Origin of the sequence: Bradyrhizobium stylosanthis, from assembly GCF_001641335.1 — a bacterium.
In the GTDB taxonomy this organism is placed as follows: Bacteria; Pseudomonadota; Alphaproteobacteria; order Rhizobiales; family Xanthobacteraceae; genus Bradyrhizobium; species Bradyrhizobium stylosanthis.
Genome location: NZ_LVEM01000007.1, coordinates 170,549 through 228,219, shown reverse-complemented (window position 1 = coordinate 228,219; position 57,671 = coordinate 170,549). Strand labels below are relative to the sequence as shown.

The window sequence follows — 57,671 nt, the reverse complement described above, 5'->3', positions numbered from 1 at the left end:
GCGCGTTCTGCCGGTGCCAGGACCCATCCTGAAACCTAGAGACATTTGCGAGGCCTGCGAGCGGCTCGACCGCGCAGCCATCCGCAAACCAAGGAGCACAGCATGCAAACCTCACCGCTTTCCCGTCGATCCGCGATCTTCCTGCTGATGGCGGCCTTGAATGTCGCACTGATTCCGATGGCGCATGGCGAGGCGCCGGCGCCAGATGCCATCGTCGGAATTTGGGAAGCCGACGACGGCACCGTCAAGCTCGACATGTTCAGGAGCGGAGCGGAGTTCCAGGCGCGCATGCTCTATGGCAACGAGATCGTGGAGGCCGATAAGGTCACCTTCAAGAAGGATGCGAGGAATCCCGAGGCGGCGCTGCGTTCGCGGTCCCTGAAGAACATCGTGTTCATCACGGGCTTGCGCTGGGAGGACGGCGAGTGGAGCGGCGGCTCGATCTATGATGCCTCGTCCGGCCGGACCTACAATTGCAAGGCCACCGTCAAGGACGGCAAGATGCATCTGAGAGGATATCTCGGCCTCCCGGCGATGGGGCAGACCCGCACGTTCCATCGCACCCGCGGGTGAACGGACACCCCCCGCTCCCAAACCGATTTGCCGGAGCGCGACCGTCGTGTCGCGCTTTTTTTTGAAAATTCGCTCGTAAATTCCATGGCTTGGAGGCGGCGCCGGCAATGGCGTGTCATGCAAGTCCGTTGGCGCGCTCTGTCAGTCAATTTGCGCCACGGAGACATCACAGTGGGAGCCAGAACGAAGAGAGGTTGGTATGTTTGACAAGTCGAAACGAACGGCGCTCGTCACCGGGGCGTCCTCCGGCATGGGCAAAGAAATCGCAAGGCGCCTGATCAAGGACGGTTTCCAGGTCTTTGTCGCCGCGCGGCACGTCGACAGGATGGATGATCTCGTCAAGCTCGGGGCAAGATCGCTCCGCATGGACATTTCGAACGAGGCCGAGATCAAGGCGACGGTCGATGCCATCTTGCGCGAAGTGGACGGGGTCGATGTGCTCGTCAACAACGCCGGCTTTGGCCTCTATGGTCCTGTCGAGGAGGTTGGCATCGACGAAGCGCGGTATCAGTTCGAGGTGAACCTGTTCGGCGCTGCCCGGCTGACGCAGCTCCTGCTGCCGAAGATGCGCGAGAAGCGCTCGGGCACGATCGTCAACATCACCTCGATGGGCGGCAAGATCTACACGCTCTTGGGCGCCTGGTATCACGCAACCAAGCATGCGCTGGAAGGCTGGTCGGACTGTCTTCGGCTCGAACTCGCCCCGTTTGGCATCAAGGTCGTCGTCATCGAGCCCGGTTTGATCGAGACCGGCTTCGGCGATGTGGTCGCCAATGGCCTGCTCAACCGATCGGGGACCGGTCCTTATGCCAAGCTGACGCAGATGGTCGCAAAATCGACCCGCGCTGCCTATGGACAGGGGCGCGGTACCAATCCGAGCGTCATTGCCGATGTCGTCTCCCGGGCTGTCAAGCAGTCCAAGCCGCGGACGCGCTATGTTGCGGGCAAATACGCGCGTCCGATGATCAAAATTCGCGAATGGTTCGGCGACCGCATGTTCGACCGCGTGATCATGAGCCAGATGCGTTAGGATCAGTCATGAGCGGAATAGCGGCAGACAGATGCAAGGTCCCCCGAGCCTTTTGGCAGGCGGTTGAGCATGTCGGTGTGCCGCCGGCCGTGCTGTTGCGGCAGGCGAAACTGCCGGCGACCTTACACCTGAACGATCAGGGGCAGGTCACGACGGCGCAATATTTTGCGCTCTGGAGAGCGCTCGAGGAGCTGAAGCCGGAGCCGGGGCTCGGCTTGATGCTGGTCCGGAGCGTCGAGACCGCGGTCCATCCGCCGTCGAGCCTCGCTGCGTTCTACGCAAGGGACTATCGCGACGGACTGCTCCGCATTGCCCGCTTCAAGCGGCTGTGCTCGCCCGAGCAGCTACAGGTCAAGGAGACCAAGGACGAGTGTGTCGTTACGGTGGAGTGGCCGTACGCGACCGATCCGGAGCCCGCGATCTCGACCGATGTGACCTTCGCGTCGCTGGTCGAACTCGGGCGTCGTGGTACGGGACAGCACCTTACGCCGAAGCGGGTGGAGCTGGTTCGTCCTCGTCCAAAGAGCGACGACCACCACAGGTATTTCGAATGTCTGATCCGCTATGGCGCGGCGCGTAACCTGCTGATCCTCAATCCGGCCGACCTCGATCGTCCGTTTCCGGGCCACAATCAGGAACTGCTCGAGATCCTCACGCCCGCGCTGGCATCGGCATTGGGTGAGCTGCAGGCGCGCAGCTCCGTCAGGGAGCAGGTGAAGGTGGTCCTCAAGCGGAGCCTTGCTAGCGGTCGGCCGGAATTGTCAGACGTGGCGCGCGATCTCGGCCTGAGCGAGCGGACCCTTCAGCGTCGCATCACCGAGGAAGGTGCGAGCTTCCGCGAGCTCCTCGTCGAAGCGCGTCAGGAGCTCGGACGGCAGCTTCTGTCGGATCCCACGGCCGACATCGACGAGGTCGCCTGCCTCCTGGGCTACCAGGATGCGAGCTCCTTCTATCGCGCGTTCCGGTACTGGGAAGGCGTGACGCCGAGCCGCTGGCGCGAGCTGCACGGCAACAAGATTCACTGACGATTCGGGCAACGCCATCCGGTTCGCTTCTGCGTCTTCATTGGCGCCTGCGGCAACTTCGTTGGCGCGCCTTGCGACTGCCGGTTGCGACGGATCGCGGTACGACGGCCCGGCAAGATCAAGCCCACTCACCAAGGAATATCGCATGTCAGGCAAAGTCTGGTTCATCACCGGAGCATCCCGCGGCTTTGGTCGCGTCTGGGCGGAGGCTGCTCTCAAGCGTGGCGACAAGGTCGCGGCCACCGCTCGCATTCTGGCCGATGTCGCCGACCTTGCAGCAAGCTATGGTGATGCGGTGTTGCCGCTTGCGCTCGACGTCACCAATGCCCAAGCGGTCCAGAATGCCGTGACAAGGGCTTACACGCATTTCGGACAGCTCGACGTCGTCCTCAACAATGCCGGCTACGCGCTGGTCGGAGCGATCGAAGAAGCGCACGAGGCTGACGTCCGCGCCGAGTTCGACACAAATTTCTTCGGCACCCTTCGCGTCATCCAGGCCGCGCTTCCGCTGCTGCGGCGCCAGCGCAGCGGCCATATCATCGGCGTGTCGAGCGTTGCCGGCATCGTCGCCGGTCCCATCACCGGATTCTACAATGCCTCGAAGTTCGCGATCGAAGCTCTTCATGAGAGCTTGGCGCAGGAGGTCAAGGACTTCGGCCTCAAGGTCACGCTGCTCGAGCCCGGCGCCTACGCGACCGGCTTCGCCAGCATGGCCTCGCTCCGGATCTCGCCGGTCATCAATGCCTACAGCAACACGCGGGCGGAGGTGTTTGCGGCAGGCGCCAAGCTTGAATTCGGCGAGCCGGAAGCGACCGCAGACGCAATCCTGAAGATCGTCGACGCGGAGAATCCTCCGCTGCGTTTCTTCGTCGGGACCGAGGGGCTGCCGCGCGCCCGCGCCGCCTACGCGGATCGTCTCGCGACGTGGGAGGCGTGGGAGACCGACTCCAACGCCGCTCAAGGCGAGGCGAGGCAGCACAACATCGCGTCCTAGCTGAGCCCTTGTCCATCGAACCGGGTCCGTTTGCTCATCCGCGCACGGAAAGAGGATGGTGATGAACGCCACCGCTGTTGCAGATTTCTTCCAGTTCTTCCGCTCATACGTTTCCAATCCGTGGCAGGTCTCCGCGATCGCGCCATCGGGCCAGTCGCTCGCACGCCTGATGACGCAAGAGATCGTGCCGGGCACCGGGCCCGTGATTGAACTCGGGCCGGGGACAGGCATCTTCACCAGGGCGCTGCTCCGGCGTGGCGTGCCGGAGCGCGACTTGCTGCTGGTCGAATACGGTTCGGATTTCGTCCGCCTTTTGCAGGAACGCTTCCCGAGAGCGCGCGTGCTTTGGATGGATGCGCGCCAGCTCTCCCAGTATGAGCTGTTCATGGCGCCAGCCTCGGCTGTCGTGAGCGGCCTTCCGCTGTTGTCGATGTCGCCGCGCAAGGTGATCGCGATCCTGAGTGGGGTCTTCCGCCACATGCAGGGGGGCGGTACGCTCTACCAGTTCACCTACGGACCGCGCTGCCCGGTGCCTCGGCCGATTCTCGATCGCCTCGGGCTGAAGGCCAGCCTGGTCGGGCGAACGGCGCTTAATATTCCCCCGGCATCGGTCTATCGCATTCGGCGTCGTCCCAAGCTGCGGGTCGGTCGGGATGACGAAGTGCAATCTCCGGAGGTCACGTTCTGATGTCAGGCAGAGCGACGACGGTCTCTTGAAGTTGTCGACGAGGGAAGGCTGCGCCCTGAGACAAAAAAGCTGCGACGGACTGGTTCGCGCGTGCGTTCACGTGTTTTGCCCGACACGTCAACGCCGTGCATGCACGGCCGGCAGCCTCGCCATCATCGAGCCGAAGAGCCCCAATGATTCCAATGCCCCCGCTACTGTGCATGGGGTTGTTTTCGCAACTTTGTCCTGAGGCTGTCCGAGACAGCTACGCTCAGCGCCGTCCGCGCGGCGCCTCGGCCTTGGCGGGCGGCTCGGTCTGCGGGCCGCAGGTCGCGGCTTGCAGCGTCGCCTGGGCCTGCGGCATCAGGCCGGGCTCGGCGGCGAGTGCCTTCATCACGATCAGGCCGGTGGTGCTGGGGGAGTCGATGATCAGGCGGTCGGCCGCGGTGACCTCTTCGTCTTCGGGCAGCTCGTTGTGCTGCGCTTCCGTCATCAGGTCGAGCTCGATCACCTTGCGGCCCGCCGAGCGATCGTTGATGGCGTAATAGGCGATCTCGTTGCGGGTGTAGAACGACACCGAGGTATAGGCCTGGCTCACCGGCACCGTCAGCTTGATCGGCCCGCCCGAGAGGTCGTAGCGGCAGATCGCGAGCGCGAAGGCCGGATCCATGAACGGCATCGGCGAGGTCTGCGGATCGGCGAGGGGAAGCTGGGTGACGCCGTTCAGCTTGGTCATCGGCGTCAGCCGCGAATAGGCATCCTGCGTCGCGATCCGCGGCAGCGCCAGCACGCTGACGAGATGGACCACGAGGCCCAGCACCACGCCGGCAACGATGGTGAAGACCAGGCGGATCATGAGCAGCCCACCGTCGAGATGGTGGGCATCGGCGCATCGCGCTGGGTGCGCGTCGCAACGCCGACCGGCGTGTCGTAGAGGCGGAGCATCAGCGCGTAGCGCTCGATGCCGCCGGTCGGCAGCCAGTTGCCGGCGCGCGAGCGCGAGGCGATGCGGATCTCGAACGAGCCGTCGGAGCCGCGTACGATCTCCTGGCTGGTGAAGCCGTAGCGCTGGAGCGAATTGGCGACGAGATGACCCTTGCGGTCGTACAGCGTCAGCGTCCAGAACCGCGCCGGCGGCGTCACGCCGGAGACGATGACGTCGCAGCGGCCGTCGAGCGCCTTCTTCTTGTCGTCGGCTGTGGCGGTGAAGGCGACGCCGTCGCCGGTGCCGATCGGCAGCTCGCCGTTGCGCACGATGGTGGCGCGCGAATAGGGATCGACGTCGGCGGTGCCGGTGCGCGGCCGCGCGGTCCAGGCGCCGATGGTCAGCGCGCCGATCTCGGTGCCGCGCGTCGTCGTCATCCAGGTGGCGCCGACGCCGACCACGGTCGCGAGCAGGAGGGCCGTCAATGTGATCAGGATCAGCCGCACGGGTTTCGATCAGTTCTTGCGCGGGGCGGATGCGTTCGCATTCTCTTCCGCGTAATTCTGCGGGAAGGCGAGCGCGCTCGTCGACGAGGACGGCTTGGCCGCCTTGGTGTCGTTGCTGGTTGATTTGGTCGCGGTCTTGGCGGCGTCATCCAGCAGCTTCTCGACGCGTACCAAGATGTCGGCGCCGCGCTTGGTCAGCACGGGCGGCGGGCCAGGCTTGGTCTCCAGCACCTTCGGCGCCGCGCTGGCCTGCGCGTTCGCGTCCTTCGGCTGCGGCGGCAGCTTCTGGCCCATGCCGATGCCGGGGATCTCGCGGACCTCGACGCCCTGATGCGCGGCGACCATGATGTCGTGCCAGGTCTGCGCCGGCAGCGAGCCGCCGGTCATCCGGTTGGTCGGCGAGTAGTCGTCGTTGCCGTACCACACCGCGCAGCTGAAATTGCCGGTGTAGCCGACGAACCAGGCGTCGCGATACGCATTGGTCGTGCCGGTCTTGCCCGCGGTCGGAATGCCGTCGAGCGCTGCGCGGCGCGCGGTGCCTTCGCTGACGACGTGGCTCATCATGCCCGCCATGTCGGCGGCGATGTTCGCCGGGATCGCCTGCCGCGGCTTCGGGCCGTCGCGATCCCAGCGCCAGACCAGATCGCCGGCGCCGGTACGCACCTCCAGCACGGAGTGCGGCGTCACGGCCCGGCCGCGATTGGGGAAGGTCACATAGGCCACGGCATGCTCGAGCACGGTGACTTCGTCCGAACCGATCGGCAGTGACGGCGTGTCGGGCAGCGGCGCCTTGAGGCCGAAGCGGCGCGCGACCTCGACGATCTTGGCGCGGCCGATCTTGGCGGGGTTCGGCGCCTTCGGCTGCTCCTTCTGGCCGATCGCGATCGAGAGCTTCACCGGCACCACGTTGATCGAGCGCGTGATCGCCTGCGTCAGCGTCACCGAGCCGGAATAGGAATGGCCATAGTTCTGCGGACACCAATTGCCGATGCAGACCGGGCCGTCGACCACGATCGAGTTCGGCGTGAAGCCGTTGAGGAGTGCCGTGGTGTAGACGTAGGGCTTGAACGAGGAGCCGGGCTGGCGATAGGCGTCGGTGGCGCGGTTGAACTGGCTGGCGCCATAGTCACGTCCGCCGACCATGGCGCGGATGCCGCCGTCGAGATCGGAGACGACGGTCGCCGCCTGCGTCGCGTGATAGTCGCGGCCGAACTGGCGGAGCTGGTTCTCGATGGCGTCTTCGGCCGCCTTCTGCACGTTGGTGTCGATCGCGAGCCGCACCACGAAGACGCGCTCGGTGTAGGACTTCGGGAAGGTGTCGACCAGCTTGCGCATCTCGTCGAAGGCGTAGTCGAGATAGTAGTTCGGCGAGGCCTCGTCGCGGCGGTCGACGGCGAAGGCGGGATTGCGGCGGGCGCCGAACACCTGGCCCTCGGTCATGAAGCCGGCATCGACGAGGTTGTCGAGCACGACGTTGGCGCGGGCGCGCGCGGCGGGCAGGTTGATGTGCGGGGCGTATTTGGTCGGCGCCTTGAACAGGCCGGCGAGCATCGCCGCTTCCGCCAGTGTCACGTCGCGCGCCGACTTGTTGAAATAGAAGTGCGCCGCGCCGTCGACGCCGAAGGTGCCGCCGCCCATGTAAGCGCGGTCGAGATAGAGCTTGAGAATCTCGTTCTTGGTCAGGCGCCATTCCAGCCAGACGGCGAGGAAGGCCTCGTTGACCTTGCGCTCGATGGTGCGCTCGTTGCTCAGGAACAGGTTCTTGGCGAGCTGCTGCGTGATCGAGGAGCCGCCCTGGCGCACGCCGCCGGCTTGCGCGTTGGTGACGAGCGCGCGCGCGGTGCCGGCGATGTCGATGCCGAAATGCTCGTAGAAGCGGCGGTCTTCGGTCGCCAGCGTCGCCTTGATCAGGACGTCCGGAAAATCTTCCAGCGGAATGGAGTCGTTGTGCTTGATGCCGCGGCTGCCGATCGGGTTGCCGTAGCGGTCGAGGAAGCTGACCGCCAGATCGGACTTCTTCAGCCAGTCCTCGTCCGCGGTCTCGCGGAAGGCGGGGATGGCGAGGGTGAGCATCAGCACCAGGCCGCCGAGCCCGAGGGTCGCAGCCTCCGACAGCGGCTCGATGAACACCCAGCGCTTCCACCGCCCGACATAGAAGCGGTCCATGAAGGTCGAATAGCGCTCGTAGAGCTCGCGGATGCCCTTGGCCGAGGAGAACAGCGAGGAGTCGATGCGCGCGTCGAGGTCCAGAAAGAAATTCCGGACGCGGCTCTTCCAATTGGATGGTGTGTTCTGAACCACCTAGAACCCTTGAGGCTCGCTTCGACAGCGTTCAAGCACCCGGCCGGGGCGGCATCGGGACGTCTTGCGGGAATGTTGCGGCAAACCCAAGGCGCCCGGTTCGCGTCCTTTGGGGACTTGCTGTTCCTAATAGCCGAGCAGGGCCTATAAACCAATGGTCAGGCTCGGTATTTTGAACAACAGGCCTAATTGACCCCGGTTCATTACGGGTCTCACGGGGGCGTTGCTTGCAGCCTGATGCCCCCGCGCCCTAGATGGCGTTAGCCGTAGCTCTTTCGAACCTTGTTGAGACGCATGACCGCAGCTCCCAAACGACCTTCAGGCCAGGAAGGATTCTTCTGGAAAACCAAGACGTTGGAAGAGATGTCGACGGCCGAATGGGAAAGCCTGTGCGACGGCTGTGGGCGCTGCTGCCTGAACAAGCTCGAGGACGAGGATACCGGCCAGATCTATTTCACCCATATCGGCTGCAAGCTGCTGGATGGCGCGACCTGCGCCTGCAAGGACTACCCGAATCGTTCCGACAAGGTTCCGGACTGCGTCCGCCTGACCCCGGCCAATGTCCGCACCCTGAACTGGCTGCCGCCGAGCTGCGGCTACAAGCTCGTCGCCGAGGGGCGCGACCTCTATTGGTGGCATCCGCTGGTGTCGGGCGATCCCAACACCGTTCATGATGCCGGCGTCTCCGTGCGCGGCCGCGTCGAGGGCAGCGAGGAGGAGATTCCCGACGAGGATCTCGAGGACCACATCGTGCAGTGGCCGGCGCAGCTGCCGAAGCGGGCGCGCCTGAAGCGACGTCCGAAGGACTGACCCGCCGCACACTGGCGATCACGCGTTCGGGATGACCCGCGGGTGGGATGCTCCCATGCGCGGCGGTGCCTGCCCGGGAAGAACTTTCCTCTCTACATTGGCTGCATAGAACGAATCCTTCGCGGCGTTGCGCCGCCCATGCGTCCGATCGAGATGAACAAGTTCGACCGGCAGAGCAGTTCTGCCGACATCCAGGCATTGCCCGACGATATCGCCGAAGAGCTGTCCCGCCTTCCGAGCGAGGTCATCAGCGTCGATGACGCCCCGTCCATCGCGCCGCCGGTGCCGCTGACCTCCGACGAGGTCCGCACCATTGTCGTCAGCCTGATGCTGACGATGTTCCTGGCAGCGCTCGACCAGACCATCGTCGCGACCGCGCTGCCGACCATCGGGCGCCAGTTTCAGGACGTCTCGAACCTGTCCTGGGTCATCACTGCCTATCTGCTCGCCTCGACCGCCGTCGCGCCGGTGTTCGGCACGCTCAGCGACATCTACGGCCGCAAGGCCATGATCATCACCTCGCTCAGCCTGTTCGTGGCCGGCTCGATCCTGTGCGCGATCGCGCCGAACATGCCGATGCTGATCCTCGCCCGCGGCCTTCAGGGGCTCGGCGGCGGCGGCATCATGCCGGTCGTGCAGACCGTGATCTCCGACGTCGTCTCACCGCGCGAGCGCGGCCAGTACCAGGCCTATTTCTCCAGCGTCTGGATGGTCGGCGGCATTCTGGGCCCCGTGATCGGCGGCGTGTTCGCCGAACATCTGCACTGGTCGATGATCTTCTGGATCAACCTGCCGCTCACGGCTGCTGCGCTCGCGCTGCTGCTGCCGAAGATGAAGAAGATCCCGGTGTTCCACCGCAAGCGCAAGGTCGACTGGCTCGGCGGCGTGCTGCTGATGGCGTCCGCGGTCGTCTTCATGCTGGTGCTGACCTGGGGCGGCACGCGCTTCCCTTGGCTCTCGCCGACCGTGCTCGCGATGCTCGGCGGCGCGGTCGCGCTCGTCGTCAGCTTCGTATGGCACGCGCGTCGTGCGGACGAGCCGTTCCTGCCGCTGCCGCTGCTCGGCGGATCGGTCGTGCCATTCGGCCTGATGGCCGGCGGCTGCGCGCTCGGTGCGATCACGGGCCTGACCGTGCAGCTCCCGCTCTATTACGAGTCGGTCTACCATCTCAGCGCCAGCGAGGCGGGGCTTGCGCTGATCCCGCTCGCGGCGATCTCGACCTGCGGTGCGGCGATCGCCGGCCGCACCATGGCGCGCGCCAAGCACTACAAGCGCGTCGCCATCGTCGGCACGTCCTGGGCCGCGCTGTGCGGCCTCGGCCTCACGGTCACCACCTTGCCGCTTTGGGCGCTGCTGACGCTGATGGGCGCGTTTGCACTCGGCCTCGGCACCACCTTCCCGGTCTGCGTGGTCTCGATCCAGAATTCGGTCCAACGCCCACAAGTCGGCACCATCACCGGCGCGCTGAATTTCTTCCGCTCGCTGATGTCCTCGTTCACGGTTGCGGCCTTCGCGGCGATCCTGCTGATCGCGCTCGGCGCCGACGTGCCGCTCGCCGGCGAGCATCACGTCGCGGGCGGCATCCCGGCGATCCCCACCGAGGACATGCGCCACGCCTTCCGCTACGTCTTCGGCGCCGCGACCGCGCTGATGGCCGGCGCTGCGCTCTGCCTGATCATGATGGAGGAGCGGCCGCTGGCCGGTCCGAGCACGGCGCAACCGGTGGAGATGGCGGAGTAGGGGGCTCCATTATTGGAGCTCTAGCCGCCACGGTCGGGATCGTCGTCGACATCGCCAGCGGTCTTCCGCGCTTTTGCCGCGAGCTGTTGCTTGAGCTTCGCGATCGCATCAGTGGACCAATCACGGACATCGGTGACCGCGACCCAGGCATCGACGTAATGCTCGGGTGCATAGACATGTCCAAAGCCCATCGGCGTATTGGTCGCGACCGCCATGTCGAGCGCGAGCTGGAGCATGGTCACGATCGGATACCATCGCAGCTCCGGTGAGACGTCCGGCCCGCGCGGATCGTTCAGCCAGGCCGGCGCCTGATAGGCGTCGCTATAGGCGAAGAACGTGATCGCATCGCTGGCGTATTGCAGATAGACGACGCGCATTGCGCCCCATGGCGCATCCGATGGCACCGTCGCTCCGTTCTGGTTCATGAAGCGCACGAAGCGGCTGTCGCGGAATTGCGGCAGCCAGGCCGGCGAGCCCGGATTGCGGTTCGCCGTGATCGCACGCCAGAAGCGGCTCTCGAACGGTGCTCCGCTCCACAGCGCACCGGCAATGGGATCGCCGATCGTCTCGAACAGCTCTGCGGATTTCTCCGAGTTCAGGGCACCAAGGCTGAGCCCGTGCAGATAAAGCCTCGGCCGCTTGTCCTTCGGCAGTGTCGTCCAGTAGCCGTAGATCTCGGCGAACAGCGCACGCGCGGCCTCCGCGCCGTATTCGGGCTGAAACAGCAGCGACAGCGGGCTGTTGAGATAGGAATACTGCATGGCCACGCTGGCGACATTGCCATGGTGGAGATATTCGACCGTATCCATGGCTGACGGGTCGATCCAGCCGGTCCCGGTCGGGGTGATCACGACGAGAACGGCGCGATCGAAACCGTGCTGCCGCTTGAGCTCGTCGAGCGCCAGCCGCGCACGCGCCTGCGCCGTCCCGGCGCCGGCGAGGCCGACATAGACACGCACCGGCTCCTGCGCGGCCTGTCCCGTGACGGCGCTGATCTCGGCTGCGCGCGGACCGGAGGCGATGAAACGCCGCCCCATGCGTCCAAGCTCCTTCCATTTCACCAGCGATGCCGTGCTTCCGGTTTTCCCGGGATCAGTGGGTTGCGGCCGTTCGGGCTCGAACAGGCCGTCGAATTCGCGGAAGGATGAATCGAGGGCGTCGAACGCGGTGCGGATCAGGAAATTGTTGGCGATCGACCAGAACAGCAGGCCGGCGATCACGACGCCGACGACATTGGCGACCCGTCGCGGAACGAAGCGTTTCGTCTGCAAGGCGAGGAACCGCGAGAGGGTCGCGAACAGCCGCCCCAGCAGCAGCAGCGCGACAAACGTGACCAGAGCGACCGCGCAGACCTTGAGCGGATGCGCGGTCTCGACCGGCGGCATCTTCATCGCGGCGCGGACCGAGTTCTGCCACTCGGCCGCACGCCACAAATACACGACGACGACGATCAGGCAGCCGGCTGCAACCAGTGCATTGGCGCGCGAGCGTAGACGGGCCGACGGTTCGGGCAGCTCGAGATAGTGCCACAGCCAGCGCCAGAGGTTTCCGGCGAGGTAGCCGATTGCAAAGCAGCCGCCGGCGAGGGCGCCCTGGGTGAGGTAGCTCCGCGGCACCAGCGTCGGCGTCAGTGCGGCCGCAAAGAACAGGGCACCCAGCATGAGGCCGATGCCGGACAGCGAAAGCAGCTGTCGCTGAACGAGCCGCGCGAGACCCTTCAAGGCATCCTCCGCGTGACGCTATCCCTTGGCGCTCTCCGCAAAACTGCTCCTCCGCGGCAGCAGGATCGTGAACTCGGTGAATTCTCCCGGCACGGTGGCGACGTCGATCGTTCCGCCGTGCTGCTTGACCACGATATCATGGCTCATCGACAGGCCAAGGCCGGTGCCTTCGCCGGCCGGCTTGGTGGTGAAGAAAGGATTGAACATCTTCTCCTTCACCGCGTCCGGAATTCCGGTGCCGTTGTCGCGGATCCGGATCTCGATGGTGTCGCCGCGATCGCGGGTGGCGGCGATCACCACCGGCTCGTAGCCGGCCGCGCTACCCTCCGCCTTGCGCCGGGTCACCGCGTAAAACCCGTTCGAGATCAGGTTCAGCAGCACCCGCGTGATCTCCTGCGGGAACACCTCGGCTTGCCCGGCCGCCGGATCGAGCTCGCGCCTCAGCGTGACGTCGAACTGCGGCTTCTCGGCGCGCGCGCCGTGATAGGCGAGGTTGAGGCTCTCCTCGACCAGCGCGTTGATGTCGCTCATCCGGTGCTCGCCGCCGCCTTCGCGCGAATGCAGGAGCATGTTCTTGACGATGGAATCGGCGCGCTGTCCGTGCTGCACGACCTTGTCCAGATTGTCCTTCAGGAGTCCGGTCAGCTCGTCCACCTCGCTGCGGACATCGTCCAGGAGCGCAACGGGTGCGAGCACCTCGTTCAGCTCCTCGGTCAGCTCGGCGGAGAGCGCGGCGAAATTATTCACGAAGTTGAGCGGGTTCTTGATCTCATGCGCGATGCCGGCCGTGAGCTGGCCGAGCGAGGCGAGCTTCTCGGTCTGGATCAGGCGGTCCTGTGCCGCGCGCAGATCGTCGAGCGATTTCGCAAGCTCCCGCGTGCGGTCCTGTACTTCGTCGAAGAGGCGCACATTCTCGATAGCGATGACGGCCTGGTCGGCGAAGCTGGTAACGAGCTCAATCTGCTTTTCGCTGAACGGGCGGATTGCGCGCCGTGCGAGGACAATGGCGCCAACCGTGCTGCCTTCGCGCAGCAAGGGCACACCAAGGAAGCTACGCGGATTGCCGCTCAATTCCTGGCCCTCGAAGAAATAATCGGGATCTTCGAGCACGTCCGTGACATGGACCACCTTGTCGCCGAGCAAGGTCCGGCCCGTGATGGTGCGCCGATCCGGCCGGACCGGGAGATCTCTTACATAGTCGACGAACTCGGCCGGGAAGCCGTAGGAGCCTGCGCGGAAATAGGTGGTGCCGGCCTTGCGGGTAATCGCCGCCACGTCGGCTTCACATAGCCGCGCCGCCGATTCGACCAGCGTATCGAGTACGGCCTGCAAGTCGAACGCCGAGCGGCTGATGACCTTGAGCACGTCGGCCGTCGCCGTCTGCTGTTGCAGCGACTCCGTCAAATTCTCGGTGCGCTGGCGCAATTCGCTGAGCAGCCGCGCGTTCTCAATGGCGATCACGGCTTGCGCAGCGAACTGTTTCAGCAAGGTGATCTGCTTGCTCGAGAAGGGCCGGTTCTCCTGCCTGAAGATCATGACGGTGCCGACCACGCGCTCGTCCTGCAGCAACGGCACCGCGAGCAGACAGCGCGCGCCGCCGAGATCGACCAATGCCCGACGGTTCGGCTCTCCGCCGCGATAGACATCCGACTCCAGAAGGTCGACCATTTCGACGAACGGTTCGCCCCTCAGAAGGCGCGCGGGCGCGGTGGCCGGACCATAGTTGAGGGGCGTCGTGCGGCGGAATTCATCGTAGGCGGGTGACAGGCCGTAGGTGGCAGCCGTGTGGAACTGCGTGCCATCGTAGGTATTGAGCACGCCAAAACTGGCGCCGCACAGCTGCATGGCCTTGCCGAGCATCGCCTCGAATACCGGCGTGAGATCGCCTGCCGATCGGCTGATGACGCTGAGCACCTCCGATGTCGCAGTCTGCTGCTCCAGCGACTCTGCGAGCTCCCTTGTGCGATCCTGCACCTCGTTGAACAGCCGCGTGTTCTCGATGGCGATCACGGCCTGGTCGGCGAAGGTCTTGAGCAGGTTGATCGCCTTTTCGGGAAACGGGCCCGCCTCGGGCCGCGTGACGCCGATGGTGCCGATCGCGACGCCGTCGCGCAGCATCGGGATCACGAGGATGCTGCGATAGCCGCGGGTGCGCGCCAGCTCCCGCATGGCGTCCGTAAGGTCCGGCTCGTTCTGCATGTCGCTGCGGAATGCGTATTCGCCGCTGGTCGCGACCCGGCTGTGAATGCCTGACGAAGACAGCGGAGCCGGGAAGGAGCTGAGCAGGTCGGCATTGCCGGCCGTGTTGTCGGTGGTGAAGGCGGCCAGATGCAGCATGCCGTCGATGACGCGAGTGACGGTGGAGGAGTGCCCGCCGATCAGGCTCTTGGCACTGTCGGAGATCGCCTGGAACACTGGCGTGACATCGGCCGGCGAGGCCGCGATCACCTTGAGGATGTCGGCGGTCGCGGTCTGCCGCTCCAGCGCTTCCCTGGTGGCGTTGAACAGGCTGACATTCTTGATCGCGATCACCGCCTGGTCGGCGAAGGTCTGCAGCAGCCGCACGTGATGTTCGGCGAACGCACCGGTCGCGCGGCGCGTGGCGATGATGATGCCGATGGCCTCGCCCTCGCTCATCAGGGGCGCGAACAGCATGCTGCGATAGCCGCGGGCGCGCGCGATGTCGCGCGCGGCGGGCTCGAACTCGGTGTCGGGCAGTTGCGCCGCGGAACCGTCGGCGACGAGCTGATAGGGCGGGAACCGGGCGAACGGCACGGGGAACGAGGCCTGCAGCACACGGTCGCCGGCCGGATCGGTCGGCGTGAACGCCGCAAGATGCGCGGCGCCGTCGACGTAGCGCAGCACGGCGGTGGAGAAGCCGCCGATCAGCCGGTTGGCATTGGCGGCGATGGCGTCGAACACCGGCTGCACGTCGGAGGGCGAGGCAGCCATCACCTTGAGGATGTCGGCGGTCGCGGTCTGGCGCTCCAGCGCCTCCCGCGTCTCGTTGAACAGCCGCGCATTCTCGATCGCGATCACGGCCTGGTCGGCAAAGGTCTGCAGCAGCTGCACTAGATCGCTTGCGAACGCGCCGGGCTCGGCGCGCGTGACGCTGATCATGCCGACCGCCGTGCCGCCGCTCATCAGCGGCATGAACAGCACGCTTCGGAAGCCGCGCAGCCGCGCGAGGTTCCTGTTCAGCTCCGGGACATCGTCGGCCTCGCTGTCGGGAAACTGGATGGTCTCGCCGCCACGAACCAGGGCGAAGGTCGGAAAGTCCGCGATCTTGCGCGGGAACGACGCCTGCAGCCCTTCATCCGCTTCGGGACTGGTGGGCGTGAAGGCCACGAGGTGGAGCTCGTCGCCGATGAACTGCAGCACGGTGGCGGAGAAGCCGCCGAGCAGGCGCTTCGAGCTCGACGCGATCGCCGCGAACACCGGCCGCGCATCGGAGGGCGAGGCCGCGATGGTGCGCAGGATCTCCGCGCTGGCGCTTTGTCGGTCGCGCGCGATCGCAAGCTCGCCGCGCAGCCGCGCGTTCTCGGCTGCGAGCTCGTTGGCGATATCGTCGGGAGGGGTGGTCATTCGCGATCCGGCCTGATGCCGCGAGGGGCGGCACCGGGCCGGATTATCACATCCCCTGCGGCCGGAGCCAGCCTCGGAACGCCTGCCGGGAGCTGGTCCCGCTCACGTGCCCGGCCGCGACACCTCGGTCTCCTTGCTGGTAATGAACTCCAGCAGCACGGGGATGCCTTCCTGCGTCTTCTGGATGCCGCGCTTGATCGCGGGAATGATGTCCTCGGGCCTCTCCACCCGCTCGCCATAGCCGCCGAAGGCGCGTGCCATCGCGGCATAATCGCCGGAGATGTCGGTCGAGCGATATTTCTCAGTCGAGATCGGCATTACCTTCAGCTCGATCGCCATCGAGAAATTGTTGAGCAGGATCGACATGATCGGGATGCGCTCGCGCACCGCGGTCTCGAAATCCATGCCCGTGAAGCCGATGGCCGCATCGCCCCAGACGTTGATGCAGAGCTTGTCGGGCTTGGCGAGCTTGGCGCCCATCGCGAGCCCCAGGCCGTAGCCGAGCTGCGTCGTCTTGCCCCAGCCGAGATAGGTGAGGGGTTCCACCGCCTTCCAGAACGGCGAGAGCTGGTCGCGCGGGCTGCCGGCATCGTGCGTGATGATGGTGTTCTTGACGTCCACGGTGTGCTGCAGGTCCCACAGCACGCGATAGGGGCTCAAGGGGGCGTCATTGCTGGTGAGCTTCGGCATCCACTTGGCCAGCCACTCCTTGTGCGAAGCGGCGATCTCGGCCGCGACGGCCGAGGCGTCGCGGTCCGCGGTGACGGTCTTGCCGATCTCCTCCAGCAGCGCGTCGAGCACGAGACCGGCGTCGCCGACGAGACCGATCTTCGCCTCGACATCCTTGTTGAGATGGTTCGGATCGAGCGTCGAATGGATGATGGTCTTGCCCTTGGGCATAGCGATGCCGAAATTGGTCTCGGTGAAGGAGCAGCCGATGCCGAAGATGACGTCGGCCTCTGCGAGGAATTTCGGGACCGCGCGCGGCACTGCGAGGCCGCCGGAGCCGAGCGAGAGCGGATGCGTCTCCGGGAACGACGATTTGCCGCCGAGGCTGGTGGTGACGGGAATCGCCAGTCGCTCGGCCAGCCGTTTCAACTGCGGCCAGGCCTGCGCGTAGTGCACGCCCTGGCCGGCATAGATCACCGCCCGTTTTGCATTCACGAGCAGGCCGGCGGCCTCCTTCACGTGCACGGGGTCGGCGCCGTAGCGGGTGCGCAGCACAGGCGTGTAGTTCAGCGGCTCCGGCACCTCCTCGTTCCACATGTCGGAGGGGATCTCGACGATCACGGGCCCGCCGCGCCCATTCTTCAGCTTGGTGAAGGCGCGGCGGAAGATGTTGGCGACTTCCGCGGCCAGGATGATCGGCTCGGACGATTTCGCGAACGGCTTCATCGCCTCGCTGGAATTGAAGTTCGGCTCGATATGCGCAAGGCGGCGCTGATAGCCCATGGGCAGCACCAGCACGGGAACGGATTCGCCAAAGCACTGGGCGACGCCGCCCATCGCGTTCTCCGCACCGGGCCCGTGCTGCATGCAGAACGCGCCGATGCTGCGCCCCGACGTCACCCGCGAGATCGCATCCGCCATGTGGATGCCGACGCGCTCCTGCCGCACCATGACGGGGCGGATCTCGGCGTTGGCCGCGTGTTCGATCAGATGGTTGACCGGATAGCCACAGAGGATCTCGATCCCCTCCCGCCGCATGATTTCCGCGATCGCGGTGCCGAGCTTCATGACGTCTCTCTCCCTCGCAGGGCCGGTTGATCCGGCCGATTGGGGGAGAGAGGATCAGGAATTCCGGGAAGCGTAAAGCGTGTGCGACGGGCGCGGCGGTAGGCCTGCTATGCACCGCGAGCGTGCACCGGGACCGGCGGGCGGTAATGGCCACAGCCGCTCGGCGCCGGCCGCATGCGCTGCAACAAGCGCGAAGCGGCCATCAGATCCGGCGTCTCGAATCCCTCGGTAAATTCGTCAAGGATCGGGGCAAGCAGTCGAACGGCTTTGGGCCTGCGGTCGGTCGCCACCCAGTGCGCTGCGAGGTCGGTGGAGATACGCAAGGCGAAGGTCGTCGCGCCGATGGCGCGGGCTTCGGCGAGCGCCTGCTGCAGCCGCTTTTCGGCGCGCAGCGGCTCGCCGGCCTGGAGAAGGATCGCTGCATCGACCCGCTGCAGCTCCGACCGGCACCAGCGTTCGCCCTGGCGTTCCTGATGGTCGATCGCCCGCGTGATCGCTTCGCGCGCCTCCACGATTCGTCCCTGCCGCAGATAGGCGCGGGCGAGCATCGCGAGATAGCTGCCGATCCGCATCAGGAAGCGGCATTCGATCAGCTCGTCGATCGCGGCTCGCATGTCCTCCACCGCGCGCGGATCGCCGCGCAGGTCGCGGAGGCAGGCGGAGAAATAGCGCTCGACCGGAACCCAGCGCGAGATGCGCTCACGTTCCAGGTTGCGGCGCAGCCGTTCGGTGAAGCTCTCGAGCGCGTCGAGATTGCCGGTTTCGAGCGCGACGGGAAGTGCGGCGAGGCCGAGTGCGTTCGATTGCGACACCCAATGGCCGCTGCGGTCCGCGGCGTCCACGGCGTCGCGGGCCAGCTTCGCTGCGTAGTCGGGCTGCCCCTGCATCCACGCCACGAAGGGCAGGTTGAAGCGGACGGTGATGAAGCGGTAGACCTCGTTCGCATCCTTGCGCGAACGGCCCTCGGCCAGCGAATAGGTCGCGGCGAGGCGATCCAGAACCGGGCGGCTCTTGCTCAATTCGCCGGCGAAGGCGCGGGCCCAGGCCAGGGCCCGATCGGCTTCGGACGTCGCCGTCAAGTCGCGGTCCCGGTTGGCCAGTGCGGTAGCCTCCTCGAGATAGGTGATGGCGCGCGCGACTTCGCCGATCTGCAGCAGGTAGAAGGCAAACCCCACCAATGCGCGCTGCTGATACTCGATGTTGCCGGCGCGCCTTGCGAAGTCGATCGCATCAAGCCAGGCGACCTCGTTCTCATTCGACATGTTGCGGGCGTAGAACAGGCTCCATCCAAGGGCGCAGGCGAGCTTTGCTTTCGACAGGTCGTCGCACGCGACAGTCTTGGCCAAGGCGAGTGCGTCCTGAAGCCGCGTCTGCGCTTCAGACAGGATGGAGGTTTCCGACCACAAGGTGATCGCCGCGACCGCGAGCCTGATGCCGAGGCCGCCATCGCCCTGTTCGCCGAATGCCCATGACAGTGCAGCTCTGAGATCAGCGATGCGGCCGAGGTAGCGTTCCGTCCAGTCGGCCGGCTCGCGCCAGTTCCACTCCTCTTCGGACTGCTCGAACAGAACAAGCATGCGTTGCGCGTGGCGTTGCAGCGCCTGGCCGCAGGCGGGATCGGCCTGGCGCCGCTCGGCCGCATAGCGGCGCGTGCTGTCGAGCAGGCGGTAGCGCAGGCTGGCGCCGCGAGCCTGCGCGCTGAGCAGCGATTTAGCGACGAGGCTGCCGAGCCCGGTGACGACGTCGACCGGGGTGAGCTCCGCCGCTTCCGCGACGAAAATGGCATCCTCGACCTCGAAGGCATCGCTGAACACCGACAGCAGAGCGAACAGTCTGGCTTCCTTCTGCGGCAGCAGCCGGAAGCTCCAGTCGATCGTTGCCATCAGGGTTTCGTGGCGCGGTGGCGTGCCATCGGCGCTTGGGGCGCGAAAGCCCAGCTTCTGGTCGAGCATCGCCACCAGTTCGCGAGGATTGAACCTGCCGATCTGGGCCGCGGCTAGCTCGATGGCCAGAGGGAGGCCGTCGAGCGAATGGCAGATCGAGGCGACGGCCTCGCAATCATCGTCGACGAACTGGTAGTCCGACCATTCGGCGGCGCGGCGGACGAACAGCTGCACGGCCGGGAACTTGACGGCCTGATCGATGGTGAGAGCGAGGCCAGGCTTCGGTGATGGCAGCGAACCAAGCCGCACGACGTGCTCGGTGGCGGTGCCGAGCGGCTCGCGACTGGTCGCCAGCAGCCTGGACGGCGATGTGTCGCTCAGGAACCTGCCGGCGAAGATCGTGGCGGCGGGCAGCACGTGCTCGCAATTGTCCAGGATGAGGAGCATCTGCCGCGGCCTCAGATAGTCGAGGGCCGCAGCCAGACCGTTATCCGTGTTGCCCCTGATGCCCAGGGCAGTGACCAGCGCCGCGCCGAAAAGCGTCGGATCGGAGATCGTGGCGAGATCGACGAAGCAGACCCCGTCGCGACACCGTGGCGCAAACGCCTGGGCGACCGCGACGGCAACCGTCGTTTTGCCGATCCCCCCAGCGCCGGCGAGGGTCACGTGCCTGTCGTCCGCGAGCAGATCGGCGATGTCGGCGATATCAGCTTCGCGGCCGACGATGCCGCGCAGCAAGGGCGGATTGGACTGGCGCAGCGGATCGGCGAGTTCCGTATCGTCCTCGATCTCGCCGATGCTGGCCTGGACGTCGGCGATGAACTTGTAGCCGCGGCGCGCCACGGTCGCGACGTAGACGGGCTCGATCTGGGTATCTCCCAGCGAGCGCCGCAGGCTCCACATGTTGACCTTGAGATTGCTGTCGTGGAGGAAGGTTCCCGGCCACGCCGTCGCCATCAGCTCATTCTTGCTGACCAGCTCGCCGCGCCGCTGCACCAACAGCTGCAGGAGCTCGAATGCGCGTCCGCCGAGCTTGACGGGCCGCCCGTCGAGAAGCAGGAGCTGGCGGCTGGGAACCAGTCGAAACGGGCCGAAGCAGAAGGTGAGTTCCTGTCGGCGCGCGCCCCGTTGCCTTATCTCCGTGGCAGCCCGCATTGCTCATTGCCAATCGATCGAACAGATCGTCTGCAATTATCATGCGCCGCAAACCTGTTGAAGCGAGCCCTTCTGAATTCGCACGATTTGCCGCGGGCACTCGCCCGCAGCAGGCTGCGACAAAACCACTCGCGTACGAGTTCCAGAGCGGCTTTGGCTATCTCTTGGGCTTGCCGAGAACGGCCATGCGCATCACCTCGACGCCGCCGTCGGCGAGTTCCGGCAGCTTGGTGAACCAGTCTTTCACGTAAGGCATCGCGTTGTGCGCATCGAAATCGGCCTGGCTGGCGAAGATCTCGTAGAAGATGAAATGACCGGGTTTGGCACGGTCCTCCTGCAGGAAATAAACCAGGTTCTTGGGATCGCCGCGAACCAGGTCGATCAGCGGCAGCGTCGCTGCGCGGAGCGCGTCTTCCTTCCCCGGCTTGGCGCGCACCTGGGCCACCACCGAATAGGCGCCCTCCGGGATCTCCTGATAGTGCACGCGCGGGGCCTCCTGGGCGGCGATCGGTGTTGCCGTCATGGCCGTCGCGGCAACGAACAGCAGCGCGCCAAGCGAGTTGCGGAGGAGAGTTTTCATGATGAAGTCCTTCACATTGAGATCGTGAGCGCTCTTCCGGGCAGCCGGCGGAAGCCGGCCGCCCGGCGTTTGACGCGTCAGCGCACGATGGTTTGCTGCCGCTTTGCCAGGGCCTCGCTGAAGCGCTGCTTGACGGGGCCGAGCGCCTTGACGAATTCGAGCTGCTCGCCTTCCGGCCCCTTGCAATAAATCAGCTCCCAGCCGTTCGAAGGCTCCACGGTCACCCGGTTGGTGTTGGTGCTGCGCGGTGCCGCCTTGCGGTCCGCCTCCGTCATGACGCGGATGGTGCGGTTCGCCCGCACCTGCGTCATGCCGCGGCGCGCGGATTCGGCCTCGAGGTCGGCAATGAACTTGTTGAAGTCGACGTCGTCGCGAATGTAGAAGCAGATGTGCATCATGCGCGGAAAGGCCGGGCTCATGTGCTCGACCGGCTCGGCAAAGCTCTTCGCGCCGCCCATCGGCTGATCGGCCTCGCGATATTGCAGCAGTTCGATCACCACGTTGTCGAACTGGATGAAGCGGACATCCAGCCTCTGCGCTCCGCTTCTGAGGTCGGGCACGCCGATCGTCCGCGGATTGACCCCGCGCGCATTCGCCTCGATCTCCTGGTCGGCCAGCAATGTGTTCTGCACCTCGTCGCCCTGGAAGTCGCCGTGACGGAACACTTCGGTGCCGCCGAGCACTTCCGTGTAAAACTGATAGGCCCGCTCCATGTTCTGGACCGTCAGCCCGAAATGCTGGACGCCCTGGAGCCGCGCGCCGAGCGGCGCCTCGTTGCGCTCGGCCGGCGACATGCTGTTGGCACCCTGTGTCGCCGCCTGCGCGTCGGCTGCGGTGCCGGCGACGAGGCCGGTGACGACGGCTGCGCCGGCGGTCTGGAGCAGGGTGCGGCGGCCCATGTCGGTGGTGTTGTCGGCTTCGTCTGTCATGTCGCTCTCCTCAGTGGTTCGGTCGGTTTTGTGTGCGTTGTCGTGCCGGCCGGAGCGGTGCCCGGCCGGAATGAATCTGCTGCGCGCTCTGACGGCTCAAGCGGCCGTGGGAAGTGGAGCTGCGGCGTTGACGAGCCCCTCCGAACGGAGTTCGTGCCAGAAATCGGCGGGGATGACTTCCCTAAGCGCGGCGCGATCCTCGGCGATCCGGCCCGGGCGGCTCGCGCCGGGGATCACGGCCGCCACCACGGGGTTGGCGAGCGCGAACTGCAGGCCTGCCGCCTTCATGCTGATGCGGTAGCGGTCGGCGATGGCCTTGATCCGCGCCACCTTGTTGAGGATTTCCGGAGGCGCCGGGGCATATTCGAAGTTCGGGCCGCCGACGAGCGCGCCCGAACTGTAGGGGCCGCCGACGACGATCGCGAGCTCGTGTTCCGCCACCATCGGCATCACCCGCTGTAGCGCCCGGGCATGGTCGAGCAGCGTGTAGCGGCCCGCGAGCAGGAAACCGTCGGGGCGCGGCTCTTCGAGCGCCAGCAGCAACTCGATCGGCTCGACCCGGTTGACGCCGAGGCCCCACGCCTTGATCACGCCCTCGTCGCGCAGCCGGTCGAGCGTCCTGAACGCGCCCTTGCGCGCGCTCTCGAACACCGAAAGCCACTCGTCGCCGTAGAAATCCTGCGCGACGTCGTGCACGAAGGCGATGTCGATATGGGAGGTGCCGAGCCGCTTCAGGCTATCCTCGATCGAGCGCAGCGTCGCGTCCCGGGAATAGTCGTTCACGATCCTGTTCGGGCGGCCGTATTTGAAGACGCCGCCCTTCTCGCCGAGATCGCGGGTGCTGACATCCTCGACCTCGTCCAGGATCAGCCGTCCAACCTTGGTGCTGACGACATAGTCGCTTCGCGGCCGGCCGGCGAGCGCGGCGCCCATGCGGATCTCGGCGAGACCTGCGCCGTAGAAGGGCGCCGTGTCGAAATAGCGGATGCCGTCATTCCAGGCGGCATCAACCGTCGCGCGCGCTTCCTGCTCCGGGATGTCGCGGAACATGTTGCCGAGCGGCGCCGCGCCGAATCCCAGTCGACCCGGCAGAATATCCCTAAGGGCCATGTTGCGTATCCTTGTCTGTGAACGCTGAAGCGATCCGCAGGCGGCACGGCCAGATCTCAGTGGGCCGCGGATGTGTCTGCGCTTCTGATGAAGGCCGCGACCTCGCGCGGATGCGACAGCATCACCGCGTGGCTGCTTTTCAGCTCCGCCACCTTCGCGCCGGAACGCTTGGCCATGGTGCGCTGCGCCGTCGGGGGGATCATGTGATCCTCGCTCGTCACCATGTAATAGGTCGGCTTCGTCTTCCAGGCCACGCGATCGACCTTGGTCTGCACCGCCTGCAAGCCCCAAGGCAGTTGCGCAGCCCCCATGAAACGGGTCGTGGCCGGATCGACATCGGCCGCGAACGAGGTGGGGAATTTCTCGCGGTCGACGACGAGATAATTGCCTTCGGCGACCAGCGGCGCCTTGTGCTCGCCGGCCGGCACCGGCGCTTCGGCCAGCGTGCTGACCGACTCCCCGGCGTCCGGCGCAAATGCCGCGAAATACACGAGGCTGCGAACCCTGGGATTGTCGCCGGCCTCCGTGATGACCATTCCACCATAGGAGTGCCCGACGAGAATGACCGGGTGCTTCGCCTTGGCGATCACGCGTTCGGTCTCGACGACATCGTCACGAAGCGTGATCGTCGGGTGCTGGACGACTAGCACCTCGTAGCCCGCCTTCGAAAGGATGTCGTAGGTGTCCTTCCAGCCCGAGCCATCGACGAAGGCGCCGTGGACGAGGACGATGGAAACGGTTCTCTCGGCCGCAGCTGCGGCGGCGACCTGGACCGTCGCGATCGACAATGCAGCGAGCGCGGAGATGAGCGGCTTCATGCGGGGGCTCCGATCCTCGATACGGCGGCATTGCCGTTGATGACCCTCACTAGCGCACGCGCGCACTGCGCTATTTCCGATTCCTGCGCGATGGCAAACGCATCTTGCTGACCGGTGGCGGAGCCGGCCTTCGACGTCGATCGCGCCGCGTTTCAAGCCGTTGCTTTGTCTGCGTTTTACTTCTTTTAACCGCGCCGCCTCTGGACTTCGCCATCGTCGCTTGTGAGAAATTCGCGATCGGCGTGGCAGCGGCCGGGGCTGCAACTCATCACCGGATGGAATGATCGCTCGCGCGCGATACGGGGCCGGGATTCGCCGCAACGAAGCGGAGGTCGTGATGGCGCTCGTGACGCATGGAGATCAGAAGTATCAGAACAGCGTGAAGCTCGCGGCGGCCAACGACTGGCCGGGGCTGAGCATCGAGCATCGCAAGTTCGAGGCGGGGCGGCAGGCAACGCCCGTTCCCATCTGCACCGAGCTCGTCATGCTGCTGTCGGGTGGCGGCATGGTGTGCCGGACCGGCAACGGCGAAGTCCAGAAGAGCCTGGCGCGGCCGGGGATGAGCTACCTCGTCCCTGTCGGGACGCAGGAGAGCCATCTCGAGCTTTCGGACCGGATGGAATGTCTCCATCTCTATCTTCCCCCGGCGCTGCTGGACCACAGCGCGCTCGCGGATTTCGGCATCGATCCGGCAAAGGTCGAGATCGCCTACGCCCACGGCCTCGCGGATCAGGTGCTGTTCCACATCTGCTCGCCGCTTCGCGATCTGCTCTATCGTCCGCGCCAGCCGACCGACGCATTGTTCGTGAAGGGAATCCAGGTCGCGCTCGCCGCGCATCTTCTGGGGAATTATACGATCGACCGCTGGCGCGCGCCCGACAAATTGCCATCGCTCGATCCGCGGCGCCTCCAGCGCGTGCTGGACTACATCGAGGCCTCTCTTGGCAGCGATATCAGGCTCGAGGATCTGGCGGCCCAGGCCTGCCTCAGCCCCTATCATTTCTCCCGGCTGTTTCGCGAAGCGACGGGATTGTCACCGCACCGTTATGTGACCGATCGCCGCGTCCAGGCAGCGCGGCACGAGCTCGCACACGACCGTCTGTCCCTGGTCGAGATCGCGCTGGAGTTCGGCTTCGGCTCGCAAGCGAATTTCACGCGCGTATTCCGCAAGGCCGCAAGTCTCACGCCGGGGCAGTATCGCGAATTGTGTTGCGGCCAGGCCGACGTGAAAGCCGATCGTGCCGATACGGTATTCCGCAGGGATTGCGCATGATGCCGCAGGAATCGGAAATACGTCTACGCGCCCATTAGGCAGTGCTGTTGTGCCGACCAGATCCGTCAGGAGACATACCGACATGATCGAGCTCACGGTGAACGGGATCAAGCGCCAGGTCGACGTCGTTGCCGGGATGCCGCTCTTGTGGGTGCTGCGCGACGAGCTCGGCATCACCAGCGCCAAATACGGCTGCGGGGTCGCGCAATGCGGCGCGTGCACCGTCCAGATCGACGGAATGGCGGTGCGATCCTGTCAGGCGCATATCGGCGAGGTCGCCGGCAAGTCGGTCGTCACGCTCGAAGGATTGCCGAAGAAGGAGCAGCATCCGGTGTTGCAGGCCTGGATCGAGCATCAGGTTCCGCAATGCGGCTACTGCCAAACCGGCCAGATCATGCAGGCCATCTCCCTTCTCGATCTGATCTCCAATCCCACCGACGACGAGATCAACCAGGTGATGTCCGGCAATCTCTGCCGTTGCGGCACCTATCCGCGCATCCGTGCGGCGATCCATGCGGCAGCGGCCAAGAAGATGGCGGAGAAGTGAGATGGGCCACATGCAGAACCTCTCACGCCGCGCGTTCGTTTTCGGCTCTGCCGCCATCGCCGGCGGCATTGCGTTCGGTGCCTATGGCAGCGCCGAAGCGGCAGTGCCGAGCGCCGATGGCAATCCGCTGACCGCAGGTCTCGGGCCGAACTCGGTGACCTTCAATCCCTGGGTCGAGATCAGTCCGGACAAGATCACGCTGATCGCACAGCACGCCGACATCGGTCAGGGCGTCGGCTCGGTGCAGCCGATCATGATCGCCGAGGAGATGGACCTCGATCCCGGCCAGTTCGAAATCCGCTTCGCCGGTCCAAGCCCAGCCTATTTCAACACCGGCTTTGCCGACGAGTTCGCGCCGTTCGTGGCCGCGGACCAAAGCCCGGCCGCCGAGGAGGCGCGCGCCAAGACGCTCGAATGGCTGAGGCAAGCCGGCCTGCAAATGACCGGCGGGTCGAGCACGATTCCGGACACCTATGAGAAGCTGCGTGTTGCCGGCGCGGTCGCGCGCGAGACGCTGAAGGCGGCGGCGGCCAAGCGTGCGGGCGTCGCCGTGGCTGACCTGAGTACCCAGTCGGGCCATGTGATCCTGCCCAACGGGACCAAGATCGCTTATGTCGATCTGTCTGCGGATGCTGCGAAGATTCCGCCGGTGCTGGATGCCAAGCCGCGCGATCCCTCGAAATGGCGCTTGCTCGGCAAGCCGATGATGCGCCTCGACATTCGCGAGAAGGTCATGGGCGAGCTGAAGTTCGGCATCGATATGAAGATGGACGGCATGCTCTACGCCTCCGTCAAGCTGAACCCCGCCAAAGGGCAGCCGCTGAAATCCTACGATGCCGGCAAGGCGCGGGCGATGCCGGGGGTCAAGAAGATCCTCGAAATCAAGAACGGCATCGCGGTGATCGCCACCAACAGCTGGTACGCCATGAAGGCGGCCGACGCCGTCGTTTGCGAGTGGGCGCCCTCGGCCTATCCCGCCGAGCAGGCCGACCATTGGAAGGTTCTGGAATCCTCGTTCAAGCCCGAGTTCCTGGGCAAGGAATGGCGCAAGATCGGCGACATCGAAGGCGGGCTGAAGACCGGCACGCTCGTCGAAGCCGAATACCGCGCGCCTTACGTGGCGCATCAGCCGCTCGAACCGCTGAACGGGATCGGCCTCGTTACCGACAACGGGATGGAAATCTGGGTTGGCCATCAGAGCCCCCGCTTCGTGCAGTGGGTCGCAGCGACGGCGATCGGCCTCAAGCCGGAACAGGTCACCTTTCACAATCAATGGACCGGTGGAAGCTTCGGCCACCGTCTCGAATACGAGAACGTCCGCGTTCTCGCCGAGATCGCCAACCAGATGAAGGGAACGCCGATCAAGCTGGTGTTCTCGCGCGAGGAGGATTTCCTCCAGGACATTCCGCGGCAGATCGCGATCGCCCGGCATCGCGGCAGCGTCGACAAGAGCAAGATCGTCGCAGCCGATCTGCAACTGGCCTCGACGACCCCGCTCAAGGGGCTGCTCGAGCGTTCGGGCACGCCCTCCAAGGATCCCGACGGGCAATTGGCCGCCGGCCTGTGGAACGTCTATTACGACATCCCCAATTTCCGGGCCACGAGCTACGAGGCGCAGGGACTCTCGCCGAGCACGACGTGGCGCTCGGTCGGCGCCTCGACATCAGGGTTCTTCACCGAAAGCTTCATCGACGAGTTGATCCACGCGGCGGGTCTCGATCCCATGAGGGCGCGCATCGCGATGTGCACCGTGCCGCATTATCGCAAGGTGCTGGAGACGGTCGCTGAGATGTCGGACTGGAAGGGACCGCTCGGCAACGGGCGCGGGCGCGGCGTCGCCTTCGTCGAGTCGTTCGGGACACCGACGGCCGAAGTCGTCGAAGTCTCGATGACGGACAGAGGCATCAGGATCGACAAGGTCTGGGTCGCGGTCGACGTCGGCAAGGTCGTCGATCCCGTCAATTTCGAGAACCAGGTGCAGGGCGGCGTCGTCTGGGGCCTCGGTCACGCCATCAATTGCGAGCTCACCTATGCCAAGGGCGCGGTGCAGCAGACCAACTATAATCACCACGAAGCGATGCGGATCTATCAGTGCCCGGTCATCGAGGTTCGCGGGCTCGAGAACGATCCGAAGGTGAGGGGTGTCGGAGAGCCGCCGGTGCCGCCCGCTGCGCCTGCGCTCGCCAACGCGATCTTCGCGGCGACCGGAAAACGCATCCGGGAGATGCCTTTCAACAAGTTCATCGATTTCGTGTGAGGTGGGCCATGAAGAGATATCTGATTGCGCTCGCTCTCGCAGCTTCCGCAGTTGCGGCGCTCACCGGAATTGTCGCGGCCAAGGACGAAGCCAGGAAAGATGTTCTGCCGCCGGGCAGCGTCAGCCGGGTTGAGGGCCTGGAGGCCTGGAAGCGGATCGAGGCGGTGGTGACGCATCCGCGTTGCGCCAACTGCCACGTCGATGCCAAGGCCATTCCGATCTGGACGCCGGCAGGGGAAACCAAGCCTCGCGTGCACGGCATGAACATCCACGGCGGCGAGAACCGCATCGGCGCGGAGGCGATCCCGTGCTCGACCTGCCACATGACCTCGACCCAGGCGAACGAGCCGGCACCGTCACCGCCGCGCGCCGGCATCGATTGGCAGCTCGCGCCGGTGGCTTTCATCTGGTTCGGCAAGAGCGGCGCGGAGATCTGCGCGCAGATGAAGGATCCCAAGCGCAATGGCGGCCGCGACGCTGCCGGCCTCGTCGACCATCTCAGGCATGATGCCTCGCTGAACGGCTTCATTCCCCGCGGCTGGGCGCCCGGTGCAGGCCGCTCGACGCCGCCGGGGACCTTCGAGGATCACGTCAAGGACATGGCGATGTGGGGCGCGGCGGGACAGCCCTGTCCGAACTGACGCGTTATTTGCAGTTCTGGCAGATCATCAGCTTTCGCTTCAAGGCGCTGTCTTCCTGATCGAGGCTATCCGCATCCGGATTGGATTTTGCGGCGCGCGACCTCGCAGGCGGCGTCGTCTGGCGCAAGGCATCATTGTCGTCGACATTGCCGACGCTGAAGCCGTCATAGTCGGCGGCCGGATCCGGCTTCGGTTGAGGCACGCCGAGTACGGATGTCGAAGTCTCCCTGCCGGAGGCGGCCGGAGCTCTGCCTGTCGTCGCCCGTGCGGGCTTGGCGGCAGCCGGGCGCGGCGGCGATGCATCGGGCGGAGCGAGCGAAACGGGTGGGGCACCAGAAGTCTGGGCCCTCGCGCCGTCGTGCGACCCTACGCCGACAAACATGAGGCTGAGAGCCAGGAACGCCGCGCTTCTCATCCGCATCCTCTCGGCAGTGTTGGTTCAACGATCGACAGCATGGCCCGCCGGGCCATGATTTGGTGCAGAGTATCAGGACTCCCAAGGCCGTCAAAGCGTCGGGGCCCGGATGGCGCTTCGTTCCATCCGGGCCCCGATCGGTGATTCCGACAGGCAAAACAGGCCCGTCACTGGCCAGGCGAGGCCGTCGGCCTAGATCAGCGTGCCCGCGTGGACGCTTGCATGGGCCAGCAGCGACTGGATCACGACGTTGTCGCCGGGCCCTCCGTCCAGCACGTCGGTTCCGCCGCCGCCGATCAGCACATCGTCGCCGAGCCCGCCGAGGAGCGTGTCGCTGCCTGCGCTGCCGATCAGTACGTCGTCGCCGGCACCGCCGTCGAAGACGAGATGCGGCCCGTTGGGACCGACGCCCGATGCTTCGATCACGTCGTCGCCGCCCAGGCCGTTGATGGTGATGGTGTCGTTGAAGTCGAAGTTCTCGATCACGACCTGGCTTGCCAGTCCGTCGATCACCAGCGCGCCGTTGCTGTTGAGCGACAGCGTGATGACGTCGTCGCCGGCGGTGCCGTTGATCACGATCTTGTCGGCCGCGCCGTCGCCGCCGGGGTTGCCGGGAACGCCAGCGAGGTCGATCTTGACCTCGGTCACGTCGGTCCCGCTCATGTCGCCGACATTGATCGTATCGGCGCCGCCACGGGCATTGAAGGCGATCGTCTCGACGCCGTGCGTGTCCATCGTTATCGAGGCGACGTCCCGTGTCAGCTCGGCACGGTCGCCGTTCGCGAAGATGTTGATGGTCTCGGCGATGTTGGCGCCGTTGAACAGCAGGGTATCGGTGCCGCCCTGGCCCTCGACGATGTCGTTGTCGTCGCCCGGATTCCAGACGAACGTGTCGTTGCCCGCGCCCATCAGCGCGACGTCGTTGCCGTCGCCGCCGCTGATCAGGTCGTCGCCCTGGCTGCCGCGGATGGTGTCGTTGCCAAGCCCGCCGTTGATCGTCAGTTGCAGCACGCCGGCGGCGAGACCGCTGGCATCGATGACGTCGTCGCCGCCGAGGCCGCTGAGCGTCAACTGGTCGGTTGCGTCCATGCCGCTCAAATGGGTGGTCGCATGCAGGCCGAACACCGTCACGCCGCCGGCATTGCCGGAAACGCCGAACGTGTCGGCGCTCTGGGTCGCATCGACCGAGACGGTATCGACGGCGCCGTCGGGCGTTGCGGCCGCGCCGCCGAGATCGATGTTCACCTGCGTCACGTCGGTCCCGGTCAGATCCCCGACCGCGATATGGTCGGCACCGCCCAGCGCGTGGACATCGACGTGCTCGACGCCGTGCAGGTCCATCGTGATGTTGGCGACGTCGCGCGTGAGCAGGGCGTGATCGCCGTTCGCCACGATATTCATGTTCTCGGCGATGTTGGCCCCGAAGAACTTCAGCGTGTCGACGCCGGCGCCGCCATCGACGGTGTCGCTGCCATCGCCGGGATTCCACTGGAACACGTCGGTGCCGGCGCCGAGCAGGGCGACGTCGTCGCCGCGGCCGCCCGTGACGACATCGTTGCCGTCGCCGCCGATCAGTGTGTCGCTGCCGGCGCTGCCGACGATCGTATCATTACCGGCGCCGCCGTCGATCGTGAGGTGCACAATCCCTGCGGCAAGCGCGGCCGCCGAGATCGTGTCGTTGCCGCCGAGGGCCTCGATGACGAGCGCATCATTGGCCCCTTCCGCGTTGGTGATGGTGACGGCGGCGGGCAGCCCCGTGACCGAAACCGACGTGCCCGAGCCGGACACCTGGATCGCATCGGCGTAGCGCGTGCCCTCGAGCGTCACCGTATCGGCCGCACCGTCGCCGGTCCCGGCCGATCCGAGATCGATATTGACCTGGCTGACATCGGTCCCGGCGAGGTTGTTGACCGTGATGTGGTCGCTGCCGCCGCGCGCGCCGATCGTGATGGTCTCGATGCCGTTGAGGTCCATCGCGATGTTGCCGACGTCGCGGGTCAGCAGCACGCGTCCGCCATTGGCAGCGGAAACGTTGATGTTCTCGGCGATGTTCGCCCCGTTGAACAGCAGAGTGTCGGCTCCGGCCTGCCCGTCGACCTTGTCGCTACCGTCGCCGGGGTCCCACTGGAAAGTGTCGTTCCCCGCACCCAGCATGGCGGTGTCGTTGCCCTGGTTGCCGTCGACGAAATCGTTGCCTTCGCCGCCGAGCAGCAGGTCGGCGCCGTTGCCGCCGAGGATCGTGTCGTTGCCGGCCCCGCCGTCGAGCGTCAGCGTGATGAGCGCGGCCAGATTGCCGGAAGCGGTGATGACGTCGTCGCCGCCATTGGCATGGACGACGAGGTTTTCGGTTGTGCCGATGTCGAGCGAGAACGGCGCGGGGTCGAGGCGGTCGAAGCGCACGCGCGTGCCGTTGGCCGTGATGGCGAAGGTCTCGCCGCCGTTGCCGCCGTTCACCTCGGCGGTGTCGATGCCTTCGCCGCCTTCCATCAGGTCGCTGTCGTCGCCGGGATTCCAGATCATGCGATCGTCGCCGGCCTCGCCGAACATCTGGTCGTTGCCGTCGCCGCCGACCAGCACGTCATTGCCGGCGCCTCCGAACAGAAAGTCGTTGCCGCCCTTGCCGAACAGCGTGTCGTTGCCGGACTGGCCGAACAGCATGTCGCCGCCGGATCCGCCGGTCAGCGTATCGTTGCCGGCGCCGCCGAACAGGTTCGCCGCGGGCATCGCGCCATTGCTCTCGTCGATGGTGATGACGTCGTTGCCGTCGAGGCCGAAGGCCTGGATCAGCTTGGTGTTGGCGACCGTTGCGGGGCCGCCTTTGACGGCGACCGCGCCGCCGTTGACGACGATCGTTCCGGCCGCATTGCGGCCGAGTACGATCGTGTTGTTCATGCCAGTGCCAAGGACGGAGAGAATTCCGGCAGAGAAATTTGCTGTGACAGCCATGTGCGCTTCTCGCTTGCGTGATTGTCGAAACGGGCCGGCGGTATCGCGACGCTTTCGCGATGTCGCGGGTGAGGGGCAAACGAGATCGTCTGTAGGCCGGAAGACCAGTTCTTGCTTGACGGAAGGCTTCGGGCCGCCTCCTGTTTCTCTTGAGAGGAGCTTGATTTTGCGGACAGCCGATCACGCCCGCGCGAAATGGCACGTCGCTTACAGTTTTAATGACGGGTTCGTGAAGACGCTGCGCCCGGTGCTATCCCGGCGCCGCGCTACGCGTTCTCGTTCAACGCCCGCCGCAGCTTTCGGATGATGACGCCGCGGGCGCGGTCGTCGGCGGCGGCTGCGACCTTGTCGCTGATGTCGAGCATGAGCTCCGACATCTCGTTGTGCCAGTCGAGATGCGTGACCGCTTCGGGCGCGAGGCGACGGCGATGGTCGACGTCGAGCACGCGCGGCTCGGCTGCTGCGAGCTCGTAGATGTCGTCCAGCACGGGCTGATAGATCTTTGCCGCGGGCAGGATGCGCTCGGCCAGCCGTTCGGCAAGGCCCGCGATTGCGTCCTGTTCGCCATGGGTGAGGAACAGGCCGCGCGCGATCGGGCGGCGCGCCGCGATCCAGCCGGCCATCCCCGCGGCGTCGGCATGTCCGGAATATTCGTCGATCATGCGGATGCGCGCCGCGACGCGGATTTCCTCGCCCTGGATACGCACCGCCCTGGCGCCGTCCTGCAGGAAGCGGCCGAGCGTGCCGTGCGCCTGGAAGCCGGAGAGCAGCACGGTCGCGCGCTCGTTCCAGAGCCAGCGCTTGAGGTGATGGCGGATGCGGCCCGCGTCGCACATGCCGCTGGCGGAGATGATGATGTGGAAGCCGGTCAGGCGCATGATCGCCTTGCTCTCGGCGACGGTCTCGGTGAATTTGAGATGCGGCGAGTTGAGCAGGCGATCGACGTCGACGCCCGGATCGAGGCTCGCGGCGTGCTGGCGGAAGACTTCCGTCGCATGGATCGCGAGCGGGGAATCCAGGAAGATCGGCGCCGCCGGAACTTCGCCGCGTTCCATCAGGTGGACGATGTCGACGATCAGCTCCTGCGTGCGCTCGACCGCGAAAGCCGGGATCAGCAGGGCGCCCTTGGCGGCCGAAGCCTGGCGAATCTCGTCGGCGAGATGCTGCCGCCGTTGCTCGGGCGTGGTGACGGCGCGGACGCGGTCGCCATAGGTGGACTCCGAGATGACGTAGTCGAGGTCTGTCGGCGCCTGCGGATCGGGCTGCAGCAGCTTGGCCTCCGGCCCGACGTCGCCGGAGAGCAGCACGCGCAACGGCCGCTCGCGCCCGGCCTCGCTGAATTCCAGCTCGATCGAGGCGGAGCCGAGCAAATGGCCGGCATTCCAGTAGCGCGCGCGGACGCCGGGGATCACGTCGGTCCAGCGCTCATAGTCGACCGGGCGGAACGACTGCAGCGATGCGGTCGCATCGGCCTGCGTATAGATCGGCGCGACCTCGTTCTGCTGGCGCGCCGCATTGCGCCGGTTGAGCTGCGCAACCTCGGACTCCTGAATGCTGCCGGCATCGGGCAACATCCAGGAGCAGAGATCGATCGTGCCGCGCGTCGCCAGGATCGGCCCGTCGAAGCCTTCGCGCACGAGTTTGGGCAGCAATCCGCTGTGGTCGATATGGGCGTGCGTGAGCAGCACCGCCTGGATGTCGGCGGGGCGGAACGGGAAGGCGCCGTAGTTGAGCGCCTTCAGTGTCTTCTGTCCCTGGAACAGGCCGCAATCGACCAGGAAGCGTCCGCTCGCGGTCTGGAACAGGTAGCTCGAACCGGTCACGGTGCGCGCGGCACCGCAAAATCGAACGGTCACGCTCATGTCGTGGTCTCCGGCGGGGATGTCGGGTTGTGCTCGCGCGCGAGGGACGCGGCCAGGATTTCGTCGAGCGCGATCGCGTTGGTCGGATGCGGCACGCTGTCGCTTGAGCGAACGGAACGGATGCCTGCCTCGGTGAACGCGGCGATCATCGGGGGCGGAAACAGCGCGTGCGTCACCACGGAATCGACGGCGCTGGCGCCGGCCGCTTTCAACGTCTTCGCCGCGACCATCAGCGTCGTGCCGGAGGAGACGATGTCGTCGATCATCAGCGCCGGCCGTCCCGCAAGCAGGGCGGCATCGTCAAGCACGATCTCCACTGAGCGGTCGCCGTGGCGAATCTTCCGCGCCACCGTGTGCTGCAAGCCCAGCCGGCCCGCGAGGTCTCTGACCCAGGGCTCGGATTCGGCATCGGGGCCGATCACGATTGTCGCGGGATCCACGCCGGCCTGCGCCAGCGCCTTCGCGATCGCCGGCATCGCGGACAGGTTCTCGGCCTCGATGCCGGGAAACACGGCGCCGATGTCGCTGACGCGATGCAGGTGCGCGTCCACGGTGACGACGCGGTCTACGACCTTCGCAAGCAGGGTACCGATGGTGCGTTGGCTGATGGCCTCGCCCGCATGAAATGCAGTGTCCTGACGCATGTAGCAGAGATAGGGCGCGACCAGGACGAGCCGCCTGGCGCCGCCGCGTCGCAGCGCCTCGGCGGCGAACAGCAGGGCGATCAGCTTGTCGTTGGGCTGGTCGAGCGCTGCATAGAGGATGGTGGTGTCGGCCGCGGGCGCGACCGTGACGCGGAGCTCGCCGTCCGGGAAGCGGTGCAGGGCGATCTCGTCACAGGCAAGCCCGAGCCCTCGCGCGAGGCGCTTCGCCGCCTCGGCCCCGAAGGGCAGGGTCTGGAACGCGATCGTGCTCACGACGCGCTCTTGCCTTGAGGAGCGTCGTGGCCGTTGACGGCATAGCCGTCGTCCGCGGCCGCCGCGCTCGCGACCAGGTCATGCTCGGGCCGGTCGAAGGCGTAGACGCGGTAGAGCGGCTCGCCCTGCTCGACGCGGTCGCCGATCTTCTTGAACAGGCGGATGCCTGCGCCTTTGTCGAGTGGTGCGCCGGCGGTGCGCGCGAGGCGGTTGAGGCGCAGGCAATCGATCGCGGACACGGTGCCGTCATGGCTTGCCCTGACGTCGAAGCTGAGCGATCCCAGCTCGGTGCTGCATGTCGAGGGGCCCTGGGCGTCGATGATCTTCTGCATCTGCTTCAGCGCCGCGCCGCTGTCGAGCAGTTCGCGGGCCCGTGCATAGCCGGAGCCACCGCGCAACTTCGGATCGTATTCCAGGAGATGCGCCGCCAGCCGCAGCGACTTCTCGCGCAGGTCGCGCGGCGCGTCCTTGTCATTGCCGAGCACCGCCATGACGTCATTGGCTTCGAGCACCGGCCCGATGCCGTTGCCGATCGGCTGGCGTCCGTCGGTGGTGATCACTTCGACGGTACGGCCGAAGCGGTCGCCGACGAATTCGAACAGCTTGCGCAGCCGCATCGCCTCGACGGCGCTGGTGACCTTCGCAGTCGGCCCGACCGGGATGTCGATCAAAAGATGCGTCGAGCCCGCCGCGATCTTCTTGGACATGATGGAGGCGACCATCTGCTCGCGCGTATCGAGGCTCAGCGGCCGTTCGACCGAGATCAGGACATCGTCGGCCGGCGACAGGTTCACGTGCCCGCCCCAGATCAGGCAGCCGTTGCAGGCCGAGACGATCGCCTTCATCTCTTCGACGCCGACATTCACCCGTGCCAGCACCTCCATGGTGTCCGCGGTGCCGGCGGGCGAGGTGATGGCGCGCGAGGACGTCTTGGGGATCGGCAGGCCATGCGCGGCGACGATCGGCACCACCACCATCGAAGTGCGGTTGCCGGGAATGCCGCCGATGCAGTGCTTGTCGACGACGACGGGATCGGGCCACACCAGTTGCGTGCCAGCCTTCGCCATCGCGCCGGTGAGGGCCAGCAGCTCATCGCTGGTGATGAAGCTCGCCGAACCGATCAGGAAGGCGGCGATTTCCATGTCGGAGTAGCGATAATGGGAGAGGTCGTTGATGATCGCGCCGATCTCCGCCTCGCTCAACGTTCGCCCGTGAATCTTCGCACGCACCGCTTCCAGGCTCTCCGGCGGCGATGCGGGCGTCACCGTGACCGGCGTGCCGGCCGGTTCGGCGAAGCGGCGGAATGCCGGCTCGGAGAGACCGATCTCATCCTGGGCCGCCAGCGCGTCGTCGTCCGTGATCAGGAGCGTCGCCAGCAGGACCTTGCCGTCCCGGCGCAGCTCGACGCGGCTGAAGCCGCGAAAGATCTCCGCGCGCAGCGCCTTGGACTGCCGGGAGATGACGACGACGTTCTCGCGGCCGGTATCGAGGCGGACGCGGCGGATTTTCAGTTGGGAGTGCGGAAGGTCTGGATGCATGGACGGGCCGGCAGCAGGAAGATCGGCTCCCATGCTTAACCGTCGCAGTCCGCGTGCTGTTGACACAGATCATGGCCCGCAGCGCTGACGGGCCAGCGAGCGTGCGGCATTATCTCGGATGGCGGAGGCCCGCGTCGAACCGGATCGGCGGTTACTTCGTGGCCGCGTCGATCGAGTTGAACTTGTTGTTCAGCAGCGCGCTGCCCGTGTTGTTCACGACGGTGACGATCGCGAGCGCGATACCGGCGGCGATCAGGCAATACTCGATAGCGGTAGCTGCACTTTCATCGGCAAGAAAGGACCTGAGCAAAGCCATCGTCAACTCCTGTTCATCCGTCCAACGTAGGCTGGAGCCGTTTTCGGAATGGTAAATTGATTCACTAAATTTCTCGCGGGCAGGCGCACGCTAAAGCGCAGGTCGGATGGAGCCGACCTCAGGCCTTTATATGATGCCATTCGTTGACTTAAGGTTTCATGACCCGATTCAGGCGCATTTGACCGTGCGGTCGCCGTCAGGATTTGATCGCGCGTCCCGAAGCGGCCTTACCGGGGCGCTTCAGCGCCGCGGCGAGGCGCCCGACCAGATAGCTCATGACGCGTGGCTGCGACCGCGCCGCGCTGTCGGCGCGTTGCTTGTCCTCGGTCGTGTCGCTGACGAGGCCGATATAGTTCTTCCTGGCATCCGGCTGCTGCACCGCGTGCGAACCCTGCTTCAATCGAGGGCGCGACCTTGTCGGGCTGAACGGGAATCGACGGTTAATTTTGTCTTCCGTAGGACTACTTGGCGGGCGGGAAACGACGGCTCGGCTTAACCGATTGTTGAGGCTATTTGCGGCCGGCATCCGCGTTGAGCGCGCGCAGCATCGCGATGCGGGCGAACATCATCCAGCCGCCGCCGGTCTCGGCTGCATCGATCAGAGTCTCGATCGCGGTCTGCCAGTGGCTTGCGTGCTGCGCGTCCTCGGGCAGCTGCATGACGTGATCGGCCGCCTCCTGCAGCGTCCGCAGCTTGCGTCCGCTGCGCAGCGGGATCGGATCGTCGAACGCGGCCGACCAGGGCATGTCAGGCCGGCCGGCCGGAGAGGGGGGACATCACGATGCGATCGCAGGCCGGGTGCTGCTAGCTTGCCTTCTTCGCCCGTGCCGGCGCGCGCACCGGCTTGTCGGCGGCCTTCTTCGGGGCTTCCTTCGCCGTCTTCGCCGCCGCGTCCTTGCCGCCCTTGCCTGAAATCGGCAGCAGCATCTCGCGCTGACCCTCGACGCGCTTCTTCGGCTTCTTGCCCTTGACGGTCTCCTTGGCGACCTTCGCCGCTGGCGCATCCTTCTCGTTCGCGATGCTCTTCTTCAGCGCGTCCATCAGGTTGATGACGTTGCCGCCCGTCTTCGGCGCCGCCTTCGCGGTGATGGGCATCCCGGAGCGCTTCTTGTTGATGAGGTCGATCAGCGCGGTCTCGTAATGGTCCTCGAACAGTTCGGGCTCGAACGCGCCGGACTTCTTCTCCACGATGTGCTTGGCAAGGTCGAGCATGTCCCTGGTCAGCTTCACGTCCTGGATGTCGTCGAAATATTCGGTCTCGCTGCGGACCTCGTAGGGGTAGCGCAGCAGCGTGCCCATCAGGCCGCTCTCGAGCGGCTCCAGCGCAATGATGTGCTCGCGGTTGGTCAGCACCACGCGGCCGATCGCGACCTTGTCCATGCTGCGGATGGTCTCGCGGATCACCGCGTAGGCGTCGTGGCCGACCTTGCCGTCGGGGACGAGATAATAGGGGCGGATCAGATAGCGGTTGTCGATGTCGGCCTTCGGCACGAACTCGTCGATCTCGATCGTGTGCGTGGAGTCCAGCGCGATGTCGTCGAGCTCGTCCTTGGTGACCTCGATATAGGTGTCGGTGTCGACCTTGTAGCCCTTGACGATGTCCTCGGACGTGACCTCGTCACCGGTCTCGGCATCGACCTTGAGGTACTTGATCCGGTGGCCGGTCTTGCGGTTGATCTGGTTGAAAGAGACCTTCTCCGTATCCGAAGTGGCCGGATAGAGCGCGACCGGGCAGGTCACGAGCGACAGACGCAGAAAACCCTTCCAATTGGCGCGGGGGGCCATGGGCTACTCCAAACGCAACAGGGGACAACTCACAACGATACCATCGGGGAACAACGAATCATAGCAAGCGCGGCGGCGGAATCTTGCAACGACGTTAACCGCCGGACGGGGCCTCGCGTGCCTGCGTGCTGCGCGGGGCTCACGGCAGCGGGGGTCCGGAACATCGCCAGAGGTGGGGCGTTGCCCCGGGACTTGACTGGCCGCGAGGAGGTCGCGGCGTCTGGTTAAGGCAGCCCTGAGATCGAGGTCACCATGGCAACGCGAGAGCAGAACCGGATCGTGGAAACTCCGACCGAGGCGCGCCAGGGCGAACCGGGGCCGTCGGTGGCAGCGCTGCTCGCCATCTCGACAGGCCTTGCGATCCTGATCCTCGCCGTCGTCTGGTTCGTCTTTTTCCGGACCTGAGGAGGGGATCGGAACACCCGACTTCCTCATCGCCGCATAAGGCGGCACATTGCGCCCGCCATGCCGCCGGTTCGTCCGGCGGCATGGCGGGCGCAATCGTTGGCGACCGGCAGGTCTGATAGGATCAAGTCGGATATGACCAAAAAGTAACGTTGCCGGTTCCCCGCGTTCATATTCAGTTCACGCCGAACTTGCTCATCTGTGACCCGTGTTCATGCAGCCTATTTCTGGAGACCAGCGTGCGCCTGCTCGTTGTTGAGGATGACCCCGATCTCAATCGCCAGCTCACCAAGGCGCTGACCGACGCCGGCTACGTCGTCGATCGCGCCTTCGACGGGGAGGAGGGGCACTATCTCGGCGACAACGAGCCCTACGATGCCGTCGTGCTCGACATCGGCCTGCCGAAGAAGGACGGCATCTCGGTGCTGGAGGCTTGGCGCCGCAACGGCCGCACCATGCCGGTCCTGATCCTCACCGCGCGCGATCGCTGGAGCGACAAGGTGCAGGGCTTCGATGCCGGCGCCGACGACTACGTCGCAAAGCCGTTCCACCTGGAGGAGGTGCTGGCCCGCATCCGCGCGCTGCTGCGCCGCTCCACCGGTCATGCCCAGAGCGAGCTCTCCTGCGGCCCCGTCACGCTCGACACCAGGACGGGCCGGGTCAGCGTCTCCGGCAACCCCGTCAAGATGACCTCGCACGAATATCGGCTTCTGGCCTACCTGATGCACCATTCCGGGCGCGTCGTGTCCCGCACCGAGCTGGTCGAGCATCTCTACGACCAGGATTTCGACCGCGACTCCAACACCATCGAGGTGTTCGTCGGCCGCATCCGCAAGAAGCTCGACGTCGACATCATCCAGACCGTCCGCGGCCTCGGCTATCTCCTGACCCCGCCGCCTGCACCGGGTGCTTGAGCCCAAGGCCTGAGCAAGGCCTGAGCCCGTGCGGGCTTGACTGGAGGCCGAACAGGGGCCTTGGTCCGGTCATGACCTGCGAAGTTCCGACATCCTGCGCCTGCCGGGATCATTCCGATGCGTGCTAGCTCGCTTGCGAACCGGCTGTTCCTGTCGGCGACCGCCTGGCTCGTGGTGATCCTGGCCATCACCGGCGTGGTGCTGTCGTCGGTCTACAAGAACGCGACCGAGCGGGCCTTCGACCGCCGGCTCAATCTCTATCTGCGCACCCTCATCGCCGAAGTCGCGACCCCGGACGAGCCACCGGACCGCCAGTTCCAGTCGCTTGGCGAGCCCCTGTTCGAGCTGCCGCTGTCCGGCTGGTACTGGCAGATCACGCGCACCGACACCGAAAAGCCGGAGGTGCGCTCCTCGCGCTCGCTCTGGGACAAGAAGCTTCCGAAGCTGGAAGAGCAGGGCGCCGAGCTCACCGCCGCGGGCATCCGGCTCGGTTATGTCGACGGTCCCGAAGGGCAGAACCTGCGCATGGTGGAGCGGCCCGTCGATCTCGGCGCCGACGGCAAATATCTCGTCAGCGTCGCCGGCGACGACACCGAGATCTTCGACGAGACGCGCAGCTTCGACTACTACCTCGGCGGCACCTTCACCGCGCTCGGCATCGTGTTGCTGCTGACCACGGTGTTCCAGGTCCGCTTCGGCCTCGCGCCGCTCAAGCGCATCTCGGAATCGATTGCCGACATCCGCTCCGGGCGGGCGGAACGGCTCGAGGGCGAATTCCCGGTCGAGATCGCGCCTTTGGCCCGCGAGACCAATGCGCTGATCGAAGCCAATCGCGAGATCGTCGAGCGCGCGCGCACCCATGTCGGCAATCTCGCCCATGCGATCAAGACGCCGCTCTCGGTGATCGTCAACGAAGCCGGCGCCCACGCCGCGGAGCCGTTCGCGGCCAAGGTGATGGAGCAGGCGGACGTGATGCGCGACCAGGTCGCCCATCATCTGGAGCGCGCGCGGATCGCGGCGCGCGTCTCGGTTGTCGCCACCGTGACGGAGGTCGCGCCTGCGATCGAGGCGCTGCGGCGGACCATGGAGAAGATCCACCGCGACCGCGGCATCGTCGTCGAGGCCACGGCCGATCCGTCGGCCAAATTCCGCGGCGAGCGGCAGGACCTCGAGGAGATGGTCGGCAATCTCGTCGACAATGCCTGCAAATGGGCGGCCTCCCGCGTCTTCATCGAGGTCCTGGTCGAGGCCCCGCAGCAGGCCGGCGCCGGACCGCGGCTGCGGATCATCGTCGACGACGACGGCCGTGGCCTGTCGGAGGCGGAACGGGCCCAGGTCTCCCGGCGCGGCCAGCGGCTCGACGAATCCAAGCCCGGCTCGGGGCTCGGCCTGTCCATCGTGACCGACCTTGCCGCCCTCTATGGCGGCAACCTCTCCCTCGGCGGCGCGCCGATCGGCGGCTTGCGGGCCGAGCTGGTGCTTCCGGGAATATAATCCTCTGTTCCCAATGGGTTATTTGGCCTACAGCGGGCAAATCCGGAAGCAAATGGGGGCATTCGAGCCAACGTCCTCAACGGCTTCTTAAGGCGCAACCACCTATGATCGCGCCCGGACGCATCCCACGTCCGCCATTTTACCGTGCATTACCCGGGCGCATGAGCCAGACATCGATCGAGCGGCTGAGGGAATATCTCGCGCAGCTCCCGCCGCAGTCGCAGGCGCTGCTGATGCGGGAGTTCGAGCGCGCGCTCGAGCGCGGCCAGGACACGGCCGTGGCGACCCTGGTGCTCGAGCAACTGCGCAAGATCGTCCGCAAGACCGAAGCCGACGAGGCCCCGCCGCCGCGCACCGACGACCTGTCGCGCCTCCTGTTCCAGGCGCTGGAACCGTTCCTGGTCGAGGCAGGCGCTCCGATCAGGGTCGGCCAGATCCGGCGGTCTTCGCTGCAGCCGATCTGGCAATGGCTCGGCCGTGACGGCGCCCCGGACAAGCTGACCGAATTCGAGGCGGCACTGGCGCGCATGCCGGCGGAGAGCGCCGGCCAGGTCGAGGCCCTCGCGCAAAAGCTGCAGGCGGTGGCCGCGGACGCCATCTTCGCGCTGACCGGTCCCGGCGGCGGCGACAAGTCGCGCGCGCTCGCCCGCGTCGGCCCGCCCAACGTGATCGAGGACCTCTATTCGATAGGCGCGGTGCTCGCGGTGCGCGAGGCCATCGCCACGCTGAACGAGAAGCTGCCGCGCACTCTGCGCGCCTTCGGCGATCCCCAGATCGCCTCGGTGACGTCGGCGCTCAACATTCCGGTCCTGCAGACGCCGCAGATGCTGCCTTTCGCCCTGTCGATCGTCGTGCAGCGCATGACCGCACCGTGGCAGATCATCCGCCTCGCCATCAAGATCGCCGCGTCCGACGACGAGATTCGCGTCGCGGCAACGCCTTATGGCGTCGCCGTCACCATTGCCCTGCACGATCTGTCCTGCGTCGCCGCGATCCTGCGCATGGACATCAAGCGCGGTCATTTCGACAACGTCGCCGGCAATCTCAAGGCGCTGCATGACGGTGCGCGCGGCCTGCGCACCGAGCTCGACCTGCGCAACGATTCAGTCTGGGGCAAGCAGCTGACCTCGATCCGGGCCGACATCTCCAATGCCCTGCAATCGGAGATCGACAGTGTTCCCGGCCGCGTGCGCCGCATCCTGCGCCAGCGTCCCGAGAAGGACATTCCGCCGGGCGCGCGGATCGACAGCACCGAGGTGGAAGAGACCGCCGCGCTGATGGAGTTCGTGGCGACCTGCCGCAATTACGCGAGCGAGCTCGCGATCAACGAGGTGACGCTGCGCACCTATTCCGACCTGCAGCAATATGTCGAACGCTCGACCGAGCAGCTCGTGCAGGCGTTGCGCGGCGCCGACCACAAGGTGCGCACCTACAGGCAGCAGCAGGTGCAGGCCGCGATCCGCTTCTGCCAGGTGCTGTTCGGCGATGACTATGCCTCGCTGATGAGCCGCGCTGCGGAGAACGCCGCGACAGGCGAGCGCAAATCGTCGCGCGCGAGCTGATTCAAGCGCATATTTTCGTGATCACAATTTGTGGTTGACGCTGCCGGTGGTGGGCCCTACGGTCGCCGTGCAAGTTTTTGGAATTTCTATCTGTGGGCGCATGAAACCCATTATCAGCTCCATCGAAATCGAGAACCGCGTCATTGTTGCCAAATATCAACGGCTGATGGTCGGCGCGAAGGTGGTGCTGGTCGAGAAGGCAAGCGGCCGTCAGTTGCCCGAGACCGCCACCAGGGTTGCTTCTCCGGTTCCGGTCGGGGCGCTGCGCATCAGGCTGCCCGAGGCCATCGAGCCCGGGACGTACTTCCTCAGGGCCTTCAACGGGCACGGCGAGGACGCCGCGCGGAGCGCGGACTTCGAGATCGGCTAAGCCGTTGGAGTTTCACCATTTCGGGACTGCGCGCGGTCGCGCCAAATTGACAATTGTCAATTGCCGCATCGTCCGGCCGTGGTGTAAAGCCACCTATGGGCGCGGGTGGCGCGCTGCCGGAAGCTTGCCAGATGACGTTATGGTTCGTGTTCGCGCTGATGACGGTCGCGGCGATTTTCGCCGTGCTCTTGCCGCTCGGCCGTAGCGGACGCGCGCAGGAGCAGGGCGGCCCAAATCAGGGCAGCGAAGTCGCGGTCTACAAGGACCAGCTCGCCGAAATCGAGCGCGATCTCGCCGTGGGGCTGATCGCCGCACCCGAAGCCGAGGCCGCGCGCGTCGAGATCAGCCGCAGGCTGCTCGCCGCAGCCGCCGGCGAGCCAGCAGCCGCGCCGAAATCGAACCTCAAATGGCGCCGCTCCGCGGCTGTGCTGGCCCTCGTCGGCCTGCCGCTGGTTGCAATCGGCGTCTACATGCCGCTCGGCTCGCCCCGGCTTCAGGACTTTCCGCTGGCGGAGCGGGAGCGCGGGACCGGCATGGCGCGATCCCTCGAGAATCTCGTCGTGCAGGTCGAGCAGCATCTGGAAAAGAATCCGACCGACGGACGCGGCTGGAACGTGCTCGCGCCGGTGCTGCAGCGGCTCGGCCGCTTCGACGATGCGGTGCGGGCCTATCGCAACTCGCTGACCTACAATGGCGAGAGCCCGGAGCGCCGGTCCGATCTCGGCGAGGCGATCGCAGCCGCAGCCGGCGGCGTCGTGACCGCGGAGGCCAAGACCGAGTTCGAGCGCGCACATGCGCTCGACGCCGATGATCCCAAGTCGAACTATTTCCTCGGGCTCGCCGCCGAGCAGGACGGCCGCAAGGACGATGCCGCCAACATCTGGCGCGCGCTGCTGGCGAAGGCGCCTGCCGATGCGCCATGGCGGCCCCTGGTGCAGTCCTCGCTGGCGCGGGTCGGCGGCGGTGGCAGCGGGACGGTGCCGGCGCTGTCGGACGAGACCATTGCGGCATCCAAGGACATGGCCGAAGGCGATCGCAACGCGATGGTGCGCGGCATGGTCGAGCGCCTCGCCACACGGCTGAAGCAGAACGGTGACGATGTCGAGGGCTGGCTGCGGCTGGTGCGCGCCTATCTGGTGATGGGCGATCGCGACAAGGCGAAGGGCGCCTCGACCGACGCGCGTCAGGCGGTCGCCAACGATGCCGAACGGCTCCGCCAGCTCAACGAAGGCCTCAAGACTCTCGGGCTCGACGGATGATGATGTCGGGACAGGACGAGCGGAGAACGGATACGCCATGACGCGCAAGCAGCGACGTATGACCATCATCGGCGGCTCGCTCGCCGTGCTCGCGCTCGCGGCCGCGCTGGTGCTCAACGCGCTGCGCGACTCCATCGTGTTCTTCTCGACACCGAGCATGGTGGCCGAGAAGCACGTAGCGCCCGGCAAGCGGTTTCGCCTCGGCGGCCTGGTGCAGCCCGGCTCGCTCCAGCGCGGCGACAATCTCGCCGTGAGCTTCGAAGTCGCCGACGGCAATGCGAAGCTGCCCGTCGCCTACAAGGGCATCCTGCCCGACCTGTTCCGCGAAGGGCAGGGTGTCGTCGCCGAAGGCGCGCTCGATGCCAATGGCGTGTTCAAGGCCGACACCGTGCTCGCCAAGCACGACGAGACCTACATGCCGAAGGATGTCGCCGATGCCCTGAAGAAGCAGGGACACTGGAAAGACGATTACGGTGCCCAGGCCTCCGGTGGGGCGAAGCCCGCGGCTACCACCGCGCAGGGCAATCCGCAGGGAGCCGTGCGGTGATCGCAGAATCCGGACATTACGCGCTGGTGCTGGCGCTTGGGCTGGCACTCATCCAGTCCATCGTGCCGTTGATCGGCGCGCGCCTCGCCGATGCCGCGCTGATGAACGTGGCGCGCTCCACCGCGCTGGCGCAGCTCCTGTTCGTCGGCGCCTCGTTCCTCGCGCTGGTGATGCTGCACGTCAATTCGGACTTCTCGGTCGCCAATGTCTACGAGAATTCCCATTCGATGAAGCCGCTGCTCTACAAGATCACCGGCGTGTGGGGGAACCACGAAGGCTCGATGCTGCTGTGGGTGTCGATCCTCGCGCTGTTCGGTGGCCTCGTCGCCGCATTCGGCAATAACCTGCCGCTGTCGCTGCGCGCGCATGTGCTGGCGGTGCAGGCCTGGATCGCCAGTGCCTTCTACCTCTTCATCCTCGTGACCTCGAACCCGTTCCTGCGTATTGCCAATCCGCCGATCGAGGGACGCGATCTCAATCCGGTGCTGCAGGACATCGGCCTCGCCGTGCATCCGCCGATGCTTTATCTCGGCTATGTCGGCTTCTCGATCTCGTTCTCCTTCGCCATCGCCGCGCTGATGGAAGGGCGGATCGACGCGGCCTGGGCGCGCTGGGTGCGGCCGTGGACGCTGGTGGCCTGGATCTTCCTGACGCTCGGTATCGCGATGGGCTCCTACTGGGCCTACTACGAGCTCGGCTGGGGCGGCTGGTGGTTCTGGGATCCGGTCGAGAACGCCTCGCTGATGCCGTGGCTCGCCGGCACCGCGCTGCTGCATTCGGCGCTGGTGATGGAGAAGCGCAACGCGCTGAAGGTCTGGACCATTCTTCTGTCGATCCTGACCTTCTCGCTGTCGCTGCTCGGCACCTTCCTGGTGCGCTCCGGCGTCATCACCTCGGTGCACGCTTTCGCCACCGATCCGACCCGCGGCGTGTTCATCCTGCTGATCCTGTGCCTGTTCATCGGCGGCAGCCTGTCGCTGTTCGCGGGCCGCGCGACCTCGCTGAAGCAGGGCGGCCTGTTCGCGCCGATCTCGCGCGAGGGCGCGCTGGTGCTGAACAATCTGCTGCTGACGGTCGCCTGCGCGGTGGTGCTGTTCGGCACGCTCTATCCGCTGGCGATGGAGATGCTCGCCGATTTCAAGATGTCGGTCGGCGCGCCCTTCTACAACCTCACCTTCGCGCCGCTGTTCGCGCTGCTGCTGCTCGCGGTGCCGTTCGGACCGATGCTGGCGTGGAAGCGCGGCGATCTGCTCGGCGTGATGCAGCGCCTGCTCGCCGCCGGCGTTGCCGGGCTCGTCGCCATCGCCATTGCCTGGGGCTGGGCGAGCGGCGGCGCCACGCTGGCGCCGCTCGCGATCGGGCTTGGGGTTTTCGTCATCGCCGGTGCGATCACCGACATCGTCGAGCGGACCGGGCTGGTGCGGGTGCCGTTCGCGACGGCACTGCACCGCGCCCGCGGCCTGCCGCGCTCAGCCTGGGGCACCGCGTTCGCGCATGCCGGGCTCGGCGTCGCGCTGATCGGCATCGTCTGCGAGACCACCTGGAACAGCGAGCACATCGCGACGATGAAGCAGAACGACGTCGCCCACATCGCCGGCTACGACGTCAAGCTCGACGGCCTGTTCCAACGCCAGGGCCCGAACTACCGCGAGATGATCGCGGAGTTCAAGATCAGCCGTGACGGCGAGGCCATCAGCGTCATGACGCCGTCCAAGCGCAGCTTCACCACGCGCGGCTCCTCGACCACGGAGGCCGCGCTGCTGACGCGCGGTGCGAGCCAGCTCTACATCTCGCTGGGCGATGCCAATGCCGACGGCGCCATTGCCGTGCGCATCTATCACAAGCCCTTGGTGCTGCTGATCTGGTGGGGACCGGTGCTGATGGCGTTCGGCGGCATGCTGTCGCTGTCCGACCGGCGGCTGCGGGTCGGCGCGCCGAAGCCGGCGCGGGCCAAGCAGCGCCTGCAGCCGGCGGAGTGATCCGATGTGCCGGATGATGGCCGCGTTCGCCCTCCTGATGCTGCTGGCGTTGCCCGCGGCCCACGCGGTGCAGCCCGACGAGATCATGTCGGACCCCGCCAGGGAAGCGCGCGCGCGCGAATTGTCGCGCGAGCTGCGCTGCATGGTCTGCCAGAACCAGTCGATCGACGATTCCGATGCGCCGCTGGCGCGCGACCTGCGGCTCCTGGTGCGCGAGCGCATCGCGGCGGGCGACAGCAATTCGCAGGTGCTCGACTTCCTGGTCGCGCGCTATGGCGAGTTCGTGCTGCTCAAGCCGCGCTTCGAGCGGCAGACCTTGCTGCTGTGGCTGCTCGCGCCGTTGCTGCTCCTCGGCGGCGGCCTGGCGCTCTGGCTGCAAATCCGCCGTCGCGCGAAGACCGGTGCAGATGCACCGGCGCCGCCGCTCACTGCGGAGGAAGAGGCGCGGCTCGCCGCCTTGATGTCCGACGAGGCGAAGTCGTCCTGACCTACGTAATGATACGTAGGCTGTCGGGAGCCGCGTGTTTCATCCTCTATTGACCTTTGTCTGGAAGCTTGTCGCGAGATTCGATTCCAGCCTCTGAGTCCCCGAGATGTTCGCGAACAGCAATTTGACGATCCGCTTCCTGGTCGGCGCCGTCGTCGCTGCATTATTGTTCCTGCTCGGCATCGGCGGCGGCACCGGCTTCGTCGCGGTGCTCTATCTCAACAACGAGATCACCAGCCTGTCGTCGGACTTCGCCGCGCTCAGCGGCCCGGCGCGCGACCACGCGATGCTGATCTACCAGCAGGCGCAGACGGCGTTCTCCTGGTTCCTGGTCGCCTGCGGCGTGATCGCGGTCGTCGCCGTCGCGATCTGCCTCACCACCTTCTTCGCGGTCCGCAACGGCATCCTCACGCCGCTTGCGGCGATCGTGCATGCGATGCGCGAGGTCGCCGACCAGAAATTCGAGACTCCGGTGCCCGGGCTCGGCGGCACCAACGAGATCGGCCTGCTCGCCGGCGCGCTCGAGGTGTTCAAGACCAATGGCCTCGAGCGCCGCCGCCTCACCGAGCAGCAATTGCACGAGGCGCAGCACCAGGCCGAGCGTTCGAAATTTCTCGACGATCGGATCAAGCGCTTCAACGATCTCGTCGCCAGCGTCGTGGACAGCGTGGCCTCGTCGGCCGTGCACCTCAAGCGCAACGCCGAGACGTTGTCGCGGACGGCCAACGAGACCAGCACCAAGGCCAATGCGGTGGCAAGCGGCGCGAGCCAGGCCAGCGCGAGCGTCCAGACGGTCGCGGGCTCGGCCGAGGAGATGACCAACTCGATCGGCACGATCAGCCGCCGCGTCACCGATGCGACCCAGCGCGCCGAGGGCGCGGCGTCGCAGGCCGAAAAGAGCCGCGACACCATCCACACGCTGTCGGACGCTGCCGACAAGATCGGCGAGGTCGTGCAGCTCGTGCAGGCGATCGCCTCGCAGACCAATCTGCTGGCGCTCAACGCCACCATCGAGGCGGCGCGGGCCGGCGAGGCCGGCAAGGGCTTTGCCGTGGTCGCTTCCGAGGTGAAGAACCTGGCGCACCAGACCAGCAAGGCGACGGAGGAGATCACCTCCCATGTCGCCAGCATCCAGGGCATCACCGCGGAGACGCGCGGCGCGATCGACGGCATCTCGAAGACGCTGTCGGAGATCTCGTCGATCATGTCGGGCATCGAGGTCGACACCGCCCAGCAGCGCAACGCCACGCAGGACATCACCCGCAGCGCGCAGGACGCCGCCCACGGAACACTCGACGTCTCCAATCACATCGCCCAGATCACCTCGACCTCGGCGGAGACCGGCCGCATGGCGGCTGAAGCCCGGGATTCCGCCGTCGATCTGTCGCGGCAGGCCGAGACCCTGAAGCGCGAAGTGGACGAGTTCATCGTCAGCGTCAGGGCCAGCTGAGGCTGGGCACCGGAACCCGACTAAGTTCCTGTAAGACCAAGACTTTCGGCCTGCGCTAAACTGCCGCAGTAGAGCCGCGCCATCATTACAAAAGTTTAACCCCGCCGCCAGCGCGCGGTAAGGCGGGAGTCCCCATCTTCAGCTCCGGAAGGTGCCGTCATCCGGCGCCGAAATGAATTCTAGGGCCCTGGAGATTTCTGCATGAACGACCGTATCGACCTCTCGAACCTCCCGTCCTACCGGCAGCAGCGCCGGTCGGTGTTCTCGGCGCGCAGGCTCGCGCTGATGGCCTCGGTCGTCGCCGGTCTCGGTGCCGCCGTCTACGGCTTTGGCCCGTCGATGTCGCCGGCCGACCTGATTTCGAGCCCGGCGCATGCGCAGGTCAACAACGAGGTCCGCAAGGTCGAACGTCCGGTCGGTTTCGCCGACATCGTTGAGCGCGTGAAGCCGTCGGTGATCTCGGTCAAGGTCAACATCAAGGAGAAGACCGCGAGCAACGACGATGGCGACGATGCTCAGTCGCCGTTCCAGCCGGGCTCGCCGATGGAGCGCTTCTTCCGCCGCTTCGGCGGTCCGGATGGCGTTCCCGGCCTGAAGGGCGGTGGTCGCGGCCGCGTCGTGCAGGGCCAGGGCTCCGGCTTCTTCATCTCGGCTGACGGCTACGCCGTGACCAACAACCACGTGGTCGACGGCGCCGACAAGGTCGAGGTCACCACCGACGACGGCAAGACCTACAGCGCCAAGGTGATCGGCACCGACCAGCGGACCGACCTCGCCCTGATCAAGGTCGAGGGCGGCTCGAACTTCCCGTTCGCCAAGCTCGCGGACAGCAAGCCGCGGATCGGCGACTGGGTGCTCGCGGTCGGCAATCCCTTCGGTTTGGGCGGCACCGTGACCGCGGGCATCGTCTCGGCCAGCGGCCGCGATATCGGCAACGGCCCCTATGACGATTTCATCCAGATCGACGCGCCCGTGAACAAGGGCAATTCCGGCGGTCCGGCGTTCGACACCAATGGCGAGGTGATGGGCGTCAACACCGCGATCTACTCGCCCTCCGGCGGCAGCGTCGGCATCGCGTTCTCGATCCCGGCGAACACCGTGAAGAGCGTGGTGGCCCAGCTCAAGGACAAGGGCTCGGTCAGCCGCGGCTGGATCGGCGTGCAGATCCAGCCCGTCACCTCCGACATCGCCGACAGCCTCGGCATGAAGAAGGCCGAAGGCGCGCTGGTGGCGGAGCCGCAGGCAAACGGTCCGGCAGCGAAGGCCGGCATCGAATCCGGCGACGTGATCACCGCGGTCAACGGCGAATCGGTCAAGGACGCCCGTGAGCTCGCCCGCACCATCGGCGGCATGGCGCCCGGTGCGACCGTGAAGCTGAACGTGCTGCACAAGGGCGCGGACAAGGTCGTGAACCTCACCCTCGGCCAGCTGCCGAACACGGTCGAGGCCAAGGCCGACCTCGACAAGGACAGCGGCAAGGGTGCCAGCAAGGGCACCGACGTGCCGAAGCTCGGCATGACGGTTGCGCCCGCGAATTCCGTGGCCGGCGCCGGCAAGGAAGGCGTCGTGGTCACCGAAGTCGATCCGAAGAGCGCCGCGGCCGAACGCGGCTTCAAGGAAGGCGATGTGATCCTCGAGGTCGGCGGCAAGAGCGTGGCCACCGCCGGCGAAGTCCGTGACGCCATCAACGCGGCGCGGACCGACAACAAGAACAGCGTCCTGATGCGCGTGAAGAGCGGCGGCCAGTCGCGCTTCGTCGCGATCCCCCTCGCCAAGGGGTAAGCCTCAGGAGGCTTACGAAATGAAGGGTGCCGCCGGCATCAGTCGCCCCCGCCGCCGGCGCCCTTCGGGGGAGCAGCGTAACGTTCGCTTCCCCAGCCTACCTTCCGGTGGAAATACGCCCCCCTCCGTCGGAAGGCCTAGGGCGGTGAGGTCCCCCCAGCTTCACCGCCCGCCTTTTTCTCGCTTCGACACTCTCGCCCTCGGCTTGCATGCGATTGCCGCTCGCGCCATGTTTAGAGAAGGTTGACCTCCTTGACCGCCGCCGAACGCACGATGCGCCTCCTCATCATTGAAGACGACCGCGAATCCGCCGACTATCTCGTGAAGGCGTTTCGCGAGGTCGGACACATTGCCGACCACGCCGCCGACGGCGAGGAGGGCCTCGCCATGGCCGAGAACGGCGAATACGACGTGCTGGTGGTCGACCGCATGCTGCCCAAGCGCGACGGCCTGTCGCTGATCGGCGCGCTGCGCGACCAGGACAACACCACGCCGGTGCTGATCCTCTCTGCGCTCGGCCAGGTCGACGACCGCATCAAGGGCCTGCGCGCCGGCGGCGACGACTACCTGCCGAAGCCCTATTCCTTCGCCGAGCTGCTCGCCCGCGTCGAGGTGCTGTCGCGCCGCCGCGGCGGACCTGCCGAGGATACCCTCTACCGCGTCGGCGATCTCGAACTCGACCGGCTGTCCCATCGCGTCGCCCGCGGCAAGGACGAGCTGACCTTGCAGCCACGCGAATTCCGCCTGCTCGAATATCTCATGAAGCATGCCGGTCAGGTGGTGACGCGCACCATGCTGCTGGAGAACGTCTGGGACTACCATTTCGATCCGCAGACCAACGTGATCGACGTGCACATTTCGCGGCTGCGCTCCAAGATCGACAAGGGTTTTGAGCGGCCGCTGCTGCACACGATCCGCGGCGCCGGGTACATGATCCGTGACGGCATTCGGTAAACTCGTCCGCACCACGGCGTTCCGGCTGACGCTGGTCTATTTGCTGCTGTTCGCGATGTTCGCGGCCTCGCTGCTCGGCTATTTCGCCTGGAACACGCGGCGGCTGATCACCGAGGAAATCACGCAGACGGTGAATGCCGAGACCTCGGAGATCAACGATCTCTACGACAGGCGCGGCTTGCGCGGCCTGGTGCTCGCGATCGAGTACCGCGCGTTGCGGCCGGGCGCCAACCTCTATCTCGTGACCACGCCGACCGGGCAGGCGATCGCCGGCAATGTCGGCTCGCTCGCGCCCGGCGTGATGGCGACGCGCGGCTGGTCCGAGACCGCCTACCGGCGGATCGAGGATACCGATGACCGCGATCATCGTGCCCTGGTACGCGTCACCGAGCTCGAAAACGGCTTCCGTCTCCTGATCGGCCGCGACCTCGCCGAGCGTCGGCGCCTGTTCAGCATCGTCGCCAAGGCGGCGCAATGGTCGGTCCTGATCGTCGTGGTGCTCGGCCTCGGCGGCGGCATCTTCGTCGCGCGCAGGGTGCTGAGGCGCATCGACGCGATGACCGGCACCGCCCAGCGCATCATGACCGGCGATCTCAGCGGCCGCCTGCCCGTCGGCCGCAGCGGCGACGAGCTCGACCGTCTGGCCGAAAACCTCAACGCCATGCTGGAGCGGATCGAGGCGCTGATGGCGGGGCTGAAGGAGGTCTCCGACAACATCGCCCACGACCTCAAGACGCCGCTGACGCGCCTGCGCAACCGGGCCGAGGAGGCGCTGGCGAAATCCGGCTGCGAGGCCGACTACCGCGCCGCGCTGGAGCGGACCATCGAGGAATCCGACGGCCTGATCCGCACCTTCAACGCGCTGCTGATGATTGCCCGCGCCGAGTCCGGACAGGCCCGCGGCAACATGGACGATTTCGACGCCGCCGATGTCGCGGGCGGCATCCACGAGCTCTACGAGCCGCTCGCCGAAGACGACGGCATGACCTTGAAGGTGAAGGCCGATCCGACGCCGGTTCACGGCAACCGCGAACTGATCAGCCAGGCGCTCGCCAATCTGGTCGAGAATGCCATCAAGTACGGCAAGCCGGCTGCGCAGCCCGCGGGAACCGTGGTCAGCATGGACTCGAGGCAGATCACCATCGAGGCAAGGCGCGAGGGCGATCAGGTGCTGCTCAGCGTCACCGATCGCGGCCCCGGCATCCCCGAGGCCGACCGCAAGCATGCCGTCGAGCGATTCGTCCGGCTGGAGGCGAGCCGCACGCTACCGGGCTCCGGCCTCGGCCTCAGCCTCGCCTCCGCAGTTGCGACGCTCCATGGCGGAGAATTGCGGCTGGGTGATGCCCATCCCGGCCTCGTCGCTACGCTGGCACTGCCGGCGCGCGCGAGCGCAGGCGACAGGGTTGCTCCGCCAATGCCGGATGTGCCACAGAAGGTGGCATGAACCACTCCGCGCCGGGAAACGCGGACAAGCATGGTGAGAGTCTGGCCGCGCGCTTTGCGGAGGCTCCCCATATTGCCGCTTCCACAAACGACGAACCCCGTTTTGAAAACTGGCTGGCCGAGCTCGAGCCGGCGCAATCGGCACGTCTCCAGCCGCTGCTCGCTTATCCCTTCGCGCGGAACATCCTGGCCGGCATCGCGGAATTCTCGCCCTATCTGTTCGATCTGGCGCGCGCCGATGCGCCGCGCCTGATACGGCTGCTCGAATGCGATCCGGATGCGCACCTGGCCGCACTGATCGCGGAGGCGCGGAACGCGGTGCTCGCGGCGCCCGACGAGGCCGAGGTGATGCGGCTGCTTCGCCGCATGAAGGCGGAGGCCGCGCTGCTGACCGCATTGTGCGACATCGGCGGGGTCTGGCCGGTGATGCGGGTGACGGCGGCGCTGACCGACGTCGCGGTCTCCTCCGTGCAGGCGGCGCTGCAGTATCAGCTGCGGCAGGAAGCCGCACGTGGAAAGATCCGCCCGCTCAACCTCGAGGCCCCGGAAGAGGGCTGCGGCCTGATCGTGCTCGCGATGGGCAAGATGGGTGCGGGCGAGCTGAACTACTCCAGCGACATCGACCTCATCGTGTTCTTCGACCCTGATAATACGACGCTTGCGCCTGATATCGAGCCACAGCCGTTCTTCGTCCGGGTCACGCAGGGCATGGCGCGCATCCTGCAGCAGCGCACCTATGACGGCTATGTGTTCCGCGTCGACCTGCGCCTGCGCCCCGATCCGTCCTCGACGCAGGTGGCGATCTCCCGTGATGCCGCGCTGAACTATTACGAGCGGGAAGGGCGCACCTGGGAGCGCGCCGCCATGATCAAGGCGCGCGCCTGTGCCGGCGACGCCAAGGCCGGCGAGGCGCTGCTCGCCGAGATCGCGCCCTTCGTCTGGCGCAAGCACCTCGACTTCGCCGCGCTTGCCGACGTCCACGACATGAAGCGGCAGATGCAGACCTATCGCGGCCAGAGCGAGATCGCGGTCGAGGGCCACAACGTCAAGGTCGGCCGCGGCGGCATCCGCGAGATCGAGTTCTTCGCGCAGACCCAGCAGCTCATCGCCGGCGGCCGCCATCCGGAATTACGGGTGCGGCCGACGCTGAGAGCGCTCGACGTGCTCGCCGCCAGCAACTGGATCACCTCTGCCGCTCGCGACGAGCTCACCACCGCCTACGAATTCCTGCGCCGGGTCGAGCACCGCCTCCAGATGATCGCGGACGAGCAGACCCATGCACTGCCCGAGGACAAGGAAGCGGTCGAGCGCTTTGCGCGCTTCTTCGGCTACGTCGATCGCGAGGCCTTTGCGCGCGACCTGCTGCGCCAGCTCGAAATCGTGCTGGGGCATTACGAAAAACTGTTCGAGGGCGACGATCCGACCGGCACGGCGAAGCTGCCGGCGCTCGACTACAGCGCGGGCCCCGACGACCCGCGCCTGCTCCAGCACATGACGGCGCTCGGCTTCAAGAAGCCGGCCGCAGTCGCTCAGACCGTGCGCGACTGGATCACTGGCGATTATCGTGTGTTCCGCAATGAGGCGACGCGCAGCGCCTTCATCGAGTTCGTGCCGGCCCTGATCGACGGGCTCGCGCATGCCGAGGAGCCGGACCGCGCGGTCGTGGCGTTCGATCAGTTCCTCGGCGCGCTGCAGCGTGGCGGCCGGCTGATCACGCTGCTTGGCCAGAACCGCGATCTCGTCGCGCTGGTGGCGCTGGTGCTTGGCGCAGCGCCACGGCTAGGGGAGATGCTGGCACGCCAGCCGCAGCTCATGGACGGCCTGATCGATCCGCGCTTCTTCGGCGCGATGCCGGACCGGCAGGAATTGTCGGAGCGGCTCGCCGCCACCGTGCAGGACGCCGGCTCATACGAGGAGTTCCTCGATCGCCTGCGCCTGTTCGGGCAGGAGAGCCTGTTCCTGATCGGCACGCGCATCCTCTCCGGTACCGTCTCGGCGCAGCAGGCGAGCACCGCCTTTGCCGACGTCGCCGAAGGCATCGTCCACACCGTGCATGGCCTCGTCGCCGACCGCTTTGCCGCCCAGCACGGCCGCATCAAGGGCCAGGAGACCGCGATCATCGCGATGGGCCGGCTCGGCAGCCGCGAGATGACGGCCTCGTCCGACCTCGACCTGATCCTGCTCTACGATTTCGACGCCGAGAACCCGGATTCCGACGGCGCCAAGTCGCTGCAGGGGGCGCATTATTTCGCCCGCTTCACCCAGCGCCTGATCAGCGCGTTCACGACGCGGACCAATTACGGCGTGCTCTACGAGATCGACATGCGGCTGCGCCCGTCGGGACGCGCCGGCCCGGTGGCGTCGAGCCTTGCGTCCTTCGCCGACTACCAGGCCAACGAGGCCTGGACCTGGGAGCACATGGCGCTGACGCGCGCGCGCGTGGTGTCGGCCTCACCTGAATTCCGCGAGCGGATCGAGCGCGTGATCCGCGACGTCCTGACCCGTCGGCGCGACCGCGGGATCATCGCCAACGACGTTGCCGACATGCGCGGTGCGATCGGACAGGAGAAGGGCGAGACCGACTATTGGGATCTCAAATATGCCGCCGGCGGCATGATCGACATCGACTTCATCGCGCAATATCTCCAACTCGTGCATGCGCACGACAAGCCTGAGATCCTCGATGTCAGCACGCTGCAGGTGCTGGACAATGCCTGCAGGCTCGGCGTGCTCGGTCAATCGGAGACCGAGATCCTGCGCGCCGCAGTGCGGCTCTATCACGACCTGACGCAGATCCTACGGCTCTGCGTCAGCGACCGTTTCAAGCCGGAGACCGCCGGCACGGATCTGCAGCGCGTGATGGCGCGCGCCGGCGATGCGCCGGACTTCTCCTCGCTCGAGGCGCGGGTGAAGGAAACGCAGAGCGAGGTGCGACGCGTGTTCAGGACACTGCTGGAAGGCTCTGCTTCAGCGAAGTGAGGGCCTCGCGCACGTTCGGCTCCAGGCCCGCGCCGCCGGCATCGAGATGGGCGAAGATCGCGCGCTTCATCCTGGGGTCCCAGAACTTCTTGATGTGGTCGGCGATCCCCGGCACGGCCTTGTCATGGCCCTGGCTGCGGAAGAACATGCCGATCTGGTTGGCCATGTAGACGAGGCGGTCAGGCGACGACATCGATGATCTCCTGGGCACGAAGGGCCGTGACGCGGCCCTGGTGCGTGAACACTTCAAACCCGTCGCTGCGGGCAATCGCAATCAGCGTGATGCCGGCAGCCTCTGCCGTGCGGACAGCGAGCGCGGTGGGGGCGGAGACCGCGACCATGACGGGTGCGCCGATCGCGGCGGTCTTCTGCACCATCTCGACCGAGACGCGGCTGGTCAGCAGCACCATGCCGATGTTGGCATCGGTCCGGCCGCGCGCCAGCGAGCCCGCGAGCTTGTCGAGCGCGTTATGGCGGCCGACGTCTTCGCGCAAGGCCACGATGCCATTCGATGGCGACCAGAAGGCCGCGGCGTGCACGGCGCGGGTCTGCATGTTGATCGATTGCAGCGGCGCGATCGCCTGCATCGCCGTCATGATCTGCTGCGGTGTGAAGGTCTGTCCCTGCGGCACGATTGCTGCAGGCCGTATGGCCTCGGCGATGGACTCGACGCCGCAGATGCCGCAGCCGGTGGGGCCGGCGATGTGGCGGCGGCGTTCGCTGATGCGCGCGGCGTTGTCCTGTTCGAGCCACATCCTGAGCTCGATGCCGTCGTCGAGGCGTACCACCTCGAGCGACTTGATGTCGTCGACCGATGTGATGATGCCCTCGTCCAGGCTGAAGCCGACGGCAAAATCCTCGAGGTTCTGCGGCGTTCCCATCATCACGGCGTAGGTGCCGCCATTATAGGTCAGCGCCAGCGGCGTCTCCTCGGGGATCAGCCGCGTCCCTTCGGACGCGGCACCGTCGCGCCAGATTTCGCGGTCGATGGCCTGGACCGGCACGTGCATGCGGTTACTCCGCGGCCTCGGCGGGCGCGATGCGGCGGGAATGCCGCGCCTGCTCGTCATAGGCCTTCTGCCAGTCGGACGGGCCGTTCGACGGCGAGATCTGCACTGCCGTGACCTTGTATTCCGGACAGTTGGTCGCCCAGTCCGAAAAGTCGGTCGTGATCACGTTGGCCTGCGTGTCCGGGTGGTGGAAGGTGGTGTAGACGACGCCCGGCGACACGCGGTCGGTGATCTCCGCGCGCAGCGTGGTCTCGCCTGCGCGGCTCTGCAGCCGCACCCAGTCGCCGTCGCGCACGCCGCGCAGCTCGGCATCGTGCGGATGGATCTCGAGCCGGTCCTCGGCATGCCAGACCACGTTGTCGGTGCGCCGTGTCTGCGCGCCGACATTGTACTGGCTGAGGATGCGGCCCGTGGTGAGCAGCAGCGGGAAGCGGGGGCCGGTGCGTTCGT

At 66.2% G+C, this 57,671-nt stretch carries 47 protein-coding genes and 1 pseudogene (1 of these 48 cut by a window edge); 25 read left to right on the top strand and 23 right to left on the bottom strand.

What is annotated here, in order from left to right; translation table 11 throughout:
* Positions 1–102 precede the first annotated feature (102 nt).
* The 5 genes from A7X65_RS37835 (at position 103) to A7X65_RS37815 (ending at position 4,310) form a co-directional block, all read left to right on the top strand.
* Entirely contained in the window at positions 103–573 is a 471-nt protein-coding gene (locus A7X65_RS37835) for a DUF2147 domain-containing protein (RefSeq protein ID WP_063694485.1), read from the top strand.
* A gap of 199 nt (positions 574–772) precedes the next feature.
* Complete coding sequence (locus A7X65_RS37830; protein ID WP_063694484.1) at positions 773–1,603, top strand: oxidoreductase; 831 nt, start codon at positions 773–775, stop codon at positions 1,601–1,603.
* Between the two features lie 8 nt (positions 1,604–1,611).
* The gene (locus A7X65_RS37825) at positions 1,612–2,628 is read left to right on the top strand and encodes an AraC family transcriptional regulator (protein ID WP_063694483.1); all 1,017 of its coding nucleotides are present in this window, start codon (positions 1,612–1,614) and stop codon (positions 2,626–2,628) included.
* Between the two features lie 145 nt (positions 2,629–2,773).
* Positions 2,774–3,622: an SDR family NAD(P)-dependent oxidoreductase gene (locus A7X65_RS37820; RefSeq protein ID WP_063694482.1), complete on the top strand. Its 849-nt coding sequence runs from the start codon at positions 2,774–2,776 to the stop codon at positions 3,620–3,622.
* A 61-nt stretch (positions 3,623–3,683) separates the two neighbouring features.
* Positions 3,684–4,310, top strand: a complete 627-nt coding sequence (locus tag A7X65_RS37815) for a class I SAM-dependent methyltransferase (protein ID WP_063694510.1) — start codon at positions 3,684–3,686, stop codon at positions 4,308–4,310.
* A 250-nt stretch (positions 4,311–4,560) separates the two neighbouring features.
* Here the strand turns inward: A7X65_RS37815 and A7X65_RS37810 are convergent, their stop codons facing one another.
* From A7X65_RS37810 to A7X65_RS37800, 3 genes are read right to left on the bottom strand one after another with little or no spacing between them, the layout of a single operon-like run.
* Positions 4,561–5,145, bottom strand: coding sequence for a DUF1254 domain-containing protein (locus tag A7X65_RS37810; protein ID WP_063694481.1), 585 nt, complete (start codon positions 5,143–5,145; stop codon positions 4,561–4,563).
* Positions 5,142–5,720 carry a DUF1214 domain-containing protein gene (locus tag A7X65_RS37805; protein ID WP_063694480.1) on the bottom strand — a complete coding sequence of 193 codons (579 nt, stop codon included), beginning with the start codon at positions 5,718–5,720 and terminating at the stop codon, positions 5,142–5,144. The genes A7X65_RS37810 and A7X65_RS37805 overlap by 4 nt, the downstream gene beginning before the upstream one ends.
* 9 nt (positions 5,721–5,729) lie before the next feature.
* A complete protein-coding gene (locus A7X65_RS37800; protein ID WP_063694479.1) occupies positions 5,730–8,021 on the bottom strand; it encodes a transglycosylase domain-containing protein in 2,292 nt (763 codons plus the stop codon).
* A 294-nt stretch (positions 8,022–8,315) separates the two neighbouring features.
* Between A7X65_RS37800 and A7X65_RS37795 the strand changes: the two genes are divergently transcribed.
* Together A7X65_RS37795 and A7X65_RS37790 are read left to right on the top strand one after the other, a co-directional pair.
* Complete coding sequence (locus tag A7X65_RS37795; RefSeq protein ID WP_063694478.1) at positions 8,316–8,831, top strand: YcgN family cysteine cluster protein; 516 nt, start codon at positions 8,316–8,318, stop codon at positions 8,829–8,831.
* A gap of 153 nt (positions 8,832–8,984) precedes the next feature.
* Complete coding sequence (locus A7X65_RS37790; RefSeq protein ID WP_063694509.1) at positions 8,985–10,571, top strand: MDR family MFS transporter; 1,587 nt, start codon at positions 8,985–8,987, stop codon at positions 10,569–10,571.
* Between the two features lie 20 nt (positions 10,572–10,591).
* Here the strand turns inward: A7X65_RS37790 and A7X65_RS37785 are convergent, their stop codons facing one another.
* The 8 genes and pseudogenes from A7X65_RS37785 to A7X65_RS37750 all read right to left on the bottom strand — a co-directional run bounded on the left by A7X65_RS37785 (position 10,592) and on the right by A7X65_RS37750 (position 24,089).
* Complete coding sequence (locus A7X65_RS37785; RefSeq protein ID WP_063694508.1) at positions 10,592–12,232, bottom strand: alpha/beta hydrolase; 1,641 nt, start codon at positions 12,230–12,232, stop codon at positions 10,592–10,594.
* A 78-nt stretch (positions 12,233–12,310) separates the two neighbouring features.
* Positions 12,311–15,877 (bottom strand): GAF domain-containing sensor histidine kinase, encoded by a 3,567-nt coding sequence (locus A7X65_RS37780; RefSeq protein WP_063694477.1) that lies wholly within the window; start codon positions 15,875–15,877, stop codon positions 12,311–12,313.
* Positions 15,878–15,979: 102 nt separating this feature from the next.
* Positions 15,980–17,632: pseudogene (locus A7X65_RS37775) on the bottom strand (thiamine pyrophosphate-requiring protein); the annotation flags it as partial.
* Between the two features lie 89 nt (positions 17,633–17,721).
* On the bottom strand, positions 17,722–20,652 hold the full coding sequence (locus A7X65_RS37770) for an ATP-binding protein (RefSeq protein WP_063694475.1): 2,931 nt from the start codon (positions 20,650–20,652) through the stop codon (positions 17,722–17,724).
* A 157-nt stretch (positions 20,653–20,809) separates the two neighbouring features.
* Positions 20,810–21,232 (bottom strand): putative quinol monooxygenase, encoded by a 423-nt coding sequence (locus A7X65_RS37765; protein WP_063694507.1) that lies wholly within the window; start codon positions 21,230–21,232, stop codon positions 20,810–20,812.
* A 77-nt stretch (positions 21,233–21,309) separates the two neighbouring features.
* Positions 21,310–22,161, bottom strand: a complete 852-nt coding sequence (locus tag A7X65_RS37760; RefSeq protein WP_063694474.1) for a VOC family protein — start codon at positions 22,159–22,161, stop codon at positions 21,310–21,312.
* 96 nt (positions 22,162–22,257) lie between these two features.
* The gene (locus A7X65_RS37755; RefSeq protein ID WP_063694473.1) at positions 22,258–23,271 is read right to left on the bottom strand and encodes an aldo/keto reductase; all 1,014 of its coding nucleotides are present in this window, start codon (positions 23,269–23,271) and stop codon (positions 22,258–22,260) included.
* A 56-nt stretch (positions 23,272–23,327) separates the two neighbouring features.
* Positions 23,328–24,089 (bottom strand): alpha/beta fold hydrolase, encoded by a 762-nt coding sequence (locus A7X65_RS37750; RefSeq protein WP_082885195.1) that lies wholly within the window; start codon positions 24,087–24,089, stop codon positions 23,328–23,330.
* Positions 24,090–24,426: 337 nt separating this feature from the next.
* Between A7X65_RS37750 and A7X65_RS37745 the strand changes: the two genes are divergently transcribed.
* From A7X65_RS37745 to A7X65_RS37730, 4 genes are all read left to right on the top strand, one after another.
* Positions 24,427–25,362, top strand: a complete 936-nt coding sequence (locus tag A7X65_RS37745) for a helix-turn-helix domain-containing protein (RefSeq protein WP_063694505.1) — start codon at positions 24,427–24,429, stop codon at positions 25,360–25,362.
* A gap of 82 nt (positions 25,363–25,444) precedes the next feature.
* Positions 25,445–25,909 carry a (2Fe-2S)-binding protein gene (locus tag A7X65_RS37740; RefSeq protein ID WP_156528426.1) on the top strand — a complete coding sequence of 155 codons (465 nt, stop codon included), beginning with the start codon at positions 25,445–25,447 and terminating at the stop codon, positions 25,907–25,909.
* Position 25,910: 1 nt separating this feature from the next.
* Positions 25,911–28,166, top strand: coding sequence for a molybdopterin cofactor-binding domain-containing protein (locus A7X65_RS37735; protein ID WP_063694472.1), 2,256 nt, complete (start codon positions 25,911–25,913; stop codon positions 28,164–28,166).
* 8 nt (positions 28,167–28,174) lie between these two features.
* Positions 28,175–28,807 carry a hypothetical protein gene (locus A7X65_RS37730; RefSeq protein ID WP_063694471.1) on the top strand — a complete coding sequence of 211 codons (633 nt, stop codon included), beginning with the start codon at positions 28,175–28,177 and terminating at the stop codon, positions 28,805–28,807.
* A gap of 4 nt (positions 28,808–28,811) precedes the next feature.
* On the opposite strand, the gene A7X65_RS43755 is transcribed toward A7X65_RS37730, so the two are convergent.
* The 9 genes from A7X65_RS43755 to ku all read right to left on the bottom strand — a co-directional run bounded on the left by A7X65_RS43755 (position 28,812) and on the right by ku (position 38,586).
* Positions 28,812–29,009, bottom strand: a complete 198-nt coding sequence (locus A7X65_RS43755; RefSeq protein ID WP_347336400.1) for a hypothetical protein — start codon at positions 29,007–29,009, stop codon at positions 28,812–28,814.
* A gap of 405 nt (positions 29,010–29,414) precedes the next feature.
* A complete protein-coding gene (locus A7X65_RS37720) occupies positions 29,415–32,168 on the bottom strand; it encodes a beta strand repeat-containing protein (protein WP_063694469.1) in 2,754 nt (917 codons plus the stop codon).
* A gap of 266 nt (positions 32,169–32,434) precedes the next feature.
* A complete protein-coding gene (locus tag A7X65_RS37715) occupies positions 32,435–34,030 on the bottom strand; it encodes an MBL fold metallo-hydrolase (protein WP_063694468.1) in 1,596 nt (531 codons plus the stop codon).
* Entirely contained in the window at positions 34,027–34,947 is a 921-nt protein-coding gene (locus A7X65_RS37710; protein ID WP_063694467.1) for a ribose-phosphate pyrophosphokinase, read from the bottom strand. Before A7X65_RS37710 ends, A7X65_RS37715 begins: the two co-directional genes overlap by 4 nt.
* Complete coding sequence (locus A7X65_RS37705) at positions 34,944–36,485, bottom strand: thymidine phosphorylase family protein (protein WP_063694466.1); 1,542 nt, start codon at positions 36,483–36,485, stop codon at positions 34,944–34,946. Before A7X65_RS37705 ends, A7X65_RS37710 begins: the two co-directional genes overlap by 4 nt.
* Positions 36,486–36,636: 151 nt before the next feature.
* The gene (locus A7X65_RS37700; protein ID WP_063694503.1) at positions 36,637–36,801 is read right to left on the bottom strand and encodes a Flp family type IVb pilin; all 165 of its coding nucleotides are present in this window, start codon (positions 36,799–36,801) and stop codon (positions 36,637–36,639) included.
* A gap of 196 nt (positions 36,802–36,997) precedes the next feature.
* Positions 36,998–37,201, bottom strand: coding sequence for a hypothetical protein (locus tag A7X65_RS37695; protein WP_430643908.1), 204 nt, complete (start codon positions 37,199–37,201; stop codon positions 36,998–37,000).
* A 109-nt stretch (positions 37,202–37,310) separates the two neighbouring features.
* Positions 37,311–37,547: a hypothetical protein gene (locus tag A7X65_RS37690; protein WP_063694465.1), complete on the bottom strand. Its 237-nt coding sequence runs from the start codon at positions 37,545–37,547 to the stop codon at positions 37,311–37,313.
* A 58-nt stretch (positions 37,548–37,605) separates the two neighbouring features.
* A complete protein-coding gene (ku, locus tag A7X65_RS37685) occupies positions 37,606–38,586 on the bottom strand; it encodes a non-homologous end joining protein Ku (RefSeq protein ID WP_063694464.1) in 981 nt (326 codons plus the stop codon).
* A 252-nt stretch (positions 38,587–38,838) separates the two neighbouring features.
* On the opposite strand from ku, the gene A7X65_RS42975 reads away from it, so the two are divergent.
* From A7X65_RS42975 to A7X65_RS37620, 14 genes are all read left to right on the top strand, one after another.
* Positions 38,839–38,991, top strand: coding sequence for a hypothetical protein (locus tag A7X65_RS42975; protein WP_167358337.1), 153 nt, complete (start codon positions 38,839–38,841; stop codon positions 38,989–38,991).
* Positions 38,992–39,230: 239 nt separating this feature from the next.
* Positions 39,231–39,905, top strand: a complete 675-nt coding sequence (locus A7X65_RS37680) for a response regulator transcription factor (RefSeq protein ID WP_011085905.1) — start codon at positions 39,231–39,233, stop codon at positions 39,903–39,905.
* Between the two features lie 117 nt (positions 39,906–40,022).
* Positions 40,023–41,399, top strand: a complete 1,377-nt coding sequence (locus tag A7X65_RS37675) for a sensor histidine kinase (RefSeq protein ID WP_063694463.1) — start codon at positions 40,023–40,025, stop codon at positions 41,397–41,399.
* A gap of 161 nt (positions 41,400–41,560) precedes the next feature.
* A complete protein-coding gene (locus tag A7X65_RS37670) occupies positions 41,561–42,961 on the top strand; it encodes a hypothetical protein (protein ID WP_063694462.1) in 1,401 nt (466 codons plus the stop codon).
* A gap of 100 nt (positions 42,962–43,061) precedes the next feature.
* Positions 43,062–43,331, top strand: coding sequence for a hypothetical protein (locus A7X65_RS37665; protein WP_063694461.1), 270 nt, complete (start codon positions 43,062–43,064; stop codon positions 43,329–43,331).
* A gap of 131 nt (positions 43,332–43,462) precedes the next feature.
* On the top strand, positions 43,463–44,590 hold the full coding sequence (ccmI, locus tag A7X65_RS37660) for a c-type cytochrome biogenesis protein CcmI (RefSeq protein ID WP_063694501.1): 1,128 nt from the start codon (positions 43,463–43,465) through the stop codon (positions 44,588–44,590).
* Positions 44,591–44,627: 37 nt separating this feature from the next.
* Positions 44,628–45,137 carry a cytochrome c maturation protein CcmE gene (ccmE, locus tag A7X65_RS37655; RefSeq protein WP_063694460.1) on the top strand — a complete coding sequence of 170 codons (510 nt, stop codon included), beginning with the start codon at positions 44,628–44,630 and terminating at the stop codon, positions 45,135–45,137.
* Positions 45,134–47,116 carry a heme lyase CcmF/NrfE family subunit gene (locus A7X65_RS37650; RefSeq protein WP_063694459.1) on the top strand — a complete coding sequence of 661 codons (1,983 nt, stop codon included), beginning with the start codon at positions 45,134–45,136 and terminating at the stop codon, positions 47,114–47,116. The genes ccmE and A7X65_RS37650 overlap by 4 nt, the downstream gene beginning before the upstream one ends.
* Before the next feature lie 4 nt (positions 47,117–47,120).
* Entirely contained in the window at positions 47,121–47,603 is a 483-nt protein-coding gene (locus A7X65_RS37645; protein WP_063694458.1) for a cytochrome c-type biogenesis protein, read from the top strand.
* Positions 47,604–47,709: 106 nt separating this feature from the next.
* Positions 47,710–49,053: a methyl-accepting chemotaxis protein gene (locus A7X65_RS37640; RefSeq protein ID WP_063694457.1), complete on the top strand. Its 1,344-nt coding sequence runs from the start codon at positions 47,710–47,712 to the stop codon at positions 49,051–49,053.
* A 201-nt stretch (positions 49,054–49,254) separates the two neighbouring features.
* Positions 49,255–50,835, top strand: a complete 1,581-nt coding sequence (locus A7X65_RS37635) for a Do family serine endopeptidase (RefSeq protein WP_063694456.1) — start codon at positions 49,255–49,257, stop codon at positions 50,833–50,835.
* A gap of 273 nt (positions 50,836–51,108) precedes the next feature.
* Entirely contained in the window at positions 51,109–51,789 is a 681-nt protein-coding gene (locus A7X65_RS37630) for a response regulator transcription factor (protein ID WP_063694500.1), read from the top strand.
* Entirely contained in the window at positions 51,773–53,233 is a 1,461-nt protein-coding gene (locus A7X65_RS37625; RefSeq protein WP_063694455.1) for a sensor histidine kinase, read from the top strand. The genes A7X65_RS37630 and A7X65_RS37625 overlap by 17 nt, the downstream gene beginning before the upstream one ends.
* Positions 53,230–56,211: a bifunctional [glutamine synthetase] adenylyltransferase/[glutamine synthetase]-adenylyl-L-tyrosine phosphorylase gene (locus A7X65_RS37620; protein ID WP_063694454.1), complete on the top strand. Its 2,982-nt coding sequence runs from the start codon at positions 53,230–53,232 to the stop codon at positions 56,209–56,211. The genes A7X65_RS37625 and A7X65_RS37620 overlap by 4 nt, the downstream gene beginning before the upstream one ends.
* Here the strand turns inward: A7X65_RS37620 and A7X65_RS37615 are convergent.
* The 3 genes in view from A7X65_RS37615 to fdhF are tightly spaced (at most 4 nt apart) and all read right to left on the bottom strand, a layout consistent with a single transcriptional unit that may run on beyond the window.
* Positions 56,174–56,404, bottom strand: coding sequence for a formate dehydrogenase subunit delta (locus tag A7X65_RS37615; RefSeq protein ID WP_063694453.1), 231 nt, complete (start codon positions 56,402–56,404; stop codon positions 56,174–56,176). The genes A7X65_RS37620 and A7X65_RS37615 overlap by 38 nt on opposite strands.
* A complete protein-coding gene (gene fdhD, locus A7X65_RS37610; protein ID WP_063694452.1) occupies positions 56,391–57,221 on the bottom strand; it encodes a formate dehydrogenase accessory sulfurtransferase FdhD in 831 nt (276 codons plus the stop codon). The genes A7X65_RS37615 and fdhD overlap by 14 nt, the downstream gene beginning before the upstream one ends.
* A gap of 4 nt (positions 57,222–57,225) precedes the next feature.
* Positions 57,226–57,671: the 3' portion of a formate dehydrogenase subunit alpha gene (gene fdhF / locus A7X65_RS37605; protein ID WP_063694451.1), read on the bottom strand. 2,440 nt of this gene lie beyond the right edge of the window; the window shows 446 of its 2,886 coding nt (coding positions 2,441–2,886); the start codon falls outside the window, past its right edge; the stop codon is at positions 57,226–57,228.

Coding starts and splice junctions, on each gene's coding strand:
- A7X65_RS37690 (WP_063694465.1), bottom strand. CDS start 37,547: ATGCCCTGGTCGGCCGCGTTCGACGATCCGATCCCGCTGCGCAGCGGA.
- A7X65_RS37740 (WP_156528426.1), top strand. CDS start 25,445: ATGATCGAGCTCACGGTGAACGGGATCAAGCGCCAGGTCGACGTCGTT.
- A7X65_RS42975 (WP_167358337.1), top strand. CDS start 38,839: ATGGCAACGCGAGAGCAGAACCGGATCGTGGAAACTCCGACCGAGGCG.
- A7X65_RS37835 (WP_063694485.1), top strand. CDS start 103: ATGCAAACCTCACCGCTTTCCCGTCGATCCGCGATCTTCCTGCTGATG.
- A7X65_RS37715 (WP_063694468.1), bottom strand. CDS start 34,030: ATGAGCGTGACCGTTCGATTTTGCGGTGCCGCGCGCACCGTGACCGGT.
- ccmE (WP_063694460.1), top strand. CDS start 44,628: ATGACGCGCAAGCAGCGACGTATGACCATCATCGGCGGCTCGCTCGCC.
- A7X65_RS37620 (WP_063694454.1), top strand. CDS start 53,230: ATGAACCACTCCGCGCCGGGAAACGCGGACAAGCATGGTGAGAGTCTG.
- A7X65_RS37670 (WP_063694462.1), top strand. CDS start 41,561: ATGAGCCAGACATCGATCGAGCGGCTGAGGGAATATCTCGCGCAGCTC.
- fdhD (WP_063694452.1), bottom strand. CDS start 57,221: ATGCACGTGCCGGTCCAGGCCATCGACCGCGAAATCTGGCGCGACGGT.
- A7X65_RS37720 (WP_063694469.1), bottom strand. CDS start 32,168: ATGGCTGTCACAGCAAATTTCTCTGCCGGAATTCTCTCCGTCCTTGGC.
- A7X65_RS37755 (WP_063694473.1), bottom strand. CDS start 23,271: ATGGCCCTTAGGGATATTCTGCCGGGTCGACTGGGATTCGGCGCGGCG.
- ccmI (WP_063694501.1), top strand. CDS start 43,463: ATGACGTTATGGTTCGTGTTCGCGCTGATGACGGTCGCGGCGATTTTC.
- A7X65_RS37745 (WP_063694505.1), top strand. CDS start 24,427: ATGGCGCTCGTGACGCATGGAGATCAGAAGTATCAGAACAGCGTGAAG.
- A7X65_RS37615 (WP_063694453.1), bottom strand. CDS start 56,404: ATGTCGTCGCCTGACCGCCTCGTCTACATGGCCAACCAGATCGGCATG.
- A7X65_RS37765 (WP_063694507.1), bottom strand. CDS start 21,232: ATGAAAACTCTCCTCCGCAACTCGCTTGGCGCGCTGCTGTTCGTTGCC.
- A7X65_RS37750 (WP_082885195.1), bottom strand. CDS start 24,089: ATGAAGCCGCTCATCTCCGCGCTCGCTGCATTGTCGATCGCGACGGTC.
- A7X65_RS37780 (WP_063694477.1), bottom strand. CDS start 15,877: ATGACCACCCCTCCCGACGATATCGCCAACGAGCTCGCAGCCGAGAAC.
- A7X65_RS37815 (WP_063694510.1), top strand. CDS start 3,684: ATGAACGCCACCGCTGTTGCAGATTTCTTCCAGTTCTTCCGCTCATAC.
- A7X65_RS37665 (WP_063694461.1), top strand. CDS start 43,062: ATGAAACCCATTATCAGCTCCATCGAAATCGAGAACCGCGTCATTGTT.
- A7X65_RS37790 (WP_063694509.1), top strand. CDS start 8,985: ATGAACAAGTTCGACCGGCAGAGCAGTTCTGCCGACATCCAGGCATTG.
- A7X65_RS37820 (WP_063694482.1), top strand. CDS start 2,774: ATGTCAGGCAAAGTCTGGTTCATCACCGGAGCATCCCGCGGCTTTGGT.
- A7X65_RS37785 (WP_063694508.1), bottom strand. CDS start 12,232: ATGCTGGGTGCCCTGTTCTTTGCGGCCGCACTGACGCCGACGCTGGTG.
- A7X65_RS37810 (WP_063694481.1), bottom strand. CDS start 5,145: ATGATCCGCCTGGTCTTCACCATCGTTGCCGGCGTGGTGCTGGGCCTC.
- A7X65_RS37735 (WP_063694472.1), top strand. CDS start 25,911: ATGGGCCACATGCAGAACCTCTCACGCCGCGCGTTCGTTTTCGGCTCT.
- A7X65_RS37830 (WP_063694484.1), top strand. CDS start 773: ATGTTTGACAAGTCGAAACGAACGGCGCTCGTCACCGGGGCGTCCTCC.
- A7X65_RS37700 (WP_063694503.1), bottom strand. CDS start 36,801: ATGGCTTTGCTCAGGTCCTTTCTTGCCGATGAAAGTGCAGCTACCGCT.
- A7X65_RS37705 (WP_063694466.1), bottom strand. CDS start 36,485: ATGCATCCAGACCTTCCGCACTCCCAACTGAAAATCCGCCGCGTCCGC.
- ku (WP_063694464.1), bottom strand. CDS start 38,586: ATGGCCCCCCGCGCCAATTGGAAGGGTTTTCTGCGTCTGTCGCTCGTG.
- A7X65_RS37825 (WP_063694483.1), top strand. CDS start 1,612: ATGAGCGGAATAGCGGCAGACAGATGCAAGGTCCCCCGAGCCTTTTGG.
- A7X65_RS37630 (WP_063694500.1), top strand. CDS start 51,109: ATGCGCCTCCTCATCATTGAAGACGACCGCGAATCCGCCGACTATCTC.
- A7X65_RS37760 (WP_063694474.1), bottom strand. CDS start 22,161: ATGACAGACGAAGCCGACAACACCACCGACATGGGCCGCCGCACCCTG.
- A7X65_RS37640 (WP_063694457.1), top strand. CDS start 47,710: ATGTTCGCGAACAGCAATTTGACGATCCGCTTCCTGGTCGGCGCCGTC.
- A7X65_RS37795 (WP_063694478.1), top strand. CDS start 8,316: ATGACCGCAGCTCCCAAACGACCTTCAGGCCAGGAAGGATTCTTCTGG.
- A7X65_RS37645 (WP_063694458.1), top strand. CDS start 47,121: ATGTGCCGGATGATGGCCGCGTTCGCCCTCCTGATGCTGCTGGCGTTG.
- A7X65_RS37770 (WP_063694475.1), bottom strand. CDS start 20,652: ATGCGGGCTGCCACGGAGATAAGGCAACGGGGCGCGCGCCGACAGGAA.
- A7X65_RS37730 (WP_063694471.1), top strand. CDS start 28,175: ATGAAGAGATATCTGATTGCGCTCGCTCTCGCAGCTTCCGCAGTTGCG.
- A7X65_RS37675 (WP_063694463.1), top strand. CDS start 40,023: ATGCGTGCTAGCTCGCTTGCGAACCGGCTGTTCCTGTCGGCGACCGCC.
- A7X65_RS37635 (WP_063694456.1), top strand. CDS start 49,255: ATGAACGACCGTATCGACCTCTCGAACCTCCCGTCCTACCGGCAGCAG.